Consider the following 45,179-nt stretch of genomic DNA (forward strand, 5'->3'; position numbering starts at 1 on the left):
TGGTGGGCTTCGCCGTCCCCGGCCGCGACCTCGACACCGCGCCCCCGGGACGGCCCGGTACCCCCGCCGTCCCCGGCATGATGTCGAACGTCGTACCGATCCCGCTCACCGTCCGGCCCGGCACTCCGCTGCGGCAGCTCGTCGCCGAGGCGTCCCGCCGGGTCAGCACCGCCTTCTGGCACCAGCGCTACCGCTCCGAGGACCTCGGCCGCGATCTGGGGACCGTACCCGGCGACGCCCTGTGGTCGATGTCCGTCAACGTCATCCCCTTCACCCGCCACGGCACCTTCGGACCGGGCCGCTACACCACGCACAACCTCTCCACCGGACCCTTCCACGACCTCGGCCTCACCCTCTGGGACCAGGAGCCCGACGGCGGGATGCGGCTGGTGCTCGACGCCGACCCCCGGCTCCACAGCCGGACCGAACAGCACGGCCACACCACCCGGCTGACGGACCTGCTGCACCGGCTCGCCGAAGCGCCGCCCGACACCCCCGCCGGCCGGATCGGACTCCTCACCCCCACCGGACACACCCGGGCCCTGACCCGGGGCCGGGGCGAACCGGCGGCGCCCGGAGACCTCACCGTCCTGCCCGAACTCCTCGCGGCGGGCGCCGCCCGGGACCCGGACCGCCCCGCCGTCGTCCAGGGCCCGGCGACGCTCACGTACGCCGCCTTCGAAGCCCGCGCCGCCCGGCTCGCCCGCAGGCTGATCGCCCGCGGCGCCGGTCCCGAACGGTACGTCGCCCTGCTGCTGCCCCGGACCCCGGACGCGGTGGTCGCCATGGCCGCCGTCCTGACAGCGGGCGCGGCCCAGGTCCCCCTCGACCCCGGCCACCCGGCCGAGCGGATCGCCCACGCCCTCGACGACTGCGCCCCCGCCGTGGTGGTCACCGTCGCCGCGCTCGCGAGCCGGATCACCGCCGTACGGCCGGGGACCCCCCTGCTGATCCTCGACGACCCGGCCGCCGAAGCGGCCGAAAAAGTACCCGACACCCCCGTCACAGCCGCCGAGCTGACGGCCCCGCTCCGCCCCGGACACCCGGCCTACGCGCTCTACACCTCCGGCTCCACCGGCCGCCCCAAGGCCGTCGTCGTCACCCACGGCTCCCTCGCCCTCTTCGTCCGCGGCACCGCCCGGCACCACGGACTCCGGCCCGACGACCGGGTCCTGGCCTGGCACTCCTTCACCTTCGACGCCTCCGTCATCGGCCTCTTCATCCCGCTCGCCGCGGGCGCGACCATCGTCCTCGCCGACGAGGACCAGCGGGTCGACCCCCACGCCCTCCAGGCCCTGCTCGCCGGGGAACGCGTCACCGTCGCCCATCTCACCCCCGGCGCCCTGCCACCGCTGCGGCCCGACGAGCTGCCCGCCCTGCGGCTGATGTCCGCGGGCGGCGAGCGGCTGCCCGCCGCCGAGGTCGACCGCTGGGCCACCGGCGACCGCGCGCTGTGGAACGCGTACGGCCCCACCGAGGCCACCGTCGACGCCACCCGCCACTGCTGTACGGCCCCCGCCCGGGGCACCGATCCGCCGATCGGCCGGGCCGTGCCGGGCACCGTGCCGTACGTCCTCGACGACGCTCTCCAGCCCGTCCCCGACGGGGTCGCGGGCGAGCTGTATCTGGCGGGCGCCGGACTGGCCCGCGGCTATCTCGGCCGGTACGCCCTGACCGCCGAACGGTTCACCGCCGACCCCTACGGGCCGCCCGGCACCCGGATGTACCGCACCGGCGACCTGGTCCGCCGGCTGCCCGCCGGGGAACTGGAGTTCATCGGCCGGGCCGACGGCCAGGTCAAGGTACGCGGCGTCCGGATCGAACTCGGCGAGATCGAGGCCGCCCTCACCGGCTGCCGGGGCGTGGCCCGCGCGGCGGCCGTCGCCCGAGACGACGGTACGGGCACCCGGCTCACCGGATTCGTGGTCCCGGCCACCGGTACCGACCCCGATCCGGCGGCCGTCCGCGACGAGATCGCCGCCGTGCTGCCCGCCGCCATGGTCCCGGCCCGGATCGTGGTCGTCGCCGGGCTCCCCCTCACCCCCAACGGCAAGGTCGACCGGGCCGCCCTGACGGTCCCCGCGCCCGACCCCGGCGACGGAACGGCCGTACGGCCGCCCGCCGGGCCCACCGAAGAGACCCTGCGCGCCGTCTTCGCCGAAGTCCTGGGCATCGAACCGGAGCGGATCGGCGCCGACGGCGACTTCTTCGCCCTCGGCGGCCACTCCCTGTCCGCCGGACGGCTGCTGGGACGGATCCGGACCGAGTTCGGCCTGGAGACCGGTATCCGCACGGTCTACGAATCACCCACCGTCACCGCCCTCGCCGCCCGGCTCGACGAGATCACCCGCACCACCGGCACCGTACGGAACACGCCCCCCGGGCCCGCCGGGACCGGCCCGGACACCCGGACGCCGTCCGGACCCGTCCGCGCCGTACGCCCCGAACGGATCCCCCTCTCCCACGCCCAGTCCCGGCTCTGGTTCCTGCACCAGCTCGGCGGCGACGAAGCCACCTACCACCAGCCGATGGCGCTCCGGCTCACCGGCCCCCTCGACGTCCCCGCCCTCCGGGCCGCCCTCCGCGACCTCGTCGCCCGGCACGAGGCGCTGCGCACCGTCTTCCCCGCCACCGACGGCGAGCCCCGCCAACACGTCCTCGACCCCGCCGAAGCCGAACTCCCGCTCCCCGTCGTCCCCCTGTCCGCCGTGACCGCCGTCGCGCCCGGTGGGCTCGCGGCGGAGCTGACCCGGCTCACCCGGCTCCCGTTCGCCCTCGACCGCGACCTCCCGCTCCGGGCCACCCTCATCGCCGAAGGCCCCGACGAACACGTCCTGCTGCTGGTGATCCACCACATCGCCGGGGACGGCTCCTCCCACCGGCCCATGCTCCGCGACCTCTCCGAGGCGTACACCGCCCGCCGCGAGGGACGCGCCCCCACCCTGCCGCCGCTGCCCGTGCAGTACCCCGACTACGCCCTCTGGCAGCGGAACCTGCTGGGCACCGCCACCGACCCCGGCAGCGTCACGGCACGCCAGCTCGCCCACTGGCGGACGGCCCTCGCCGAACTCCCCGACGAGATCGACCTGCCGTTCGACCGGCTCCGCCCGGCGACCGCCACCTCCGGGGGCGCCTCGATCCCCCTCACCGTCCCCGCCGCGCTCCACCGCGCGCTCGACGCCCTGGCCAGGGAGCGGGGCGCCGGCCTCTTCATGGTGGTCCAGGCCGCGCTCGCCGCCCTGCTCGGCAGAGTCGGCGCCGGGGACGACATCCCCATCGGCTTCCCCACCGCCGGACGCGGCAACGACGCCCTCGAAGAACTCGTCGGCTTCTTCAGCAACACCCTCGTCCTCCGGACCGACCTCACCGGCGACCCCACCTTCACCGAACTCCTCGGCCGGGTACGGGAGGCCACCCTCGACGCCCTCTCCCACCAGGACATCCCCTTCGAAACCCTGGTCGAAGAACTGGTCCGGGACCGCACCCCGGCCCGCCACCCCCTCTTCCAGGTCATGCTGGTCCTCCAGAACACCCGCGCCGGACGGCTCGACCTGCCCGGCGTCACCGCCCGCCGGGAACCCGTCGAGAAGGGCACCACCCCCTTCGACCTGGTGATCGAACTCGACGACACGTCACCCGCCGCCGACGGGCCCGCCGGACTCGGCGGCGCCGTCCACTTCAGTACCGAACTCTTCGACACCGCCACCATCCACGCCCTCGCCGACCGGCTGCTCCTGCTGCTCCGCGCCGTCACCGAACACCCCGACACCCGGCTCAGCGCCCTCGACCTCTTCCGACCGGGCGAACGGGACCGCGTCCTCACCCGGTGGAACGCCACCGGACACCCCGTCCCCGCGACCACACTCCCCGCCATGCTGGAGTCCTGGGCCGCCCGCGACCCCGGGCGCCCCGCCGTCACCGCCGCCGGTGAACGGCTCTCGTACGCCGCGCTCAACGCCCGGGCCAACCGGCTCGCCCGGGAACTCATCGCCCGGGGAGCGGGCCCCGAACAGGTCGTCGCCATCGCCCTGCCCCGCTCACCCGATCTGATCGCCGCGGTCTGGGCCGTCCTCAAGGCCGGTGCCGCCTATCTGCCGCTCGACCCCGGCTACCCCGCCGAACGCGTCGCGTTCCTCCTCGACGACGTCCGCCCCACCGCCCTCCTCACCACCACGAACACCCCCGTCACCGCACCCGCCGGGACACCCCGGATCGACCTCGACGACCCCGCCGTACGGAACCGGATCGACGCCCGCCCCGCCGACGACGTCCGGGACGCCGAACGGACCTCGCCACTGCGCCCCGAAACCCCCGTCTACGTCATCCACACCTCGGGCTCCACCGGCACCCCCAAGGGCGTGACGATGGTCTCCGGAGCCATGGTCAACCTGGTCCACTGCCACACCGAATGGATCGCCCGGGACCAGGAGACCGCCCCCGAAGGACCGGTCGCCCAGTTCTCCGCCTTCAGCTTCGACGTCTCCGCCTGGGAGATCATCGAACCCCTCACCGCGGGCAAACAGGTCGCCGTGCCCGACGCCGACGTACGCCGCGACGCCGCCGCCCTCACCCGCTGGCTGGACGAACACGCCGTACACGAGATCTGCGCCCCCCAGGTGATGGTGGAGGCCATCGCCGACGCCGCCCTCGAACAGGGCCTCGACCTGCCCGCGTTGCGCGACCTCAGCCAGGGCGGCGAAGCCCTCCGGCTCACCCCCCGGCTGCGGGCTTTCCTCGCCCGGCGGCCCGGACGGCGGCTGCACAACCTCTACGGCCCCACCGAGACCCATCTGGTGACCGCCTTCGCGCTCCCCGCCGAGGCCCTGCCCGGATGGGAGTCCACCACGGCCCCCATCGGCGGCCCGATCTGGAACACCCGCCTCCACGTACTGGACCCGTGGCTGCGGCCCGTACCCCCCGGCGTCAAGGGCGAGCTGTACATCGCCGGGACCGCCCTGGCCCGCGGCTACTGGGCCCGCCCCGGCCTGACCTCGGGCCGGTTCGTCGCCGACCCCTTCGGCCCGGCCGGATCCCGGATGTACCGCACCGGCGACGTGGTCCGCTGGACCGAGGACGGCCTGCTGGCCTTCGCCGGGCGCACCGACGACCAGGTCAAGGTACGCGGCTTCCGGGTCGAACCCGGCGAGGTCGAATCCGTCATCGCCCGCCACGAACACGTCGCCCAGGTCGCCGTCGTGGTCCGCGACGACGGCACACCCGGCGCGGGCAAACGGCTGGTGGCCTATGTCGTGGCACGCCCCGGGACCGAACTCGGCGAAGCCGCGCTACGGGCCTTCGCCGCCGCGTCGCTCCCCGACTTCATGCTGCCGTCCGCCACCGTCTTCCTCGACCGGATGCCGCTCACCCTCAGCGGCAAGATCCACCGCAGGGAGCTGCCCGTACCCGACTTCTCCCGCCGCACCGGACTGCTGGAACCCCGCACCCCCCGCGAGAAGGCCCTCTGCGGACTCTTCGCCGAACTCCTCGGCCTCGACCGGGTCGGCGCCGACGAGTCCTTCTTCGAACTCGGCGGCCACTCCCTGCTCGCGACCCGGCTCACCAGCCGGATCCGTACCGTCCTCGACATCGAGGTCGCCGTCCGCGCCGTCTTCGAGGCCCCCACCCCGGCCGCGCTCGCCGCCGCCCTCCCCGAACCGGGCACCGGCGGACCGCGCCGCCCCGTACTGCGCCGCCGGAACCGGACGGAGGACGGCCGGTGATCCCCCTCTCCGACGCCCAGGCCCGGATCCTCTTCCTCGACCGGCTCGACGGCGGTACGGGCTACCGCATCGCCCTCGGCTACCGGCTCCGCGGCGCCCTGGACCGGGCCGCCCTCGCCGCCGCCCTCGCCGACCTCGTCACCCGCCACGAAAGCCTGCGGACCGTCTTCCCCGACCCGGAGGACCCGGAGACGGAGCCGTACCAGCACATCCTCGAACCCGCCGAGGCCCGCCCCGAACTCCGCACCACCACCGTCACCGAGGCCGGACTGCGCACGGCCCTCGACACGGCCCTGCGCCGGCCGTTCGACCTCACCCGGCGCCCCCCGCTCCACACCGACCTGTTCGTCCTCGGCGAGCGGGAACACGTCCTGCTCGTCCTGCTCCACCACATCGCCGCCGACGGCTGGTCCGTGGCACCCCTGCTGAGCGACCTCGCCCACGCCTACACGGCCCGGACCCGGGGCCGCGCCCCCGACCTCGAACCCCTCCCGGTGCAGTACGCCGACTACACCCTCTGGCTGCGGGAACTCCTCGGCGACGAGGACGACCCCGACAGCCCGGCCCGGCGCCAGCTCGACTACTGGCGGCGGACCCTCCACGGCCTCCCCGACCGGCTGGAACTCCCCGCCGACCGGCCCCGGCCCGCCGCCGCGAGCTACCGCGGCGGCTCCGTCCCCCTCACCATCGGCCCCGACACCCACCGCGCGGCGCTCGACCTCGCCCGCCGCGAGGGCGCCAGCCTCTACATGGTGCTCCAGGCCGCCCTGGCCGCCCTGCTGACCCGGCACGGCGCCGGAACCGACATCCCCATCGGCTCCGCCGTCGCCGGACGCACCGACGAAGCACTCGACGGCCTCGTCGGCATGTTCGTCAACACCCTCGTCCTGCGAACCGACACCGGCGGCGACCCCACCTTCCGCGAACTGCTGGCCCGGGTCCGGGAGACCGACCTGTCCGCCTACGCCCACCAGGACGTGCCCTTCGCCCGGCTGGTCGAAGCCCTCCGCCCGGTCCGCTCCGCCGCCTGGAACCCCCTCTTCCAGGTCGGACTCAGCCTGGTCGACGACATCGACGCCGTCCCCGAACTCCCCGGGATCGAGGCGGCCGTGGAACCCGTACTCGACGCCGACGCCAAGATGGACCTCTCCGTCCACCTCCGGCAGCGCCGCGCCGGGGACCGCGAACGGGCCGCAGGAATGACCGGATCGGTGGAGTTCACCCGCGACCTCTTCGACCCGCCGACCGTACGAAGGCTCGCCGACCGGTACGTCCGGCTGCTGACCGCCTGCACCGCCGAACCCGACACCGGGATCGGCGCCGTGGAACTGCTCACCCCGGCCGAACGGGCCGAACTGCTCACCGGCGGACCGCCCGCCGCACCCGGGGGACCCCTGCTCCCCGAACTCCTCGCCGACCAGGCGGCCCGTACCCCGAACGCCCCCGCCGTCGAACGCGGCGACGACCGGCTCGCCTACGGCGAACTGGACGCCCGGGCCGAACGGCTGGCCCGGGAACTGACCCGGCGCGGCATCGGACCCGAGGACCGGGTGGTGGTCCTGCTGCCGCCCGGTACCGACCTGGTCGTGGCTCTCGTCGCGGTCCTCAAATCCGGCGCCGCCTACGTACCGCTCGACCCGAAGCACCCCGAACGGCGCCTCGCGTTCCTGGTCGGGGACGCCGCCCCCCGGCTGCTGCTGGCCCGGGCCGGGACACCCGCCGCCGTCCACGGCGGCCGGCCCGTACTGGACCCGGCCGGGCCCCTTCCCGAGAACGGCCGGGACGAGGCCGTCGAGGCGGCCGACGCCGACCGTGCCCCGGCCGCCGCCGCGCAGCGCCCGTACGGACCCGACCCGGCGAAATCCCTGCGGCCCGCGCACCCGGCGTACGTCGTCTACACCTCGGGCTCCACCGGCCGCCCCAAGGGCGTCGTGGTCGAACACGGCGCCATCGCCGCCTACATCCGCAACTGCCGGGACCGCTACCCCGCCGCGTCCGGGGTGAGCCTGGCCGGACTCTCCGTCGCCTTCGACGGCGCCCTGCCCGGTCTGCTCACCCCGCTGATCAGCGGCGGGCTGGTCCGGTTCGCCGACCCCCTGCGGCCCGGCGACGGCGGAGCCGGGACACCACCGACCCTGATGACCGTCACCCCCGGCCATCTGGAGCTGCTGAACCAGCTCCCCGGCGCCCCCGCACCCGCCCACTCCCTGCTGATCGGCGGCGAGGCGCTGCACGGCGCGGTGCTCGACCGCTGGCGCGCCCGCCACCCGGGGGTACGGGTCCACAACCTCTACGGCCCCACCGAGACCACCGTCACCTGCGCCGAGTTCCGGCTGGAGCCCGGCGAGCCCACACCCGCCGCGGCGGTCCCCTTCGGCTACCCCGTCGAAGGGGTCCGCCTCCTCGTACTCGACCGGTGGCTGAACCTCGTGCCGCCGGGTGTCACGGGCGAGCTGTACGTGGCCGGGCAGGGCCTCGCCCGCGGCTATCTCGGACGGCACGCCCTCACCGCCGAACGGTTCACCGCCGACCCCTACGGCCCGCCGGGCGCCCGGATGTACCGCACCGGCGACCTGGCCCGGCGGCTGCCCGCCGGGGAGCTGGAGTTCATCGGCCGGGCCGACGGCCAGGTCAAGATCCGGGGCCACCGGATCGAACTCGGCGAGATCGAGGCCGCCATCGGCACCCTGCCCGGCGTCGCCCGGGGCGCCGCCACCGTCGTCGAACACTCCGCCGACGACCGCCGGATCGTGGCCTACGCGGTGCCCACCGGCGGCGACCCGGCCGCACTCGACCCGGCCCGGCTACGGAGCGCGCTCGCCGAGACCCTGCCCGCGCCCATGGTCCCGTCGGCGGTGGTGATCCTCGCCGGACTGCCGCTCACCCCCAACGGCAAGACCGACCGGGCGGCCCTGCCCCCGCCGCCGTCCGGCGGCCCCGGCCCGGACGGGGGACCGGCCCCGGACAGCGGTCGGCGCGCCCCGCTGACCCCGGCGCAGTCCGCGCTCCGCGCGGTCTTCGCGGAGGTCCTGGACGTCCCCGAGGACCGGGTGGGCGCCGACGGCAACTTCTTCGAACTGGGCGGCCACTCCCTCCTCGTCCCGCGGCTCATCCGCCGGGCCCGGGAATCCGCCGGGGTCGACCTCACCGTCCAGCGGGTCTTCCTCCGCCCCACGGTCGCGGGCCTGCTGGACGGCCCGGCCGCGGGCCCGACCGCCCTCGCCCCGCTGCTGCGGCTGCGGGAGGGCGCCGGGCCGCCGCTGTGGTGCGTCCACCCGGGCAGCGGCGTCGGCTGGAGCTATACGGGGCTGCTGCCGTACGTCCCCCGGGAACATCCGGTCCTCGCCCTCCAGGCGCGCGGTCTCGACGGCACGGACGATCTCGCCGACAGCTACGACGGGCTCGTCGCCGACTATCTGCGGCGGATCACCGGCGAACAGCCCGCCGGGCCCTATCTGCTGACCGGCTGGTCCTTCGGCGGCACGGTCGCGCACTCCCTCGCGGTACGGCTCCGTACCCTCGGCCACGAAGTGGCGCTGCTCGCCGCGATCGACTCCTGGCCCGTCGGCGCCGGACGCGACGACCCGGCGGCCGGACCGGCCGACGTACACGCCGTGGCCCGGGACGGCGGCGCGGCGGAGCGGGCGGAGACGGCGGGCGCGGGGGGCCGGGTCCTGGACGTCACCCGCAACCTCTTCCGGCTGATGGCCGAGACCGGTACGCCCGCCGGGGTCTTCGAGGGCCCGCTGCTGGCGTTCGCCTCGGCCGAGGGCGACACGGGACCCGGGATGGCGGCCCGCTGGCGCCCCCACGTCACCGGGGAGGTCACCGTGGTGCCGGTGGACTTTGGCCATCTCGCCCTGATGACCCCGGCGTCCCTCGCGGTGATCGGACCGGCCCTGGCCCGGGCACTGCGGGCGACCGGCATCCCGGGATCCGGCTGACGGGGCGCCGGGCGGAGACGGGGCAGCCGCCCGGACCCCGGGACGTCCGCCGCCGGGGTTACTGGGTTCCGCCGAGCCCGTCGACGAGTTGCTTCGCGCAGAGGTCGCGAGCCCGTTCGTAGCCGGGCCGCTCGACGCCGGTCGCGTGCTTCGCGGTACGGGGGACACCGCCGGGGATCACCTCGCCGCCGGAGAGCGTGGGATCGGAGAACTCGGGCACCCCGTTGGCCCGCATGCACCCCGCGTGGGCCAGCAGCGACACATAGTCCCGCCGGGCGTCCCGCGCCGGAGCCAGCGCCGCCGCGGCCCGCAGCTCCGGGAGACAGACCGCGTTCCGGCCGCCCTGGTACTCCGCGCCCCGCCGCCCGGGGTCCACCAGGTCGTCGATCCGCGCGTAGTCGAGATGGCCGCCGGGCCGGGGGTCGGGGAAGTCCGCCACCCCGCCCGCGGTCCGCATGCACCGGACATAGACGAGCTGCGCGTCGTAGAAGGCGCTCCGGCCCCCGGCGGCGGGCCGCGGCGACGGCCCACCCGCACCGGCCGCCGCCGCCGTGGCCGGGGTCGTGGCCGTGACCGGGGCCGGTCCGGCGGGCAGGGAGGCGAACTCCCCGCCGTCGTGGACCCGGACCCCCTCCCCGCCTCCGCAGGCCACGGCGAGCACGAGCAGGGGAACGGCGAGGAGCACGGCGAGCCGATCCCGGGCGGCGCCGCGGCCGGGGGTGTGCTGGTTCATGTCAGCAACCTCCGCCTCGTGGATGGCGGCCGCCGCACCGCCGCATGATGAACGCGTAACAATGTCCGGGTCCGGGCTCCCGACCGGCTCCCACCGGCCTGAACAGCGGAAACCGTCACGCATAATCGGCCCCATGGCCCAGGTACTGCTGATCGAGGACGATGTCTCCGTACGCGACGGCATGGAGTTGGTGCTGCGCAGACACGGCTACGACGTCGCCACGGCCGCCACCGGTGAGGACGGCCTCGCCCTGCTCACCGGCCCGGCGGGCGCGGAGGTCGAACTCGCCGTCCTCGATCTGATGCTGCCCGGCATCGACGGCTTCGAGGTCTGCCGACGGCTGCGGGCCACTGGCTCCACCGTCCCCGTGATCATGCTCACCGCGCGCGGCGACGACTCCGACATCGTCGGCGGGCTGGAGGCGGGCGCCGACGACTATGTGGTCAAGCCGGTGACCGCGCCCGTCCTGGAGGCCCGGATCCGGGCCGCGCTACGGCGCGCCGAACCCGTCCGGGCGGCCCGGGGCGAGAACCACGCGGGCCTCGTCCTGGACCGGGCCGGGCTCACCGTCACCAAGAACGGCACCCCGATCGCGCTGCCCCCGACCGAAATGCGGCTGCTCCTCGAACTCTCCGCGTCCCCGGCCCGGGTGTTCAGCCGGGAACAACTGCTCCAGTCGGTCTGGGACCACGGCTTCCTCGGGGACTCCCGGCTGGTCGACGCGGCCGTCGGCCGGCTGCGCGCCAAGATCGAGGACATTCCGGCCCGGCCCCGCTTCATCCAGACCGTACGGGGCTTCGGCTACCGCTTCGGGCCGCTGTGAGGCCCCGGTTGTTCCGGCGGAGCGGCGTACGGGGACCCGGCGCGCCGGTCCCCGCCCGGCCCGAGACCGGCGATCCGGGGCGCCAGGGGGCGGCGGAAGACGCGATACCGGCACCGGACGCGCCGGGCGGCGGGACCCGGACGGGGTCCGACACGCGGGCGCGGGGCGGGGCGGCGGACGCCGTCGTACCGGCCGCCGCCCGCCGGAAGGGGCGCGTACCGCCCGGTGCCGATCGCCCACCGGGCCCGGACACCGGACCGGACACGCCGACGGCCGAGGGCCGGACGGCACCCGGCGCGCCGGTGTCCGCCGCACCACCGGCCACCGGAAAGACCCGTACCGGAGTCCGGCGTCCCGGGCCGCCCCGGCTCCGCTGGTTCGGCGGACTGCGAACCAGACTCGTCGTCGCCTTCGTACTGGTCGCCCTGGTCAGCGGGCTCACCGCGACCGCGTTCGCCTACCGGGAGTCCCGCGCCGCCGTACTCGACCGGAAGCAGAACGCGGTCCTCACGGACTTCCGCAACCGGGTCGAACAGGCCGCGGCCGACTTCGACGTCCCGGCCGACGAGGTCTCCCTCGCCCGGCTCGCGGGCCGCCTCGCCGACGGACTCGGCGACGACGCGCTCGTCGTGACCCAGTACCGGTCCCAGTCCGCGTCCTCCGACACGGCCGCCGACCGGACCCGGATCACCCCCGAGATCCGCGCAGCGGTCCGCACCCGGGACCGGATCAGCTTCCAGCGGGTCGAATGGCGCGGCGGCCCGTATCTCGTGGTCGGGACCCCCGTCACGGCCGACGGCGCCCGCCCCTCCGGCCTCGACGTCTTCGCCGTCGTCTCGCTGCGGGCCGAACTGGAGGACACCACGGGCGTCCTCGACGCGGTCCGGGACGCGATGGTGCCGGTGGTCCTGCTCGCCGTGGCCCTCGCCCTGCTGGCCGCCGGAACCGTACTGCGGCCGGTCCGCGCCCTCGTACGGGCCACCCGGCGGCACGCCGCGGGCGACCTCTCGTCCCGGGTCCGGGTCCGGGGCCGGGACGAACTCGCCGACCTGGCCAGGGACTTCAACGAGACGGCGGACGCGCTGGAGGCGTCCGTCACCGAACTGCGCGAACAGGACGCCCGCGCCAAGCGCTTCGTCGCCGACGTCTCGCACGAACTGCGCACCCCGCTCGCCGCGATGACGATGGTCGCCACCGTCCTCGACGAGGACGCCGCCTCCCTGCCGCCGGACACCGCGCGCGCCGCCCGTACCGTCTCCGCGGAGACCGCCCGGCTCGCCCGGCTGGTGGAGGACCTGATGGAGATGTCACGGTTCGACTCGGGCGCCGCCCGGCTCAACCTCACCGAGACCGACCTCGCCGAAGCCGTCCGCGCCACCCTGTCGCTGCGCGGCTGGACCGACCGGGTCGGCGTCGAACCCGGCCCCGGCATCGTGCTGCCGGTGGACCGGCGGCGGCTCGACGTGATCGTCGCCAATCTCGTCGGCAACGCCCTGCGGCACGGGGCCGAGCCCGTCACGGTCACCCTGGCCGCCGCACCCGGCGCGGTGACCGTCACGGTCGCCGACCGGGGGCCGGGACTGCCGCCCGACGTCCTGCCCCATGTCTTCGACCGCTTCTACAAGGCGGACAGCGCCCGTACCCGCTCCGAGGGCAGCGGTCTCGGTACCGCGATCGCCCTGGAGAACGCCCGGCTGCACGGCGGTACCGTCACCGCGGCCGACCGCCCCGGCGGAGGAGCCGTGTTCACCCTGCGACTGCCCCCGCCCGCCGCCCGCGAGGAGGACCGATGACGCCGGTACGCGCCACGCCCCGCCGCCGGACCCGGCGAGCGGCCGGGATCGGGCTGACCGCCCTGCTGACGGTCCTCCTCACCGGCTGCGGGGTACGCCCCACCGGCGTACTCGACGGCGGCGAGGCCCCGGGCGGACTCACCAAGGGGATGCGGCTCTACTTCGTCTCCCCGACCGGACGGCTGGAGGCGGTCCCGCGCCCCGAACTGACCGCCGAGGACCTCTCCTTCCCCGGTACCGTCATCAAGATGCTGACGATCGGCCCGGTCGGGGCGGAACGGCAGGCCGGACTGGTGACCCTGGTCCGACCGGACAGTTACGAGGACCGGTACGACGCCCGGTTCGACGGGGATTCGGTCTCGATCGACATCCCCCAGCCCGAACTCTCGCCCACGGACGCCCGGGACCGGAATCTGATGGGCCAGCTGGTGTGCAGCTTCGCCCGGGCCAGAGCCGTGACCGAGGGCAGCGGGGCGAAACGGACGGACGACATCCGGGTCACCGTGCGCTCTCCGGACTCCCGTCTCGGGCCCTATGTGTGCTCCGACTTCCTGCGCTGACTCCGTCCGCATGGCGAGTTCACGCCGTATTGCGTCGATCGCGCCGACAGCCGTGTGCCCGGTGGGAAGACTGCGGACACGGAGATCCGGAACGGAACTCCGACATCGGCACGGCGGGCACGGGCGGCACGGCCGACACGGCAATCGAGGGAGGCCCGATGACGGAACGGCACCAGGGCGTGGCCGACGGGACAGGACTGATCGACGAGGCGCTGGCCTACGCGGCCCCGGCCGCGCTGCGGGCGGTCGCCGCCTGCGGAGTGGCGGACCATCTCGCCGACGGCCCGCGCACCGCCCGCGAACTCGCCGGGACCACCGGCCTGGACGCCGGAGCCCTGCACCGGGTGCTCCGACTGCTCGTCACCCGCGGCCTGTTCACCGAGGACCCCGAGGGCCGGTTCGCCCTCACCACGCGGGGCGCGCTGCTCCGGAGCGGGATCCCCGGCTCCCTGCGGGACGCCGTACTGATGCTGACCGACCCCACGTTCTGGGACCCCGCGGCCCGGCTGGACCACTGCCTGCGGACCGGTGAGTCGGTCTTCACCGAGGTCTTCGGCGTACCGTTCTTCGACCACTTCGCCCGGGACCCCGCGACAGCGGCCGTCTTCCACGACGGAATGGCGGCCATGTCCTCCGTCGAGGACGGACCGATCGCCCACGCCTACGGCTTCCCCGCCACCGGGACCGTGGTCGACATCGGTGGCGGCCGAGGCGGCTTCCTCGCCGCGGCCCTGCGTACCGCCCCCGGCCTGACCGGGGTGCTCTACGACCGGCCGCACGTCCTCGCCGGACACGGCCTCGGCCCGGCGGCCGACCTCGCGGGCCGCTGGACCACCGCCGAGGGCGACTTCTTCGAGAAGGTCCCGGCCGGGGACTTCCTCGTCCTGAAGCGCATCCTCCACGACTGGACGGACGACCAGAGCGTGACCCTGCTGCGCAACTGCCGCCGCGCCCTGGCCCCCGGCGGCCGGGTCCTGGTCGTCGACGCCGTGATCACCCCGGAGGGCCGCCCCCACCAGGGCAAGACGCTCGATCTGCTGATGATGGCGTCCCTGGTGGGCCGGGAACGCACCGAGGACGATTTCCGCACCCTGTTCGAGGCGGCCGGCCTGCGCCTGACCCGAATCGTCCCGACCCCGGCGGTCCTCAGCGTCGTCGAGGGCGCGGCCGACTGACCGGGTGGCCGACCGTTCCGGCCGGGCCGGGACGACGCCCCGGCCCAGGGGCGTACCGGGGAGATCGCGGTCAGCCGTCACCGATCCGTACCACCCGCGCCCAGGCCGGTGGGTCGGTGTCCCCGTGCCAGGAAGGATCCGCGTCATGCCCTCGCACGGACGGACGGGGAAAGAGCCCCACGACGGTTCGGCACGGCGGGCGCCGGGCGGGCCACGGGGTCTGGCCGTCGGTGAGGACCACCACGGCATCCGGAGCCCGGCCCGTGGCGAGCGCCGTGGCGAAACCGGACCGGAGATCGGTACCCCCACCCCCCATCAGGACGATGCCCTCCGCCCGGCACAGCGGTGCCGCGACCCGCGCCGCCGCGTCGCAGGAGACCACCGACACCAGATCACGCCGACCGCCGACGGCCCGCACGATCGCGGCCACCTCCAGCAGCGCGCTGCCCAACTCCGCGTCGGAGACCGACCCCGAGGTATCCACCACCACCGTGACCCGGGGCGGCCGGTGCCGGATGCTCGGCAGCACCACACCCGGGACGCCCGCCGACCGGCGCGCGGGCCGGCCGTAGGTGTAGTCCGAGCCCACTCCGGCGCCGAAGGCCGCCGAACGGACCGCCGCGCCCAGCAACTCCCGCCACGGCTGCGGCGGATGGGAGACCTCCTCGGCCCAGCGCCGCCAGCCGCGCGGGGCGTCCCCCGGCGCGCCGACGATCCCCCGCGCCACCCGGAACCGGATCCCGTCCCGCTCCTGAACACTGAGACCGTGCGCGCCGTCCGGGCCCAGATCCCACTCCCGGTCCAGCCCGTCGGCGCCGCTGCCGCAGTCCGACCAGGCCAGTTGATCCGCTGCGGGCACACTCCTGAGGCCGGTCAGATACTCCTCCATGAGCTCGCCCGGCCGCAGGTTCAGGGCGGACGGGAGGACGACGCCTCCCGGGACCGGCAGACCGTCCCCGTACACGTCGTCATTGATCTCGCAGTCGGCGGCGATGTTGATCCGCAGCCGGTCGGCGGGTCCGGCCAAGCCGTGCTCACGCGCCAGGCGGTCGGCACGGCCGTGATGGTCGCGGAGAAGATGCGAGACCTCGTGCACCCATATCCCGGCCAGTTCCTCGACCGGGGTCGCGGCGACGAAGGCGGGGGAGACATAGCAACGCCAGTGGGCGTCGACGGCCATCGTCGGAACCCGGCGCGACTCCACGACGTGCAGGGCGAAGAGGGCGGTCGCCAGGTACGGCCGGACCCGGGCCGCGTACAGCCGGGCCGCGTACAGTTTCTCGGTATCGAGCCGAGGTCCGTGTTCCCGTGTCCCCGGCCCGGCTCCCGGTACCGCCGACCAGCCGCCTCGTACCGTCGGCCGTTCCCCGGCGCCGGTGCGGTCCCCGCTCACCGGCCGCCCGTGCCGGGCGAGGCGGCCGACGACTCGGCGATCCGATCGCTCCGGTGGGAGAGCGATACCACACCGGCGAGCCGCTCGATCGCCGGTGGGACGTCCCAGTCGTCCCTGCGGAGCGCGGCCAGGGTGGTCGCCGGAACGACGACCAGGTCCGGGGCGCCCGTCTCCGCCGCCCGGACCAGCAGTGCCCAGGCCGCGTCCCAGCGGTCCCGCCCGGGACGGTTGCGCACCGCGGCCACCACCGCGTCCAGTACGGCCTGCCTCAGATCGCCGCGATCCGGCAGAGCGGCCCCGGCCGGGTCGGCGAGCAACTCCTCTGGGTCCGGCAGATCGAGCCGGTCCAGACTCGCCAGCAGCTCGAACCCGGGGCCGTCTCCCACGGCACCCCTGACCAGCAGGGACAGTACGTCCCGGGAGGATCCGGCGGCGGTCGCGAAGGCGATCAGCCGCAGGGCGGTCTCCCAACTGCGGGGCGAGGGCCAGGCACCGCCGCGCCGGACCTCGTCCCCCGGCAACCGGTGGACGAGTGCCGGTCGCGCGGTGAGCAGCCCGCAGACGGCCCGACGGGCGAAGTCCACGGCCTCCGGGAGCGCGGCCGGGTTCAGCCGGGGCATGGTCGCCCGGGGCCAGGTCCCGCCGAGTCCGCGGACCACCACCTCGGGGTCATGGGTCCACTGGAGATGGACGAACCGGTTGGCCAGTGGTGGGCTCAGCTCCCAGCCGTCCGCGGCCGACGAGCGGGGATTGGCCGCCGCGACGATCCGGACCCCCGGTGGCAGCCGCAGCGCGCCGATCCGGCGCTCCAGGACGAGTCGGAGCAGCGCCGCCTGGACGGCCGGGGGCGCGGTGGACAGTTCGTCGAGGAAGAGGAGGCCCCGGCCCGCCCGGACCAGTCGTACCGCCCAGTCCGGCGGCGCCATCGGCACCCCGTCCACGGCGGGGTCGGCCCCGATGACGGGCAGCCCGGAGAAGTCCGACGGTTCGTGCACGCTGGCGATGACCGTGGTGAGTGGTAGTTCGAGGGAGTCCGCGAGCCGGGTGAGCGCCGCGGTCTTGCCGATACCGGGCTCGCCCCACAGCAGGACCGGCAGATCGGCCGCCACCGCCAGGGTGAGCGCCTCCAATTGGTCATCGGGGCGCGGTTCGGTCGTGGTGTCCCGGAGCAGTGCGAGTAGTTCGCCCGCGATATCGAGTTCGGCGGGCCGGTCCTGAGCGGTACCGGGACGGTGCGCGGACGCGTCCGGTGCGGCGGAGGGAGTGATGACGGGCATGCTGCGATCACCTGAGGTCTCGTAGGAGGAAGAAGAAAGGAAGAGGCCGGGGTAGGGCAAGAAGCGGAGGGGGATCCGGCTACCGGGCGGGCCCGGACCGCCGAGCGCCGCGACGCGTCCGGGCGCGCGGCCCCGGTGTCGTGTGCGGGGCCGGATGGTCCCCGGCCAGCCCCGCCCGGTAGAGGCCGTGGTCGATCCGCCTGCGTACGGCCGTCCGCAGGGCGTCCCGCAGCGCGCCGGGCCGTAGCGCGGCGTCCGGCCCCAGCAACTCCTCCACGGCCGTCAACGCGCCGGCCGTATCGCCGTGCCGCAGCCGTTCACGGATGTCGTCCAGGTCCTCCGGACTGCGGTACGCGTCGTCGACGGCACCCACACAGGGCAGGGGAGGGCCCCCGAGGGCGAGCAGCAGCTCCTCCCGGCGGATCTCCGCCGGATCGTGGTCCAACGGGGTCAACACCCCGTCGACCAGGCCGATCCGGTGGAGCCCGCCCCGGCAGTCGACGAACCGGACCCGTTCCCCGGGCCCGGAGGGACCGGCCGGAGCTCCGGCCTGGCGCCGGGGTCCGAGCGCCGCCGCGACCAGCGGATGGAGCTGGTCGGCGGTGACCAGTCCCGCCCGTAGCAGCACCAGGTCCGGCGGGGTGAAGGTCGCCGCGTCGGGGAGGACGGCCGGTGCGACACCTCCGCCCCCGGTGTCGGCGGTCACCCGCCACCAGGTCCCGCCGCGGGTCGCCGGATCGTCGGACGGCGGCCCGGACGGGTCCGGCGCCAACAGCAGCCGCCGGGTCCCCGTCCGTACCGCGACGGCACCGGGCGCCCGGCATTCCGCGCGCAGCAGCGACTCGGCCTCGGCCGCCCACCTGCCGACGGCCAACCGGTCGTCGGCCGGAACCAGGCCCAGGGGATCGAGGAGTCGGGGGTCGCCGTCGGTGCCGGGCGACGCGAGGGCTCCGGATCTGACCGCCAGTTCGGCGCTGCGGTCCGCGTCCCAGAGATGGCGGTGCAGATCCAGCCGGAAGCGGGGGCCGGGCCGCGGGTGCGGATGTCGTTCCGTACCGGCCCGGGTCCGCGAGGCGTCCCAGAGGTCGAGGCCGATCCGTTGACCGGCATCCGCCCATGCCGGGGGCGTACGGGCCACGAGGTACAGCGGCCCGGTGCCGTCCCGGGCCGCGCCCTCGTACCGCGCCAGCGCCACGGTCACCCCCGGGCGCAGTACGCCGTGGGGCGCGATCCTCGGCATGTGCCAGCGGAGCAGATCGGGCGCCAGCCGTCGGAGATCGGCGTTGACCCGGGCCGCGGTCTCCCGGCCGTGCGTCCCGGCCACGGTACGCGGCCGGAAGCCGGGATCGACGCCCGCGGCGGCACACGCGCCCGCCCAGTCACCCGCGCCCCGGCGCGCGGTCGCGGTTTCGATCATGGAGGGTGGCACGGCGTAACGGCGGACGCGGGGCCAGAAGGAGAGGTAGGTGTCCTCGTACACGTCATCGGTGGGCATCAGCACTCACCAACGGTGTACGGGACCCCCCATCTGCTGAGGGAAGGAGTATTCATCGCCCGCGAGTGTAGGCACGAAGCGGAGGGCGGCGCCAGGGATTTACCGGCGGCCGCGCCCGCCGGGCCGTTCCGCCGTTCCCCCTTCACGGGTCCCGCCACCCGGCTCAGGCCGGTTCGTCCAGCTCCGTGATCCGGCGCTCCAGTACGGCCCGTTCGCGGGCGTTGCCGCACAGGTCCGCCGCCCGGGTGAACTCGGTACGGGCCTCGGCCGTGCGGCCTAGGCGGGTGAGGAGTTCGGCGCGGACCGTCGGCAGGAGCTGGGAGCCCTTCAGGGCGCCGTCGGCGGCGAGCCGGTCGACCAGGGGCAGTGCCTCGGCCGGGCCCCGGGCCATGGAGACGGCGACGGCGCGGTTCAACTCGACCACCGGCGACGGGGCGAGCCGCGCCAGGGCGTCGTAGAGCCGTACGATCCGCTCCCAGTCCGTCTCGGCGACCGACGGGGCGACGGCATGGCATTCGGCGATCGCGGCCTGGAGGCCGTAGGCGCCCGGGCCGGGGGCGAGGTGTCGGGCCCGGGTCAGGGCCGCCCGGCCGCGGTGGATCGCCGAGCGGTCCCAGCGGCGCCGGTCCTGATGCTCCAGCAGGACCGCCTCGCCGTCGGGGCCGACCCGGGCGGGGAACCGGGCCGCCGTCAGTTCCAGCAGCGCCAGCAGGCCGTGCGCCTCGGGTTCGCCGGGGACGAGGCGGCTCAGTACCCGGGCCAGCCGCTGGGCCTCGCCCGCCAGGTCGTAGCGGATCACCCGGTCGCCGGTGGCGGCGGACGAACCCTGGGTGAAGATCAGGTAGATCACGCCGAGGACCGCGCCGAGGCGTTCCGCGCGTTCGGCCGCCGACGGCACCTCGAACGGCACCCCGGCCGCCCGCAGCGCCTTCTTCGCCCGGGTGATCCGGGCCTGCACGGTCGCCGTCGGCACGAGGAAGGCGCGGGCGATCTCGTCGCTGGTCAGCCCGCCGACCACGCGCAGTGTCAGAGCCACCCCGGCCTCCCTCGACAGCACCGGATGGCAGGCGGTGAACATCAGCGCCAGTACGTCGTCGTCCACCCGGTCCGGATCCCACGGGACGTCCCCGTCGTCCGGCGGGGCGACGGCCGGGCCGCCCGTGACAGCGCCGCCCTCCGGCAGATCGCGGGCGAGGGCCGCGTACCGCTGGTCGAGGGCGGCCCGGCGGCGGAAGGCGTCGATCGCCCGCCGTCGGCCGACCGTCAGCAGCCAGCCCGCGGGGTGCCGGGGCACGCCCTCCCGGGGCCAGGCCACCAGCGCCTCCGCCAGCGCCTCCTGGGCGAGATCCTCGGCCAGCGCGAAATCGCCGGTGTAGCGCGTGAGGGCGCCGACGATCCGCGCCGACTCGATCCGCCAGACGGCGGCCACGGCGTCCCGGCCCGTCCGCCCGGCGGGGGCGGGCGGGCCGGACCCACCGTTCAGAGCTGGCCCGTGGCCTCCCGCCACGCCCGTTCCTTCCGTACCCATTCGTTGTCCTGGGGGAATTCGTCGATGGTGGTCACCCGGCGGATCTCCGTCTTGAATCCGGCGCCGGTCATCGGTGAGCGCCTGGCCCACTCGACGGCCTCCTCCTTCGACGCCACATTGAGGATGTAGAACCCGCCGAACAATTCCTTGGTCTCCCCGTAGGGACCGTCGGTGACCAGCGGCGGATCCGTCGCGTAGTCGACCACGACCCCGTCGGCGGCCGAGTCGAGACCCTCGGCCGCGACCAGCACCCCCGCCCGGATCATCTCGTCGTTGTACCGGCCGACTGTCGCGAGCACCTCGTCGAAGTCGGCTCCGGCCAGCTTCGCGAACGCCTCGTCGGTGGCCCTCATGATCAGCATGTACTTCATGGTCCCGCTCCTCGGACGATCCGGGTCCGTGGTTCGGACCCTCTCGCCCCTAGGTCGTACGGGGGCGCCGCGGATCGACACGGGCGGCGAGCTGTTTTCCGGAGACTGTAACCGGCCACTCGCACGGGCCGGACCCGGCCGTGCGCGTGTCGGGGGATACGGCTCCGACGGACCGGCGGCGGCCGGAATCCGCCGGTGAGGGGCGGTCCGGGCCGCCGGGCGAGCGGCCTGACCGGTCAACTCCCGGATCCGGTACTACTGTTCGCACTATATGACTAAATCCGACATCCGTTTGAATGCTGCGGATATCAGGAAATTAACTCTATGGGAAGGAACGACACGCGGACAAAGGTCACCGGTCGAGGGGGTGGAGGCATGACGGGCACGGCGCCGGAGACGAAGGTGTATCCCGAGGACAGCTGGGTCCAGATCAATCTGCCGCTCTCCGGCTACCCGGTACCGCCACCGCTGTACGGCCGACTCGCCGACCTCGCCCGGGAGGTGCTGGCCGCCGGGGCGCGGGAGTTCTTCTTCATGCACAAGCCCCCCGGGCTGCGGATCCGGTTCCAGACCGCCGACCCGGCGGACACCCCGGCGCTCCGCGCCGAACTGCTGGCCAGGACCCGTGCCCTGTACGACCGGGGCCTGCTCGCCGCCCCTCCCGTCGGCACGGTCTACGAGCCCGAGAGCTATCTCTTCGGCGGCGACGCGGCCATGCCCTGGGTGCACCGGCTCTTCACCGCCGACGCGCTGGCGTGGCTCGACTGCCACCGGGCGGCGGGCTTGCCGGCCGACGGTCCGGGCCGGCCGCCCGCCGGGTGGCGGATCTCCCTGCTGCTGCTCCGCGAACTCCTCGCCGGACTGCACATCGTGGGCTGGGAGCACCGCGGCGTCTGGGAGGCGGTCCGGTCCGACACCGGCCGCGCCCTCACACCCGCCGACCCGGCCGACACCGAACGGCGCCGCGCCGAACAGGGCATCCGAGCCTGGTGGGCCCGGCCCCGGGACGAGGCGCTCGCCGCCCTCCCGGACGGCTGGCGGGAACCCCTCGACCGGCACCGGGCCGCCGTCCGCCGGGCCGCCGACGAATGGCGTACCGGGTACTTCGAGGCCGGTACGGCGATCCGGGGGCCCCGGCGGGCCGCCGCGTACGCGGTGATCTTCCACTGGAACCGGGGAGCGCTTCCGGCGGGCCGTCAGTGCCTGCTGACCGAGGCCCTCGCGGCGGACGGGGCGGCCTGAGATGACCCGATACGAACGGCGGGCGGGAGACGGCGCGTCCGGCGACGACACGCCGGGCGGCTGTCGGCCCTGCGAGCCCCCGCCACCGGCGGACCGGCCGGGCCTGGTATCCGGGGCCGGTACGGAGACGGCCCCTGCCGCCGTCCCCGCCGCCGAGGAGTGTGCGCGGACGGCGGCCGAACCCGGCGCGCGGGTTTCCGGCACCGCTCATGAGGAGACGACCGGCGCCGGCGCGCCGGAGGAGGAGTGTGCCGTGGCGGTGCCTTCGCCCGACGGGGATGCCGGTGAAGGGCGCTCCGCGCCGACGGGCTGTGACCGTGACCGGGCCGCGGCCGGGCCGACGGGGAGCGGTCCCGCGAGCGGTGCGGGGACCGCGCCGGCCGGGCGGGTCACGGACGCCGCGGCGCCCGGCCGGCCCGCGGGCGGCGCGGGGACCGCGCCGGAGGGCGAGGAGGTGTCCGAGGGACACGGGCACTCCGCGCCCGGCCCGGTGGGGACGGGGGACACGGGGCGGCGGCACCCCGGGTCCCCCGCGTCGTCCACGCCCCCCACCGGGCACGGGGCCCCGGTACCGCCAGGACCCGACGGCGGCCCGGGTTCCGGCGGCGGGACCGGGCCCGAAGACGGAACGGAAGACGAAACGGAAGGCGGGGCCGGATCCGGTGGACCCGGGGCCGTACCGCCGCTCGACGGGACGGCGCTGCTCCGGATCGCCGGGGTGCCGTGCGCCCTGTGGACCGCCGCGGGCAACCCCCGGCTCACCGAACGCCTCGCCGACCACGCGGAGGCCGCCGACCGCCGCGCGGCCCGGGCCGGGTCGCTCGCCGCCGCCCTCGGCGCGGTCGTCCCCGACCCCGGTCTCACCGACGCCGAACGCCATGCCCTGCTGGCCCTGCGCAGGCGGCTGCACTCCGGCGCGGCCCCGAGGCCGGGGGAGTGCGGACTGCTCAACCGGCTGCCCGCCGTCCCCGAACGCCTCGCCAGGGAAGCCGGTGAACTGCTCCGCGCCACCCGGGCGGCGACCGCCGCCCAGTCGACCCTCGAACGCGAACTCGCCGCGGAACGGGAGCGCGCGGGCGCGCTGGCCTGGCGACTGCTCGACGAGAGCCCCGTACTGCGGGCCTTCGTCGACACCGCCACCCCCGGACTCACCACCGATATCGCCCGCATCCTGGCCGAGGGCGAGACCTGGACCGGCAAGCGGCTGCGCAAGCGGTCCGGCTATCTGTGGCGGGCCATCGCCCGGGCCGCCGTGAAGACCACACCCCGGGGCTGGGCGTGCCACATCGCCACGATCCCGGTCGAGCCCGCCCCGTCCCCCGCCGCCCCTCCGGCCGGTGCTCCCGGCGGCACCGGCACCGCTCCGGGCGCGTACGACGGCACTCCGGGACCCGGAACGCCCGGAGTCCGCGGCCCCGCCCCGGCCCCGACCACCGCGCCGACGCCGACGGCGGCCGGTGGACCGCCCTCCGCGCGCCCGGTGGGTGAGCCCGCCGCACGCGCCGACAACCATTCCCCGGCGGCCGGTGGGGCCGACCCCGGGGTGTCCACCGAATCCGCCGCCCGCCCCGGTCCGGAACCACACCGTCCGGGCGGTGCGACGGTGCGCGCCGCGAGCCGGGGGAACGACGGGCGTACGGCCCTGCTGCCTCCCGGAGCCGTCGTCGGCGCCCTCGCGGCCACCACCGCCGAGAACGTCCATCTGCTGCGCTCCCGGCTCACCGACGCCGACGCCTGGCAGCGGGATCCCGAGGTCCTCGTCGCACCCGCCGCCCTGCACACCACCGACGCCGAAGGACGGCTCCAGTGCTACGGCGCCGACCCCGACGACCCCGGCCGGGTCCGCCGGGTCGCCGTCCGCCGCACCCCGCCCCTCAACGCCGTACTCGGACTCCTGGCGACCGGCCCCCGGACCCTCGCCGAACTGGAGAACGCCATCGCCGGGCCCGGCGGTTCGCCCGCCCTCCGCGGCTTCGTCGCCCATCTCGTCCGGCTCGGGGTCCTCCAGCCCTGTCTGCCGCCGCGCCGTATCACCGGCGGCTGGATCGCGGCCCGTGACGTCCGCCGCCCCGGCACCCTGCCGCACCCCGCCGGGACCGGCCGCCCGCACGACTGGTTCACCGACTCCTACCGCACCGTCGACGCCACCGTCCCGGCCACCGCCGCCGACCGGGTCAGGCACGGTCTGCTCGTCGCCGTCCGGGTCGATGCCCTCCGCAGGGCCGACCTGGCCGCGGGCCCCGCCGCGACACCCCCGTACGGCCACGTTCTGGACGCCATCGGCACCGAGCCGCGCCCGGTCGACGCCCTGCTCCTGGAACTGCTCGCCGCCGACGCCGCCACGCCCTCCGCCGTACCGGTCCGCCGGTACGAGGGCTGGCACCCGGCGTACGACCCCGGCTCCGGCTACGCCCGGCTGCTCGCCCGGATCGACCACCACCGCGACACCGGATCCGACGGCGGCGCGGGCCTCTCCGATCCCGTCGACGCCTTCGACATCGACCACGCGCTCCTCGACGCCCTCGGCGCGCCCCCGGCGGACGAGGTCCTGCCCGCCTGGCCGCTGGACTGTCTGCTGCGGCCCCTGCCGGGCCCGTCCGGACCCGTCGCCGTCCTGGAGACCGCGTCCGCCGCCCATGTCCTCGACGCCCGGTTCGCCGAGGCCCTGCGCACCCTGCACGGCCGCCACGACGCCGTCGACGCGTACCGCGCCTTCCTCGCCGCCGTCGAGCGCCACTCCGGCGCCCGGTTCGTGGAGTTGCTGCTCCCCCCGGCGGGCGAACGGGCCGCCAACGCCGTCCGACGGCCCGTCACCACCGGTTGGTGGACCGGCGACCCCAACCATCCGGCGTACTGCGCCCCCGGCGGCCCGCCGCAGCGCTATCTCCCGCTCGGCCGGATCACCCTGCGCCGCCCGCCGGGACCCGACGGCGCGCCCGGCCCCCGGGTGATCGCCGAGGCGGACGGGGTCCGGGTGCTCCCGGTCCACCACGCCACCCGGGTCCCCGCGCCGCCGTACGACACCCTCGCCGCGCTGCTGCTGCGCGCGGGCCACCCGGCCGCGACGGCCGCCGTCCAACTCGGCGGACCGGCCCACGCCTTCCCGGAGTCCGCCGGGATCGCCAGGACCCCACGGCTCACCGTCGGCGGCGATCTCGTGATCGCCCCCGCCACCTGGCGCGTACCGCGGGCCCGGCTGTGGCCGCCGAGGGCCGGTGATCTCGCCAGGGCCCGGGCCCTGGCCGTGCTGACCCGCACCGCCCGGCTGCCCCGCTGCGTCCTGGTCCGGCCGTCCGCCGCCGCGAAGCCCGTCCCCGTCGATCTGACCGCGTCGTCCGCGACGACGCTCATCGAACGGCTCTGCGCGGCGGTACCCGGCGACGAGCTGCTGATCGAGGAGATGCTGCCGGGCCCCGGCCGGCTCACCCTGCGCGACGCGGCCCACCACGGCGCCGCCGTCGCCGGACAACTCCAGCTCACCGTCGTCCCCGTACGGGACCCCGACGAGCTGGCGGCGCTCGCCGCCGCCGCGCTCGCCCCCGGCGTTCCCGGTCCGCCCGCCTCCGGCGCCGCGGCCACCGGGACGGTCACCACCCAACAGGAAGAAGGAGCCCGGAGACCCCGGGCCGGAAGAAAGCAGGAGTTCCCATGCCCGTCGCCGAACTGACCGAGACCATCGCCGTCGACATGACCGACCTGGACCAGCTCATCGACCAGCTCGACGAGCGCGTCACCACCGAGGGCACCGTCGAGGCCAACGCCCCGATGACCATCGGCATCTGCACCCTGCTGATCTGCACGGCCGTCGTCGGCATCTGCTGACATACGGACCGACCGAGCTGCCCGGTCACGCGCCGGGCAGCTCACCCGCGCGGTCCGCACCCGGCGTGCCGCGCGGACCGGCCGGGGAACCGGCCGGCCACGTCGGGCGACGGGGCCGGGCGGCGCCGGACGCCGCCCAGCGATAACGGGCACCGACGGGCGACGACCGGGCCGTACGGTCCGGCCGGACGGCCCCGCCCGGTGCCTCCCGGCCCGGGCCCGACGAGACCCGCCGCGGACCCCGGAGAGAGACCCATGCCGCCCACCCCCCGCGACACCTCCGTCCCCCTCGACTCATCGCACGCCCTCGACCGGGCCGTACGGCTGCTGGCCGGCTACCGGGCCGACGACACCGGCGTCTGCGACCCCGGTGTCCCGGTACTCGCCGCCCTCGTCGCCGACACCGGGACGGCCGCCGCCGCGACCGCCGCGCACCGCGCCACCGCCGAATGGTCCCGCACCGTCGGCCGGGGCCCCTCCCATCACGCCCTCTACGACGGCGGGCTCGCCGGGTCCCTCGTCGGAGTGCACCACGCGGCCCGGCTCCATCCGCCGCTGCACCGCCTCGCCGACCGGCTCCGGGACCATCTGCTGACCGGTGCCGAGCGCCGCCCCTGGCGTACCGAGGGCGTCGCCCTCACCGACTACGACCTCATCAGCGGCCCCGCGGGCACCCTGCTCGCCCTCTACGCGGCCTCCCCGGCGCCGCCCGAGCGGGCCGCCCCCATCGCCCGCCATCTCGCCGCGCTCTGCGACGAGCCCGAACTGCCCCGGCTCCGTACCGGCCCCTACGCCGACGACCCCAACCTGGCCTGGCTGCACGGCCGGATCAACACCGGGATGGGCCATGGAGTCGCCGGTCTGGTCACCGCCCTCACCGCCGCCGTCCGCAGGTCCGGACCCGACCCGGAGCTGACCTGTGCCCTGGGCCGCGCCGTGCCGTGGCTGGTCCGGCAGTCCTTCGACGACGCCCGCTCCATCCGCAGCTGGGACGGCGCCGGACTGGACACCCCGCCGCCGCCCGGCGCCCGCGCCCGGCAGGCGTGGTGCTACGGCAACCCCGGGGTCGGCTGGGCGGTCTGGGACGCCGCCGACGCCGTCGGCGACCACGAGACGGCGGCCTGGGCGGCCGAAGCCTTCACCGGGCTCGCCGACCGCTACGACGAGGACTTCCACCTCTTCGGCGAACTGCCCGGCGACCGGCTGGGGCTCTGCCACGGCGCGGCCGGGGTACTCGCCGTCGCCGACGCCTTCGCCCGGCACGCCCGGCTCTCCGCCGCCGCCACCCTGCGCGCCCGGCTGCTGCGGCATCTGGAGCGGGGGCTGGCGGAGTTGGACGACCCGGAGCGGTGGCACCACGGCCTGCTGGGCGGGTCGACCGGGGTCCTCGCCGCCCTGCTGACGGCCGGTCACGGCGGCTCCCGGAGCTGGCTGGCCTGTCTCGGCCTGCGCTGAACCGGCACCGGCGTCGGCACCGCGCGCCGAGGACGCCGAGGGGGAGCCACCTCGTTCCGTGCTCAACGTATAGCGGGCCGGGGGCATTGCGGCAAGCCCCCCGTGGTGCCGCAGAATCGTCGGCCCGGGCCGGGATACGGCCGGGAATCCACGATTTCGGGAGACGTACGACGTGCGTGTGCTTTTGTCGACCTACGGGTCGCGTGGGGATGTCGAGCCGCTGGCCGGGCTGGCGGCGGAGTTACGGAGGCTCGGCGCCGAGGTGCGGGTGTGCGCGCCGCCGGACGGGGACTTCGAGCGGCGGCTGGCCGATGTCGGGGTGGCGCTGGTACCGGTCGGTGTCCCGGCCCGGGTGCTGACGAGGTCGGCGCCGCCGCCGTCGGCGCTGCCCGAACGGGCCGCCGAGGTGATCGCCGACCAGTTCGAGACCGTCGCCGCCGCGGCCGAAGGCTGCGATGTGCTGGTGGCGACCGGCATGATGCCCGCCGCGGCCGGTGCGCTGTCGGTGGCCGAGCTGCTGGGTATCCGGTCGGTGTCCGTGACCTTCCAGCAGCTCACCCTCCCGTCGCCGGACCGCGCGCCGCTGGCGTACCCGGGCCACCCCTTTCCGCCGGGGGCCACGGACAACGGCGCGCTGTGGCGGCTGGACGCCGGGATCAACAACGAGTTGTTCGCGGCGGCGCTCGGCACCAGCCGGACGGCGGCCGGTCTGCCGCCGGTCGACGACGTGCGCGGCTATGTGACGGGCCGTCGGCCGTGGCTCGCCACGGATCCGGTCCTGGACCCGTGGCGGCGGGCCCCCGGGTTCACGGACCCGGACTTCGACGTCGTCCAGACCGGGGCGTGGTTCGTGCCCGGCATCCGTCGGCTCCCGTCGGAGCTGCTGGCGTTCCTGGCGGCCGGTCCGCCACCGGTGTACGTGGGCTTCGGCAGTATGCCGGTCTTCGCGGCGGCCGACGTCACCCGGGCCGCCCTGGCGGCCGTCCGGGCCCACGGCCGCCGGGTGGTGATGGCCCGGGGCTGGGCGGATCTGGAGGCGCTGGACGACCGGGACGACTGCTTCGTCGTCGGCGAGGTCGACCAGGGGGCGCTGTTCCCCCTGACGGCCGCCGTCGTCCACCACGGCGGGGCGGGTACGACGGCGGCGGCCACCCGGTCCGGTGTGCCACAGGTGGTGCTGCCCCAGGCGGCGGACCAGCCGTACTGGGCGGGCCGGGTGGCCGAGCTGGGTATCGGCGTCGACCACGGCGGACCGGTACCGACCGCCGACTCCCTGTCGGCGGCGCTGGCGACGGCGCTGGACCCCGTCACCCGCGCGCTCGCCGAGGCCGTGGCCGCGGAGATCCGGACCGACGGGGCCGCGGTCGCCGCGCGACTCCTGCTCGACACGAGCGGCTGAGCGGGCGGCCGGTACGGCACTGACGCCCGGACGGGGGCCCGGGCCGCGACCAGCCGCGGGCCGCCGCGTCCGGGGCCGGCTTCCCGTCAGCGGCCCACCGGATCGGCCTCGGCGCCGTCGTCGGGGGCCGTCATGGCGAGCCGTCCGCCCTCGTCGAGCGGGGTCGGCAGGGTCAGGGTGCGGAAGAGCGTCCCCGTCGTGGTGTCGACCAGATGGACCTCGCCGTGGCCGCCCCGGCTGACCGCGACCAGGTCGTGTCCGGGGGACGCGGCCACCGCGCGCCGCTGGACCCCGTCCCAGGGGGTTCCGCCGGGCCGGGGCGCGCCGGACATCGGGGGCAGCGGCACCCGGGCGGTGACCGTACCGGCCGCCGGGTCGACCAGGACCAGTTCGTCGCCGTCGGGGTGGACCCGGGCGAAGGCGATGTGCCGGGCCGCGACGGCGAATCGGAACATCAGCCCCGGGCCGAGCGGGATCCGGCCGGAGCGCCCCGAGTCCAGCCCGTACCACCAGGCGCAGTTGGTCCACTCGGGCCAGCGGCGCGGATCGGCCGGGCCGCCGCGGACACCGGACCAGAGGGTACGGCGTACCGGGTCGAGCCGCAGGTAGTAGCCCCGGCCCGGACCGCCCCAGGGCAGCGGGGGTTCGGCGACGAGCCCGCCGGGGGTCGTCCGGGCCCGGTGGACGCCCGGACCGGTGGCGGCGAACAGGCGGCCGGTGGCCGGGTCGTAGGCGTCGCCGTGCCCGTCGCCGGGGAGCGGCAGTTCCCGGCGCGGTGCCACGGCGGGACAGCCCGCGGGCGCCGCCAGCAGATCGCCCCAGCGGTACGAGGAGAGCGCCCCGGGCTCCCGCCGGCGCAGTACCACCGTCGTGTCGGCCGGGTCCGGGGTGTCCGGTTTCAGGGATTCCGGCGGCGGGACGAGCAGCACCCCGGGCTCCCCGGGACCGCCGGTGCGGACCCGGACCGCGCGGGGCCCGCCGTCCGCGTGCAGATCCACCGCCGTGAGCAGATCGCTCCACGGCGCTTCGGCGTGGCCGAGTCCGGTGGTGACCGCGAAGAGCCGCCCCGACGGATCGGCGGCCAGGTGCTCGGCGGGTATCGCCACCGGCACGGTGGCCACCACCGGAGGCCGGCCGCGCCCGGGGCCGTAGGGATCCAGGACCACCAGTTCGCCCGCCCGGTCGTCGACGAAGGCCGTCCAGCCCCCGGGCAGGGCGAGGAAACCGGCGTGCTCGGACGGGTACCGGCCCGGCAGCCGGGCCGTCCGGGCGCCGTCGGGGAGCGCGAACACCCCTATGTCACCGGCGACATGGTCGGCGACGAGCAGTCGGGGCGCACGGGCTGAGGGCGGGGACACGGGCGGCTCCTCGGGGGAATCCTCGGGGGAGGGGCGAGATGGCTACTGAAAATGATTATCATGTGGCTCGTATCGTGCGTCGCCCGAGGTGGCGCGCGCAAGCGACCGACGCCCGGACGAACGAGATCCGCGGCCCATCGACATCGGAAGAATCCACAGAGAAATGAAGAAAAGGGGAGGGATCGTGCAGTTGCGTACCCACGGCCGCCGCGTCCCGGTACTGCGCGGACTGGCCGCCGCCGCACTGGCGGGCGCCCTGCTGGCCGGATGCGGGACCACCGGCGACGACGCGAAGGAGGGAGACGGCGGCGCCGGGGGAGCGGGCGCGGCCACGGACGTACGGGTGGCGCCGATCACGGCGGCGCGCACCGTCACCGACGTCCACGGAGTGAAGGTCACCACACCCGAACCGCCGCGGCGGGTGGTCTGCCTGGTGGCACTCTGCGACGACATGCTGACCGAACTGGGGATGGAGCCCGTCGCCACCAACGCGTCGCTGCTCGCCCACCCCCGCTTCCTCGGCAAGGAGCGGGCCGCCCGGATCCCGGTGGTCCCCGGCGGCTTCCTGAGCCCCGAGACCGAGGCGATCCTCGGCCATGAACCCGATCTGGTGATCGGCCTGGAGGACACCCACGGCAAGCTCGCCCCCGCCCTGAAGGGCGCCACCGTCTTCTGGCCGGTCCAGCCGGGCGACTGGCAGGACAGCGTCCGGTACCTGCGGGATCTGGCCGCGCTCACCGGCCGTACCGAACAGGGCGAACGGGCCGAGGGCGCCTTCCGGCAGAAGCTGGCGTCGGCCGAACGGAACCGGAGCGACCTGACCAGCCTGATCGTCTTCGGCAGCGACGAGAACTTCGGCGTCGCCACCCCCGGCACCGACGTCACGGCCGGACTCTTCCCCAAGCTCTCCCGCTACCCGTGGAAGAGCCGCGGCGTGGAGGGCAGTTATAGCCTGGAGGAGATCCTCGCCCGCGAGGTCGACGTCCTCTTCGTCGAGACGCTCTCCTTCGGCGGCTCCCCGAAGGAGTCCCTGTCGCGGAAGCTGGCCGAGAACCCCCTGTGGTCCCGGATCCCCGCCGTCCGCGACGGGCGGGTCCACGAGGTCGACGCCGAGGTCTGGGCGAAGGGCCGGGGCACCCGGTCGCTGGGGATCGTGCTGGACGAAGCGACGGCGAAGCTGCGGTGATCCGGCGTACCGCCGTCGCGGCGGGCGCGCTGGCGGCGGCCGTCTGCGCCGGACTCGCCCTGGGGACACCCGTGGTGGCCCCGGCCGGATTCGCCGACTCGTTCGTGGTGACCGAACTGCGGCTGCCCCGGCTGGTGCTCGCGCTCGTCGCGGGCGCCTGCCTGGGCGCCGCCGGTCTCGTCCTCCAGGAGGCGCTGCGCAATCCGCTCGCCGTACCGGAACTCCTCGGCGTCTCCTCCGGCGCCGCCCTCGGGGTCGCCGCCCCGCTCGTCCTCGCCGTCTCCGTACCCCTGGCGGTCCAGCCGTTCCTCGCCATCGGGGGCGCCGCCCTCGGCGGGGCGCTCACCCTGCTGGCCGCCGGTGCCGCCCGGGGACCGTCCGCCGTACTGCTCTGCGGGGCGGCCGTCGCCGCCGCGCTCCAGTCGGCGCTGCTGGTCCTGATGGTCCTCGCCGACCAGTTGGACCTCCAGCTGATCCACCGCTATCTCCTCGGCAGCCTCTCCGCCCGGACCTGGGACGACGTCACCGGACTCGGGCCGTGGCTGCTGGTCGCCGTACCGGCGCTGGTGCTCTGCGCCCCGGTGCTGTCGGTGCTCCGGCTCGGCGACGACGACGCCCGTGCCCTGGGGGTACGGGTACACCGGGCGCGGGCCGCCGCGCTGGCCGTCGCCGTGGTGCTGATCGCGCCCGTCGTCGCGGTCTGCGGGCCGGTGGCCTGGGTCGGCTTCCTCGCCCCGCACATCGCCCGGCGACTGGCGCCCGGCGGTGACGCCGTACGGTGGCTGCCCTGGTCCGCCGTCTGGGGCGCGCTCGTGGTGGCCTGGGCGGATCTGCCCGCCCGGCTCGCCCTCGCGCCCGTCGAGACCCCGGTCGGCGCGTGGACCGCGCTGCTCGGGGTCCCCGCGGGCGTACTGCTGCTCCGGCGCCGCCGGACCGTACCGGCCGACGGCGGCGGTGCCGCGAAACCCGGTTCGCCGGCCGGTGCGGGGGACGGACGCGGCGGTGATCCGCCCGCCGGGCGCGACGGGGGAGCGAGTTCGGGGCCGCCCGCCGCGCGTGACGGCGGCTCGGGTCCCGGAGCCGCCGGGGCCGCGGCCGGACGGCACGGTGCCGACGGCGTCCCCCGGACCCGTTTGGGAGGTGCCGGATGAGACGGCTGCCGCTGATGGCCGCCCTGCTGGTCGCCGCGGGCTGCGCCGGTCTGATCGCCGGACGGGCCCTCGGCCCGGCCGGGGTGTGGGAGGTCCTGCGGGGCGACGGCACCCCGCTCGCCCGCCATATCGTGCTCGAACTCCGGCTGCCCCGCGCCCTGGTGGCACTGGTCGCGGGCGCCAGCCTCGGCGTCGCGGGCATCGTGCTCCAGTCGGCGCTGCGCAATCCGCTCGCGGGCCCCGAGGTCACCGGGGTCGCCCCGGGCGCCGTACTCGGCGCGGTCATCGCCTCCGGTGCCGGGCTGGCGGGCTGGCAGTCGCCGGGCGCCGTGGTGGTCGCCGCCGTGATCGGCGGATTCACCGGGGCCGGACTGCTGTGGCTGCTCGCGGGACGGGACCGAGCCGACCCCTTCGACGCCGCCGTCTACGGAGTCCTGGTCTCCGCCGTCCTGTCGGGGGCGACCGCCATGGTGCTGCTGGTCGCCCCCGGCGAACTCGGCAGCGTCGTGCAGTGGCTGGTCGGCTCCACCGAGGGCCGGGTGTGGCAGCACTGGAACCTGCTGTGGCCCTGGGCGCTCTGCTGGCTCCTCGCCGCCTGGGCGCTGGCCGCGCCGCTGACGCTGCTGCGATGCGGCGACGAGCAGGCCGCGGCGCAGGGGCTGCGTACGGGCCGGGTCCGGCTGGCGGCCCTGGTCTGCGCGGTCGCCCTGACCGCGGGGGCCGTGGCCACCGTCGGGGCGCTGGGCTTCGTCGGGCTGCTCGTACCGCATCTGGCCTTCGCGCTGTACGGCGCCGATCTGCGGACGGCCCTGCCGGGGGCGGCGCTCACCGGGGCCGTCGTGGTCGCCGGGGCCGACGCCACCGCACAGGCGCTGTCGCGGCTGCTGACCGACGCCCTGGGGGCGGACCGGCTGAGCGTGCCGACCGGGGCGCTCACCACCTGCGCGGGCGCGGCACTGCTGCTGATCGCGGCCCGCCGGATCCGAGAGGACACGACATGACGAGGGGCACGACATGACGAGGGACGCGACCGCCCCGCGAGCGGCGGCGGCACCGGAACCGGGAGAGGCGGCATCCCGTGCGGCGGCCGACCCGGGCGTTGACGGGGCGTCCGACTGGGTGGCCGACACGGCGCCCGATCCGGCGCCCGACCCCGCGGCCCGCGCGGCGTCCGCCCCGGCGATCGGTCCGGCATTCGACGCGGAGGGCGCTCCGGCGGACGCCCGGGGGGCAGATCCCGTGCCTCAGGCGGGGCCTCGTACGGCGATCGGCGAGCCGATCGGTTCGGCGTCCGATCCGGCGGTCGGCCCCGTGTCCGACGACCCCGGGACCACCCCGGATCCCGGCCCGGCGTCCGATACAGCGCCCGATTCGGCGGCCGGGAAGGCCGTCGGGAGCGTGACCGGCCGGACCGCTGTTCCTCCGGCCGATGGCCCCCCGGGTACGCCGGTGGTCCGGGTGGACGGTGTCCACTTCGGCTACCCCGGCCGCGAAGTGCTCCGAGGTGTCGATCTGACCGTGTCCGCCGGGGAGTCGGTGGCCCTGATCGGGCTCAACGGCTGCGGCAAGAGCACTCTGCTCCGGCTCTGCGCCGGACTGCTGCGGCCCTCGCGCGGCCAAATCCGGCTCGACGGCGACGATCTCGCCCGGCTCTCGCGCCGCGCCTCGGCCCGCAAGGTGGCCCTGCTGCACCAGTCGGCGCCGCCCGTCTCGGGTATGACGGTACGCCAACTCGTGGCCCAGGGGCGCTACGCGGAGCGGGGGCCGCTGGGGATGCTGCGGGGCGGTGACGACGCGGTCGCCGCCCGGGCGATGGCGGATGTCGGGGTCGACGGCTGGGCCGATCGTCCCGTGGAGTCCCTGTCGGGCGGTGAACGCCAGCGGGTCAGACTCGCCATGGCGCTGGCCCAGGACACCCGGGTCCTGCTGCTCGACGAGCCGACGACCTATCTCGACCTCCGCCACCAGCTGGAGGTGCTGTCGACCGTGGACCGGCTCCGCCGCGAGCGGGATCTGACCGTGCTGATGGTCCTGCACGACCTGGGGCAGGCCGCCCGGTTCGCCGGACGTGTCGTCGCCCTGCGGGACGGCGTCGTCGCGGCCGACGGCCCGCCCGCCGAGGTCGTCACGCCCCGGCTGCTCGCCGAAGTCCTCGGTGTCGTGGGCCGGGTCGGTACGGATCCGGAGGGCGGCTGGCCCGTCTGTTACCCGGATCACCCCGTGAACGGCCCACAGCCTATTGCGGAATGAAAATCATATTCATTAAGGTGATGGTGTGTTCGCGACCGCGGGCACGCCCATTCAGGAGAGGACTCCACACCGTGGACCAGTACAAGGTGTTCGCCCCGATCGCCGACCCGGGCCAGCTCGCCCACCAGTCCGCCACCCACTCCAACGCCCTCGTCGACAACCCGTTCGAGGACGGCGCGGAGGCCGCGGCGGTCGCGGGCACCGAGGCGGACACCGCGAAGTAACCGGTGACGGCGGGTCGTCCGGTCACCGATCCCCGAGCGTGACCGGGCGACCCCCGCCCCGGATCGCCGATGCGCCGGGCCGCCCGCAACAGCGCTTCCCCGCGTGCGGGCGGCCCACCGGCCCCGCCGACACACCGGCCTCACCGGGCCCGCCGGTGGTCGCGGTCTCCGCTGCCGGGCCCCGCGCCACGGCCCGACGGGCCCGTACGGCCACGAGCCCCGGCGGGGCCCGCCGGGTCCGAAGACGCCGCAGCGCCACGACCCCGGACCGCCGGGTCCCGTAACCCCGGTCCCGCCCGAACACCCGCCACCGACCACCGCGTTCCGTCGTCCCCGGACTCGTCCGCAGGGGTCCGCCCCGACGGGCCGAACTCCCTGCCGCACCACGGCCGCGCCGTCGGCCGTCCGCGCGCCGCCCGGGAACGGGGCCGTCGAGAACACCCGGTATCGACCCCGCCCGACCCGGCGGACCGCGCCGACGAGTTGAGGAGTACGCCCGTGAACACCCCCCGTCTCTCCGCCGGGACCGCCCTGGTCACCGTGCCCGGCCGGGGTCTCGCCCTGCGCACCCCCGACGGCACCTTCCTCCGGGTCGACACCGGTGACGTACCGCCGCGGTCCCTCCTCCGGCGCCTCGGCGCCGGACCGGACCCCGACCCCGCCCCCGATGCCGCCGTCCCGGACCCGGAGCCGGAGCAGGAGCCCGATCCCGGTACGGACCGGCTCGTCGCCGCCTTCGAGGAGGCCGGATACGCCACCCGCGCCCCCGACTCCGTACCCCCGCCGGGGACCGCGGCCCCCCTGGCCGGAACGGCCGTACTCCTGCTGGGCGACCCGGTCCTGACCCGGCCCGTCGCCCGGCTGCTCCGTACCGCGGGCGCCGCCCCCGAGCCCGTCGCACCCGGCCGGCTCACCGAACGCGCCACCGGGGCCGTGACCCGTACCGCGGTCGTCTGGTGTCTCGACGGCCCCGTCCCGCCCGGCCTGTGGGACCCGGCCGACCGGCTCTCCCGCGACGGCGCGCTGTGGGCGCGCTGCCACCGCGAGGGCGCCCGGGCCTGGATCGAGCCGACGGCCCGGGGCCCGTACGGCGTCACCGCCGCCGACATCCGGCTCCGCCGGCTCGCCGCCACCCCCGCCCACCGCGAACTCGCCGCCTACTGGGCCGGATCCCGGACCGCCGACACCGGCCCCCGGCACACCGAGGTGACCGCGGCCCATACGGCCGCCCTCCTCGTCCACGACCTGCTGGCCGCCGCCCGGCCCGGCCCCGATCCCGTACCGCCCGTGCTGCGCGGTGTCGATCTGCGCGATCTCGGCACCACCCGCCACCCCGTCCTGCCGGTGCCGCCGTGCGCCCCGTTCCCGGGCCCGCCCGGCGAGCCGGGGAACCCGCGGTGACCCGTACCGTACGGGTCACCGCCGACGGCGTCCCCCTCGCCACCGACGTCCACCTGCCGCCGCCCGGCCCCGCCGAGGGCCCGTACCCCGCCGTCGTCATCCGCACCCCCTACGGCCGCCGCGCCCACCGGGGCGAGGCCCGTGCCTGGGCCGCGCGCGGCTTCGCCGCGATCGTCCAGGACGTCCGCGGCCGGTACGGCTCCGGAGGCCGGTGGCGGCCCTACGCGCACGAGGCCGCCGACGGCGCCGCGACCCTCCGCTGGATCCGCGAACGCGCCTGGAGCGACGGCCGGATCGTCGCCGCCGGATCCTCCTACGCCGCCTACTGCGCCCTGGTCACCGTCATCGGCGACCCGAACACCCCCGGCGGCGCCGAGGCACCGCCCGACGCGGTCGTCGCCGCCGTCCCCGCCCTCGGCACCGCCGAGACCGCCCGCGACCCCTCCGGCGTCGAACGCCTCCTCGGCCGGGCCGGCTGGTGGGCCGCGCACGGCGACCGCGCCGACTCCGACCCCGACGCCCTCGACCGGCGCCTCGGCCACGACCCGGACCTGCTGCGCCATCTCCCGGTCGCCGAACTGCCCGTCAGACTCGGCCGCACCCTGCCGTCGTGGCCGGGCATCTGGGGATCGGCGCGCGCCGACCTCGTCGTCCGCCGCGCCCCCGGCGCTCGTACGCCCCTGCTCGCCATCGGCGGCACCCACGACCCCTTCGCCGCCGACACCATCGCCCTGTGGCGCGCCTGGGGCGGCCCCGCCCGGCTCGTCCTCGGCCCCTGGGGACACCGGCTGACCCGCGACCCCGGCCCCGGCGCCCGCCCCGAACACCGGGTCGACCTCGGCGCCCTGACCGTCGCCTGGGCGCGGGCCGTCTGCGCCGGACGGCCGCCCGAGGGCCGGACCGGGGCCGTCGCCGTCGCCGGGACCCCGTACTGGTACCCCGCGACCGCCGTCACGGACACCCCGGCCCGCCGGATCCCCCTCACCGGCGGGCCCCTCGACGGCACACTGCTGTACGGCGCCGACTTCCGCGCCGACCCCGAGCACCCCGTACGCTCCGACGATCTGCGTGCCGACCCCGGCCGCGCCGACCGCGCCCTGTTCGTCACCGCGCCACTGACCCACGACCTCCACCTCCTGGGGAACGCCAGCGCCGAACTGCGCGGCACCGCCGACACCCCGGCCGCCGACTGGTTCGTCCGGATCGTCGCCGTCGACCCCTCGGGCCGGGCCGAACCCGTCGCCGTCGGCAGCGCCAGAACCGCCCGGCCGCCCGGCACCCGGTCCACCGTCACCGTCCCCCTCGGCCCACTCGCCCGCGTCATCCCGCGCGGCACCCGGCTGCGGACCGAGATCGCCGGACACCACTTCCCCGCCCACGCCCGCAACCCCCACACCGGACAGGACCCCGTCACCGCGACCCGGCTCCTGCCGTCCCGCCGGGCCCTGCGCGCCGACGGCTGCGCCCTGCTGCTGCCCGTCGCCCGGCCCCGCCCCGACGGCACCCGACCCGACCTCTCCGAGGAGATATCCGCATGACCACCACGGCCGCCCCGGCGACCGGGCCCGCCGCCCCGCCGCCCGCGCCGCTTCCCCTGGAGCATCTGGTGGACCCCGTCTGCGGCATCGTCCGCGACGTCGCCCCCGTACCCCACCCGGCCGGGGCGCCGCCCCGCTACACCGCCGTCACCGCGAACGTCGCCGACGCCCGCAGGCTCGGCGCCTGGCCCGCCGACCGGGTCGCCCTCGGCACCACCTTCGCCGACCCCGAAGGCGCCCGGATCGCCGCCGTCGCCGAAGCCGTGGAACGCTACTGCGGCAACCGGGTCCCGCTGCCCGGCCATCCCGACGCCCCCCGCCGCGCCACCGCCGCCGAACTCACCGCCGAAGGCCACCGGGTGTACGGGCCCGGCGCCGTACCCGCCTACGCCGACTGGCAGTACGACCGCCCCGGCTTCCCCTACCGGCGCCTCACCCCCGACACCCCCGCCCTGTGGACCCGGGCCACCGAAGCGGGCGACCCCGACGGCGACCCCTGGTGGGTACCCGTCTCCCTCAGCCATCTCAACTGGCGCCAGGGACCCCTGCGCGAACTGCCCCGCACCCACCACCTCAACTACGCGGGCATCGCCACCGGACGCGGCCTCGACGACGCCGTCGAACGGGCCCTGCTGGAAGTCGTCGAACGCGACGCGCTGGAACTGTGGTGGCACCTCGACGGGCCCACCCGCGGTATCGACCTCGACTCCGTACCCGGCCTCGCCGACGACCTCGCGGGCTGCGCCCTGGAGATCACCGCGGTAGAGCTGCCGTCCGAGTTCGCGCCCTGCGCCGCCGCCCTCGCCCACGACCCCGTACGGGGCCTGTACGCCGCCGGATTCGCCTGCCGGTTCGACCCCGCCGAAGCCGTCCGCAAGGCCGTCCTCGAAGCCGTCCACACCTGGGTCTTCACCCAGGGCACCACCGACCCCGACGGCTGGGTCTTCCAGGCCGTCGATGCCGGACTCCTCGCCCGCGGCCTCTACCTCGACCACCGCGCCGACCGCCGCTACCTCGACGACTGCGGCGAGGACTTCGCGGCCGTCCGCGACCTCGGCGCCCATGTCCAGGTCTGGCTCGACCCCAGGACCGCGCCGCTCGCCCGCCGCTTCACCCACCCCGCGCAGGGCACCGTCCCCGTCTCCGCGCTCCGCCCCGGCGACCGGTCCCTCCTCGACGCCCGGCTCGCCGCGGGCGGCCACCCCGTCCTCGTCACCGACCTCACCACCGAGGACGTCGCCAGGACCGAACTGCGGGTCGCCCGCGTCCTCGTCCCCGGACTGATCCCCAACGCGCCCGCCGCCTTCGGCTACTTCGGCAGCCCCCGGCTCGCCGAAGCGGCCGTCGCCCGCGGCTGGCGCGCCCGGCGCCCCACGAGCCCGGCGGACTTCACCCTCGTCCCGCCGCCGCACATGTGAGGCCGGACCCGATGCCCACCGAATCCCCCCGGGCCACCGAAGGCCACTGCGTTCCCGGCCACCCGGCGGTCCGCGCCCTGCCGCGCTCCCGCCGGGCCCCGGCGGACATATCGGCCCCGTCTCCGGCCGGGCCGGGGCCGGATCCGGACCGTACGGCCGCGCCGGGCGGCGACCCGGGACCGGGCCGGGAGCCGGGCCGGGAGCCGGGCGGTCAGCCCGGTCGGCGGTACGACGGCACGCCGTCCCCCGCCCCGACAGGAGGTCAGGAACCGCCCGGTGGAACGGATTCGGGAGGCACCGGTGCGCCGTGTTCCCGTCCGGTACGGCAGCCGGGCGATACGGCCGTACCGGACCCGGGACGGACGGCCCCGCCGGACCCGGACCCGGATCAGGGCCGCGCCGACGCGTCCCGTCCGGGCCTCGCACAGGTTCAGGACCCGGGCGGGGGCCCCGCTCGTACGCGTACGCCGCGCCCCGCCCCGCCGGACACCCCGGCCCCGGGTCGGCGCGACTCCGCCTCCGGCCCCGATCACGACCCCGCCCCCGGCCCCGCGCGCGCCCCGGACCGGGCGGCCGGACGGCGCGGGGCCGCGGGGCCGACCGTGGCCGCCGCGCTCGCCGCCGCCCGGTCGGCCCGGCGGCCGGGGCCCGATCTGCCGTACCGGGCCCCCGCCCCGGCCCGCCCCGACGACGGCCTCCCCGTGCCCGACGCGCTCGACCCCGTACTCCGGCACTCCGTCGCGGGCGGGCGGCTGCGGCCCGCCGCCTCCGCCGGGGCCCTGCACCCCGTCTCCGTACGGCTGCTGGCCGGAACCGGCGCCGGACTGCCCGCCGGGCACTACGCGTACGACCCCGCCGCCCACCGGCTGCACCCCGTCGGACCGCTCACCGGACCGGCACCGTACGGCGCCTTCGCGATCCTCGGCGCCGTACCCGAACGGACCGTCTCCCACTACCGGCACCGGGCCTGGCCGCTGACCCTCCTCGACACCGGGCACGCCGTCGCCGCGCTCGTCGCCGCGGGCGCGCCCGGCTACTGCCTCGACCCGGCGCCCCGGTCCCTGCCCCGCCCCGGCCGCCCCGGCACCGGCCCCGACGAGATACCGCTGGCCGTCGTCCGGCTCACCCCGCACGGCGAACTCGAAGACCCTCCCGAGGGCCCGCCGACGGCGACCGGCGCCCCGAGCCCCGCCCCGCATCCCGATATCGCCGACGCCCGGCGGATCCTGCGCCTCCTCGCGTCGTCCGGCCGGGGGACCGGCACCTGGTACACCGCGCGCCGCCGCGCGGCCCGCCCCGTGATCGAGGCCCGCAGAAGCGCCCCGGTCGACGTCCTCGCCACCGCGGGACGCCCCCCGGACCGGCTGCTCCGCCGGGTCCTGACCGCCGCCAGGTCCGCCGCGCCCGGCGGGCCCGACTGGTGGCTGGCCGTCGGCGGCACCCGCCCCGCCCTGCTCACCGACGCGCCCGGCGGACTGCGGACCGAGGCCACCGGACCCGTACTCGACACCCTCGCCCGGTGGGCCGCCGGACAGGGCTGGCTCGCCGGGACCGGCGCCGTCCTCCTCGCCGTCGGCTGCCCGACGGCCGCCGCGCCTGCCCGGATCCGGGCCGACCACCTCCGGGCCGGCTACGGCGTCGGCCACGCCCAACTAGCCGCCACCGCCCTCGGACTGCCCGCCCGTCCCGTCGGCGCCTGGCAGCGGGCCGACCTCGGCGCCGCACTCGGCGGCCCCGCCGGACGACGCTGGATCGTCCACGGACTGGCCTTCGGCACCGCGCCCCGGAACCGGCCCGCCCGCGCCCGGTCCGGCAGACCGCGACGGACGACCACGGCCTGACCCGCCACCGGCTCCGCGCCCCTCCGGCGCCCCCGCCCCACTCCCGCCCCGGACCGCCGGGGCCCGGCCCTGCCCCGACGACCGAGGAGAACCCGTCGCATGATGCTCCATCCGGAGTTGCTGCGCGCCGCCCGCACCGCCCGCCGCCCCCTCACCCGGGCCACGGCGCTGCTCGCCGCCGCAGCCCTGACCCAGCTCGCCCAGGCCGCGCTGCTCGCGGTCGCCCTCGCCGCCGCCGCCCGCGGCGACACCGGACCACTGCCCGCCCTCCTCGCGGGCGTCGTGGCCGCCGTACTCCTCCGCGCCCTGCTCACCGTCCGGCAGCGCCGGGCCGCCGTCACCGCCGGAGCGGCCGTACGGGTCGGGCTCCGGGACGAACTGCTGACCCGGCTCGGCACCACCGGGCCCGCCCGGGACGGCGCCGAACGCGCCGGGGCGCTCCGCGCCGTCATCGTGGACGGCGTCGAGGGCGTCGACGCTTATGTCTCCCGCTATCTGCCCCAACTGGCCGTCACCTGCCTCCTGCCGCCGCTCGTCCTGGCCGCCGTCGCCGCCGTCCACCCCCCGGCCGTCGCCGTACTCGCCCCCGCGCTCGTCGTCGCCCTGTTCGCCCCCCGCTGGTGGGACCGGCTGCTGGAACGGCGCGGCCGGCAGCACTGGGGCGCCTACGAAGCCCTTGCCGCCGACTATCTGGAGGCCCTCCAGGGCATGGCGGCCCTGCGGTCCACCGGGGCCACCGGACGCACCAGGGCCCGGCTCGCCGAACACTCCGACCGGCTGCACCGGGCCACCGTCGCCAAACTCCGGGTCTCCCTCGTCGACACCGGGATCACCGATCTGGCCGTCCAGGGCGGCACGGTCGCCGCCGTCCTCGTCGCCTGCTGGTCCGCGACGGCGGGCACGACCACCGGGACCGGCACCTATCTGCTGCTGATGCTGGCCTCCGAATGCTTCCGGCCCGTCCGCGACCTGGCCCGCGAATGGCACGCCGGATACCTCGGGACCTCCGCCGCCGACGGCATCGCCCGGCTGCGGACCGCCGAAGGCGGCGTACCCGACACCGGTACCCGCACCGAACCGTGGCCGAAGGCCCCCGAGATCCGGTTCGAGGACGTCCACTACACCCACCCCGGCGCCGGGAGCCCCGCCCTGGACGGAGTCACCTTCACTGCGCCCGCCGGACGTACCACCGCCGTCGTCGGACCGTCCGGCGCGGGCAAGTCGACCCTCGTCGGACTGCTGCTGCGGTACGCCGACCCCGCCCACGGCCGGATCACCGCCGACGGCGTCCCCCTCGGCACCCACACCCTGGCGGCGCTGCGGCAGGGCATCGCCGTGGTCTCCCAGGAGACGTACCTCTTCCCCACCTCCGTCGCGGACAACCTGCGGCTGGCCCGCCCCGGCGCCACCGACGCCGAACTCTGGTCCGCCGCGCGGGTGGCGGGCGTCCACGACGAGATCCTCGCCCTTCCCGACGGCTACCGGACCCGCCTCGGGGAGCGCGGCGCCACCCTCTCCGGCGGCCAGCGCCAACGGGTCGCCCTGGCCAGGGCCCTGCTGGCCGACGCCCCCGTCCTCGTACTCGACGAGGCGACCAGCGCCGTCGACGAACGAGCCGAAGCCGCCGTCGTCCGCGCCCTGACCCGGGCCGCCGACGGCCGGACCCGGCTGGTCGTCGCCCACCGGCTGGCGTCCGTACGCGACGCCGACCGCATCGTCGTCCTCGACGGCGGCCGGGTCGACGCGATCGGCGACCACGAAACCCTGCTGGCCGAAGGCGGTCTGTACACCCGCCTGGCGGCGGCGGCCACGGTCGCGCCCGGGACCACCGAAGCGCGAGTAGGAGAACTGACACCATGACGACCGCACAACCGGCCCCCCACCGAACCGACCCCGCCACCGACGGCCCCGAAAACGACGGCCCCGCACTCGGCCCCCGTCCCGGCGGACCCCGTCCCACCGGCCCCGGACCCGGCGGACCCGGATACGAGGCCGGGACGCCGCCCGCCGGTGCCCTGCGGGCGCTGCTGCCCGTACTCCTCGCCCATCGCGGCGCCACCGTACGGACGTTCCTCGCCGCCCTGCTCTCCCAGGCCGCGCTCGTGACCCTCGTCGTCCTCGCCGCGCACACCGTCGGCACCGCCGTCGTGGCGGGCACCGCGCCCGGGCCCGCCGTCATCGGCGCGCTCGGCGGCCTGGTGGCCGTACGGGCGGTCGTCACCTGGTGGGAGATGGACCTCTCGCACGATCTCGCCTACCGGGTCCTGGCCGAACTGCGGATCCGGGTCTTCGACGGGCTCGCCCGGAGCGCGCCCGCCCGCGTCGAAGGCCGGGAGAGCGGCGATCTGGCCTCCGCCGCCCTCGCCGACGTCGAGGCGCTGGAATTCTTCTACGCCCACGCCGTGGCCCAGTTCGCCGCCGCCGGGACCGTGTTCGGCGCGGGCGCGGTGGCGCTCGGAATCGTCGAACCGGGCCTGCTGCCACCGGTGTTCATCGCCGCCGCCCTGCTCGTCCTGCTGCCGCTGCTGGACGGCCGGACCAGGGCCCGCCGGGCCGCCGTCACCCGCCGGGCCGCCGCCCGGCTCTCGGCCCGGACCGTCGAGACCGTCGACGGGCTGCGCGAACTGCTCGCCTTCGGCGCCCTGGGACACGGCCGGGAGCGACTGACGGAGGACGGCCACGCCCTGGGCCGGGCCCAGCTCGCCGAACAGAGCCGGGAGGCCCACTCGGCGGCGGCCCGCGATCTGCTGGTGACCTGCGCCGTCGTGGGGGTCGCCGCCGTCGCCGGATACGGCATCGCCGGTGCCTGGGCCCCGGCCGCCCTCGCACTCGCCCTCGGCACCCTCGCACCCGTCGCCGACGCCACCGCCGCCGCCGGTCAGGCGAGCGGACTGCGGGCCGCCGCCGCCCGGGTCGGCGACGCGGTACGGGCCCCGGCGCTCGCCCCGCCGCCCGCCGAGCCCCGGCCCGTCCCCGAGGGGCCGCTGTCCGTCCGGTTCCACCGGGTCCACGCCGACTACGGCGACCGGCCCGTGCTCACCGGCGTCGATCTGCGGGTGCCCGCAGGGACGCGGCTGGCGCTCACCGGGGCGTCCGGCGCGGGCAAGTCGACCTGCGCCCATCTGCTGGCCCGCTATTGGGACCCGGCCGCCGGACGGATCGAACTCGTCGGCGCCGACGGCACCGCCGTCGATCTGCGCTCCGTCGCCGACGCCGAACTGCGGCGGACCGTCGCCGTCGTCGGCCAGGACACCCCCCTGTTCCACGGCACCCTGATGGAGAATCTGCGGCTCGCCGCCCCCGACACCGACGACCGGGCGGTCCGCGAGGTCGCCCGGGCCACCGGCGTCGACCGGGTGGCGGCCGGACTTCCCGACGGCTACGACACCCTGGTCGGCGAGCGGGGCGCCACCCTCTCCGGCGGCCAGCGGGCCCGGGTCGCCCTGGCCCGCGCCCTGCTCACCCGGCCCCGGGTACTGGTCCTGGACGAGACCACCGCCCAGCTCGACGGCGTCGGCGACACGGAGGTCCTGACGGCCCTGCCGCGCTGTACGACCCTGCTGATCGCGCACCGTCCGGCGACCATCCGGCACGCCGACCGGATCGCCGTACTCGACGGCGGCCGGATCGTCCAGCAGGGCACCTGGCAGGAGGTCACCTCCGTACCCGGCCCGTTCACCCGGGTCACGGCCCGCGGCTGACGACCCGTCCGGAGACGCCACGACCTCCGGCCCCCGCCACCCGCCGGACACCGGGCGGCGTCCCGGCCGGATGCCGCCCGCCCATAACTCGCGTACCCACCTCGTCAGCACCGTACGACCGTTCCTAGTCAGTGAGCAGGAGTGAGTCTTGGACTCATTCCTGTGCACTGCGGACATCCCGAACGGTTTTGGGTGTCCTGGTTGCCCGTGTTCGCTCCGCGTCCGGGTGCACGGATCGTGTCCGTGGTCCGGGTACGCGGGGGCGGGTTTCCTCACGTCCTCGTGTACCCGGTCCGGCCTGGGCGGTCCGATGCCCACGACGATCGCTCTGGTCGTCGTGGGGCGGTGCCGTCCGTCGCCGGATCGGGTGTCCGAGGGCGC

At 76.4% G+C, this 45,179-nt stretch carries 28 protein-coding genes and 2 pseudogenes (1 of these 30 cut by a window edge); 22 read left to right on the forward strand and 8 right to left on the reverse strand.

Annotated elements, in window-relative coordinates:
* Together AB0G74_RS07655 and AB0G74_RS07660 are read left to right on the forward strand one after the other, a co-directional pair.
* Positions 1–5,720: the 3' portion of an amino acid adenylation domain-containing protein gene (locus tag AB0G74_RS07655; protein ID WP_361141743.1), read on the forward strand. The gene continues 799 nt to the left of window position 1, outside the view; the window shows 5,720 of its 6,519 coding nt (coding positions 800–6,519); its start codon lies beyond the left edge, outside the window; its stop codon occupies positions 5,718–5,720.
* Positions 5,717–9,664: an amino acid adenylation domain-containing protein gene (locus AB0G74_RS07660; RefSeq protein ID WP_361141745.1), complete on the forward strand. Its 3,948-nt coding sequence runs from the start codon at positions 5,717–5,719 to the stop codon at positions 9,662–9,664. Before AB0G74_RS07655 ends, AB0G74_RS07660 begins: the two co-directional genes overlap by 4 nt.
* A gap of 58 nt (positions 9,665–9,722) precedes the next feature.
* Here the strand turns inward: AB0G74_RS07660 and AB0G74_RS07665 are convergent, their stop codons facing one another.
* A complete protein-coding gene (locus tag AB0G74_RS07665; protein WP_361141747.1) occupies positions 9,723–10,397 on the reverse strand; it encodes a hypothetical protein in 675 nt (224 codons plus the stop codon).
* Between the two features lie 133 nt (positions 10,398–10,530).
* Here AB0G74_RS07665 and AB0G74_RS07670 point away from each other — a divergent pair, with 133 nt between their 5' ends.
* The 4 genes from AB0G74_RS07670 to AB0G74_RS07685 all read left to right on the forward strand — a co-directional run bounded on the left by AB0G74_RS07670 (position 10,531) and on the right by AB0G74_RS07685 (position 14,748).
* Positions 10,531–11,220 (forward strand): response regulator transcription factor, encoded by a 690-nt coding sequence (locus tag AB0G74_RS07670; RefSeq protein ID WP_361141749.1) that lies wholly within the window; start codon positions 10,531–10,533, stop codon positions 11,218–11,220.
* A gap of 386 nt (positions 11,221–11,606) precedes the next feature.
* Positions 11,607–13,013 (forward strand): HAMP domain-containing sensor histidine kinase, encoded by a 1,407-nt coding sequence (locus AB0G74_RS07675; RefSeq protein WP_361141800.1) that lies wholly within the window; start codon positions 11,607–11,609, stop codon positions 13,011–13,013.
* Entirely contained in the window at positions 13,010–13,573 is a 564-nt protein-coding gene (locus AB0G74_RS07680) for a hypothetical protein (protein ID WP_361141751.1), read from the forward strand. The genes AB0G74_RS07675 and AB0G74_RS07680 overlap by 4 nt, the downstream gene beginning before the upstream one ends.
* A gap of 158 nt (positions 13,574–13,731) precedes the next feature.
* On the forward strand, positions 13,732–14,748 hold the full coding sequence (locus tag AB0G74_RS07685) for an ArsR family transcriptional regulator (protein WP_361141753.1): 1,017 nt from the start codon (positions 13,732–13,734) through the stop codon (positions 14,746–14,748).
* 70 nt (positions 14,749–14,818) lie between these two features.
* Here AB0G74_RS07685 and AB0G74_RS07690 read toward each other — a convergent pair whose 3' ends face one another.
* The 5 genes from AB0G74_RS07690 to AB0G74_RS07710 all read right to left on the reverse strand — a co-directional run bounded on the left by AB0G74_RS07690 (position 14,819) and on the right by AB0G74_RS07710 (position 20,812).
* A complete protein-coding gene (locus AB0G74_RS07690) occupies positions 14,819–16,024 on the reverse strand; it encodes a VWA-like domain-containing protein (RefSeq protein WP_361141802.1) in 1,206 nt (401 codons plus the stop codon).
* A gap of 113 nt (positions 16,025–16,137) precedes the next feature.
* On the reverse strand, positions 16,138–17,418 hold the full coding sequence (locus AB0G74_RS07695; protein WP_361141755.1) for a MoxR family ATPase: 1,281 nt from the start codon (positions 17,416–17,418) through the stop codon (positions 16,138–16,140).
* 79 nt (positions 17,419–17,497) lie between these two features.
* The gene (locus tag AB0G74_RS07700; protein ID WP_361141757.1) at positions 17,498–18,913 is read right to left on the reverse strand and encodes a hypothetical protein; all 1,416 of its coding nucleotides are present in this window, start codon (positions 18,911–18,913) and stop codon (positions 17,498–17,500) included.
* A gap of 163 nt (positions 18,914–19,076) precedes the next feature.
* Positions 19,077–20,420: a DUF6596 domain-containing protein gene (locus tag AB0G74_RS07705; protein WP_361141759.1), complete on the reverse strand. Its 1,344-nt coding sequence runs from the start codon at positions 20,418–20,420 to the stop codon at positions 19,077–19,079.
* Entirely contained in the window at positions 20,393–20,812 is a 420-nt protein-coding gene (locus AB0G74_RS07710; protein WP_361141760.1) for a YciI family protein, read from the reverse strand. The genes AB0G74_RS07705 and AB0G74_RS07710 overlap by 28 nt, the downstream gene beginning before the upstream one ends.
* 375 nt (positions 20,813–21,187) lie before the next feature.
* Between AB0G74_RS07710 and AB0G74_RS07715 the strand changes: the two genes are divergently transcribed.
* The 5 genes from AB0G74_RS07715 to AB0G74_RS07735 all read left to right on the forward strand — a co-directional run bounded on the left by AB0G74_RS07715 (position 21,188) and on the right by AB0G74_RS07735 (position 28,730).
* Entirely contained in the window at positions 21,188–22,054 is an 867-nt protein-coding gene (locus AB0G74_RS07715) for a thiopeptide-type bacteriocin biosynthesis protein (RefSeq protein ID WP_361141762.1), read from the forward strand.
* Positions 22,055–22,772: 718 nt separating this feature from the next.
* Positions 22,773–25,721: a lantibiotic dehydratase gene (locus AB0G74_RS07720; RefSeq protein WP_361141764.1), complete on the forward strand. Its 2,949-nt coding sequence runs from the start codon at positions 22,773–22,775 to the stop codon at positions 25,719–25,721.
* Positions 25,703–25,876, forward strand: coding sequence for a hypothetical protein (locus AB0G74_RS07725; RefSeq protein ID WP_361141766.1), 174 nt, complete (start codon positions 25,703–25,705; stop codon positions 25,874–25,876). Before AB0G74_RS07720 ends, AB0G74_RS07725 begins: the two co-directional genes overlap by 19 nt.
* Positions 25,877–26,131: 255 nt before the next feature.
* Positions 26,132–27,331: a lanthionine synthetase LanC family protein gene (locus tag AB0G74_RS07730; RefSeq protein WP_361141768.1), complete on the forward strand. Its 1,200-nt coding sequence runs from the start codon at positions 26,132–26,134 to the stop codon at positions 27,329–27,331.
* A gap of 178 nt (positions 27,332–27,509) precedes the next feature.
* Positions 27,510–28,730 carry a glycosyltransferase gene (locus AB0G74_RS07735; protein ID WP_361141770.1) on the forward strand — a complete coding sequence of 407 codons (1,221 nt, stop codon included), beginning with the start codon at positions 27,510–27,512 and terminating at the stop codon, positions 28,728–28,730.
* 86 nt (positions 28,731–28,816) lie between these two features.
* Here the strand turns inward: AB0G74_RS07735 and AB0G74_RS07740 are convergent, their stop codons facing one another.
* Positions 28,817–30,088, reverse strand: a complete 1,272-nt coding sequence (locus AB0G74_RS07740) for a hypothetical protein (protein ID WP_361141772.1) — start codon at positions 30,086–30,088, stop codon at positions 28,817–28,819.
* A gap of 163 nt (positions 30,089–30,251) precedes the next feature.
* Between AB0G74_RS07740 and AB0G74_RS07745 the strand changes: the two genes are divergently transcribed.
* From AB0G74_RS07745 to AB0G74_RS07795, 11 genes and pseudogenes are all read left to right on the forward strand, one after another.
* The gene (locus tag AB0G74_RS07745; protein WP_361141773.1) at positions 30,252–31,274 is read left to right on the forward strand and encodes an ABC transporter substrate-binding protein; all 1,023 of its coding nucleotides are present in this window, start codon (positions 30,252–30,254) and stop codon (positions 31,272–31,274) included.
* Positions 31,274–32,425, forward strand: coding sequence for an iron ABC transporter permease (locus tag AB0G74_RS07750; RefSeq protein ID WP_361141804.1), 1,152 nt, complete (start codon positions 31,274–31,276; stop codon positions 32,423–32,425). Before AB0G74_RS07745 ends, AB0G74_RS07750 begins: the two co-directional genes overlap by 1 nt.
* Positions 32,422–33,426: an iron ABC transporter permease gene (locus AB0G74_RS07755; RefSeq protein ID WP_361141775.1), complete on the forward strand. Its 1,005-nt coding sequence runs from the start codon at positions 32,422–32,424 to the stop codon at positions 33,424–33,426. Before AB0G74_RS07750 ends, AB0G74_RS07755 begins: the two co-directional genes overlap by 4 nt.
* A 448-nt stretch (positions 33,427–33,874) precedes the next feature.
* Positions 33,875–34,691, forward strand: a pseudogene (locus AB0G74_RS07760) (ABC transporter ATP-binding protein).
* Positions 34,692–34,746: 55 nt separating this feature from the next.
* Positions 34,747–34,899 carry a streptamidine family RiPP gene (gene amiA, locus AB0G74_RS07765; RefSeq protein ID WP_361141777.1) on the forward strand — a complete coding sequence of 51 codons (153 nt, stop codon included), beginning with the start codon at positions 34,747–34,749 and terminating at the stop codon, positions 34,897–34,899.
* Positions 34,900–35,397: 498 nt separating this feature from the next.
* Positions 35,398–36,300 (forward strand): hypothetical protein, encoded by a 903-nt coding sequence (locus tag AB0G74_RS07770; RefSeq protein ID WP_361141779.1) that lies wholly within the window; start codon positions 35,398–35,400, stop codon positions 36,298–36,300.
* A complete protein-coding gene (locus AB0G74_RS07775) occupies positions 36,297–37,838 on the forward strand; it encodes a CocE/NonD family hydrolase (RefSeq protein ID WP_361141781.1) in 1,542 nt (513 codons plus the stop codon). The genes AB0G74_RS07770 and AB0G74_RS07775 overlap by 4 nt, the downstream gene beginning before the upstream one ends.
* Entirely contained in the window at positions 37,835–39,256 is a 1,422-nt protein-coding gene (locus tag AB0G74_RS07780) for a YcaO-like family protein (RefSeq protein WP_361141783.1), read from the forward strand. Before AB0G74_RS07775 ends, AB0G74_RS07780 begins: the two co-directional genes overlap by 4 nt.
* A gap of 602 nt (positions 39,257–39,858) precedes the next feature.
* Positions 39,859–41,097, forward strand: a complete 1,239-nt coding sequence (locus tag AB0G74_RS07785) for a hypothetical protein (RefSeq protein ID WP_361141785.1) — start codon at positions 39,859–39,861, stop codon at positions 41,095–41,097.
* Between the two features lie 99 nt (positions 41,098–41,196).
* Positions 41,197–42,957: an ABC transporter ATP-binding protein gene (locus AB0G74_RS07790; protein ID WP_361141787.1), complete on the forward strand. Its 1,761-nt coding sequence runs from the start codon at positions 41,197–41,199 to the stop codon at positions 42,955–42,957.
* Positions 42,954–44,798, forward strand: a complete 1,845-nt coding sequence (locus AB0G74_RS07795; protein ID WP_361141788.1) for an ABC transporter ATP-binding protein — start codon at positions 42,954–42,956, stop codon at positions 44,796–44,798. The genes AB0G74_RS07790 and AB0G74_RS07795 overlap by 4 nt, the downstream gene beginning before the upstream one ends.
* 154 nt (positions 44,799–44,952) lie before the next feature.
* On the opposite strand, the pseudogene AB0G74_RS07800 reads toward AB0G74_RS07795, so the two are convergent.
* Positions 44,953–45,179 (reverse strand): annotated as a pseudogene (locus AB0G74_RS07800) (IS200/IS605 family accessory protein TnpB-related protein); the annotation flags it as partial.

The organism is Streptomyces sp. NPDC020875, assembly GCF_040641415.1.
GTDB lineage: Bacteria > Actinomycetota > Actinomycetes > Streptomycetales > Streptomycetaceae > Streptomyces.

Coding starts and splice junctions, on each gene's coding strand:
- AB0G74_RS07670 (WP_361141749.1), top strand. CDS start 10,531: ATGGCCCAGGTACTGCTGATCGAGGACGATGTCTCCGTACGCGACGGC.
- AB0G74_RS07700 (WP_361141757.1), bottom strand. CDS start 18,913: ATGCCCACCGATGACGTGTACGAGGACACCTACCTCTCCTTCTGGCCC.
- AB0G74_RS07725 (WP_361141766.1), top strand. CDS start 25,703: ATGCCCGTCGCCGAACTGACCGAGACCATCGCCGTCGACATGACCGAC.
- AB0G74_RS07715 (WP_361141762.1), top strand. CDS start 21,188: ATGACGGGCACGGCGCCGGAGACGAAGGTGTATCCCGAGGACAGCTGG.
- AB0G74_RS07745 (WP_361141773.1), top strand. CDS start 30,252: ATGAAGAAAAGGGGAGGGATCGTGCAGTTGCGTACCCACGGCCGCCGC.
- AB0G74_RS07780 (WP_361141783.1), top strand. CDS start 37,835: ATGACCACCACGGCCGCCCCGGCGACCGGGCCCGCCGCCCCGCCGCCC.
- AB0G74_RS07795 (WP_361141788.1), top strand. CDS start 42,954: ATGACGACCGCACAACCGGCCCCCCACCGAACCGACCCCGCCACCGAC.
- AB0G74_RS07695 (WP_361141755.1), bottom strand. CDS start 17,418: ATGCCCGTCATCACTCCCTCCGCCGCACCGGACGCGTCCGCGCACCGT.
- AB0G74_RS07665 (WP_361141747.1), bottom strand. CDS start 10,397: ATGAACCAGCACACCCCCGGCCGCGGCGCCGCCCGGGATCGGCTCGCC.
- AB0G74_RS07680 (WP_361141751.1), top strand. CDS start 13,010: ATGACGCCGGTACGCGCCACGCCCCGCCGCCGGACCCGGCGAGCGGCC.
- AB0G74_RS07730 (WP_361141768.1), top strand. CDS start 26,132: ATGCCGCCCACCCCCCGCGACACCTCCGTCCCCCTCGACTCATCGCAC.
- AB0G74_RS07710 (WP_361141760.1), bottom strand. CDS start 20,812: ATGAAGTACATGCTGATCATGAGGGCCACCGACGAGGCGTTCGCGAAG.
- AB0G74_RS07755 (WP_361141775.1), top strand. CDS start 32,422: ATGAGACGGCTGCCGCTGATGGCCGCCCTGCTGGTCGCCGCGGGCTGC.
- AB0G74_RS07685 (WP_361141753.1), top strand. CDS start 13,732: ATGACGGAACGGCACCAGGGCGTGGCCGACGGGACAGGACTGATCGAC.
- AB0G74_RS07790 (WP_361141787.1), top strand. CDS start 41,197: ATGATGCTCCATCCGGAGTTGCTGCGCGCCGCCCGCACCGCCCGCCGC.